The organism is Adlercreutzia sp. ZJ304, from assembly GCF_011039075.1.
Taxonomy (GTDB): domain Bacteria; phylum Actinomycetota; class Coriobacteriia; order Coriobacteriales; family Eggerthellaceae; genus Adlercreutzia_A.
The window spans coordinates 1-43347 of the sequence record NZ_JAAKEG010000015.1; the positions used below are offsets into that span (position 1 = coordinate 1).

Here is a 43347-nt window from a genome sequence, read left to right on the forward strand (position 1 = left end):
ATGCACAGTGGGCATATGAAGTTACATTAGATGCAGGTGATGGCATCGCAACTTATGGAGAAGGATTTTCTAGTCCTATTTATGCTTGGAAAAACCACGGGTATGTAAAGAGCGTGCCTGAATGGAGTGCATCAACAACTACAAACCCAACCATCATAAATACAAACACTGTAATAGTGACAGCAGAGAAGGAAGGCTACATATCTCAAGGCTATCAAAGTGGTGGTACTACATATATCAAAGCAGATGGCAAATTGAGTTCAAGTGCGGCGCCAATGTTTACAAGCGCTCAAACATGGACGTGTGGTTGGTCTGCTATTTCCTACACCATTCACTTCGATGGTAATGGCAATACGGGCGGAAACATACCTTCTGACATAAATGCCACCTATGATGTTGAATATTCGGTGCCCACTGCAACACCCACAAAAGCAAGCTACACATTCAGAGGCTGGGCGAAAGACCGTGCTGCCACTTCTCCCGATTATATAGTAGGCGGCGATAAACTCATTAACCTTACCACCGAAAATGGCGCAACCGTAACGCTATATGCAGTATGGGAAGAAAATACAGCAACCATCCGTTTTGCTATAGCTAACGATAGTGCAGGCTGGGGTACATTAAGTAAAACTTCAGAGACTATTGGGGTAGTTAATGGCGCTACATCATGTATAGCAACTTCTAATGCCGGCTATGCTCTTGAAGGCTGGTATGACGGTGCCACCAAAATTACTACTACAGATGAAGCTAACAATGCCTATATTGATAGTGAAAACAGTAATACTTTGCATGTGCACAGTACTCCAACCAGCCTGCTGCAGGATAAAACCTACACTGCAAAATTCATAGGCGAAACTATTACGCTTTCGTGGGATTCGTGCGGTGGTAGCCAAGTGGGCGATACTACGCAAGTGTATTCGTCTTCGTCGAAAGTAATTTTGCCCACCACTGTACCCACTCTCGAAGGCTATTCGTTTGAGGGCTGGTGGACGCGAGAATCGGGCGGCACGCAAGTTTTTAATACCACAGCATTGCCTACTTCGGACACTACCTACTATGCACATTGGCAAATTGGTAATTACAGTGTGTCATATCAAGATGCCGATACAGAAGAAGCCTCATCAGCTAATTTCGCCTATGGAACCACCATTACTATGAATCCTGACGGCGGTACATTTTCGCCTGCCACGCCGGAAGGGTGGACTGCTTCCGGTTCTGGTTTTACACGCAATATGCCAGCTGAGGCTATAGAGTTGCCTGTGCCCACGCGCGACAAGTTTAGTTTCAAAGGTTGGCGGCTTAACAACACCACATTTACGGCTGTTTGGGATAAGGCAGTTTATAGGATATTACTAAATGGTGGTGAAGGTGTGAATGCGATTTCAGCCTCGCAATACAACTATACTTACGGCAATCAAGAGACGATTACTTTGACGGTCACGGCAAGGTCGGGCTATGACGTAAATCGTGCAGTTTGTGTTTGTTCGGATGCAGGTGTCACCATAACAGCCAATGGCGGGGGCACATTTTCAGCCAAAATTGGGCAGGACGTTTGGGGCGATATAACCTTTACAGCAACGTGCCCCAAGGCATATTCCTACACACTTGAATACTACGACAATGCGGGTGGCGATACGCCTATAGCCACGCAAACTGAAACCGGGAACAAGGTGACATTGCCAGATGAAACCGATGAGCGCTTCAGGAAAGAAGGCTATCTGCTTCTAGGTTGGGCTGATGCGCCGAACGCTACCGCCGTAACGTATCAAGCTGGTGCGGAAGTTGACGCGCTAACAACCGAAGATGGCGCGGTTGTAAAGCTATATGCGGTGTATGCATTGCGCTTGTCGTGCAGCATTCCAGTTGAGATGCCACTGAAGTTCAACGTGGAAACCGGCAAGTCTATTCCGGCTTCTATAGAAGTGAAGTCGGACACTGTGGTTCCGATTAATTTCAGTGCGTATGCTTTAGCGACTGAAACTGGTTTGTGGTTATTCCCGAATGCGGATAATCGCGACAACGTTACGTTTAATTTCAAAGATGCCAACGTAGTGTTCAAACTGCCGCTGCTGTATACCGAGCCCGGTTCGCCAACATACCGGATGCTTGTGGAGCGGCTTGAGGCAAATGGTGCGAAATCGCTTCTTATGTCGCTGGAAACGAATGGTGCCGATTGGCGACCTAGCGATGAATGGAACCAATCTCCAAGTAACGGTCAAGCGGGATTAAACGGATTAGATGAGGGATCTGCCATCTATCAACTGAATGATTCGATAGCGCAGATTTGCTGGTATGTATCAGCTTCTGAATAAAGCGGCAAATAGGGACGAGAGATAGAGAAGAGGAAAACAATGTCAGATAACAAAGTGAAGAACAAGCAGCCAGCGCCGCATGTTGGGCGGAAAGCGCAAGGCGCTGGCGCTCAGAGTAAGAGTCACACAGGTAAAACCATTGCCATAGTGGTAATTGCGGTTCTTATAGTAGTCGGCATAATTGCTGGCATTGTATATGCTTTGTTCTTCTCAAAAGATAATTTCTACGACTCAAATTCCATAGTGGGTCAGGCACCATACAAGACACGAGAAGAAATTCAGGCAGAGCTTGACCGCAAAATAGAAGAGGGCATGTTCAACATAAGCATAGCTTCTGTTATTGAATTTCAAGATGGCTCGTCTTCAGGTACTGCATATATAGAAAATGTGCCCGGCAATCAATATGTAATGCAGGTAGATATAAAGCTAGATGAAACTGGAGAAACCATTTATGAATCCGGCGGCTTGAAACCCGATTCCTACATTAAAGACATTGCTCTTACTCGTGACCTAGATGCAGGAACTTATCAAGCGACAGCAACATTTCATGCAATAGACCCCGAGACACTAGAGGAACAAGGTCAAGCCGCCGCAAAAATAACTTTGAACGTACTGAACTAGCTTCACCGTATCAACCAAATGTTTCACGTGAAACATTTTATGAAACATAAGCAGCAAGAACTTTGACAGCTAGTTGAGAAAACAATGCAGTTAAGGCGGGATGTCGGTGTGCTCACAAAGCGAGTTCCGCAGCGAACAGAAATGTCCTGTGGACATTTCTGCCGAGCGAGGACTGTAGAGCGACTGAGCATTCCTACATCCCGCCTTAACGAACAAACTAGCAAGGAAGAAAAGGTATCAAGAGGTAAGGGCCCTCTGGATATAGAAATGGAAATGGTCATAACTAAAAAGGAGGAAAGACCATGAAAAAGACAAGAAAGCTGATGGGTGCATTTGCCCTGTCCGCTGCGTTGGCGATTGGGTGCGCCATGCCAGCGTTCGCAGCAGCAGGTGACTACGATGGACAAGGCTCTATCACCGACGCTAAGACAGATGTATTCCTGCAAGGTGTTGCCGATAGTCAACAACAAATTAGCATTACAGTGCCTGTGAATTTAACCCTTTCTGCCCCGGAAAATGGTGGCACTATTACAGCTCCTAGTGCAGCTGCATACACTATTACCAATCGCGGTGCAGCGTTAGTAAAGGTTTCGAGTGTTACTCCGGCTGTGGCGGCTAACTTCACTTTAAGTGAAGAGGCTTTAAGCACTTCATTCCAAAAAGATGCAAACAGTGCAACGGTTCATCTAACTATGAAGACCGACACTCTATCTACACCAATTGTTATTAAAGGGGAAGCCGCAATTACTCTTCCAGGTACTCATTTTGACATTGCCGGTGGCGATAGCTTAGGTATCAGCTTAGCTGGACAGGCATATCCTTCCGAACAAGGTAATTTCAGCGTCGATGCATCTGTTAAGGCTGTAGCTCTAACTTATACCGTTGCGCTTGCTGGTTAAAGCATGTAGCGAAAGAATCAATGTAAAAAATTGGTAGACAGTTTACCAATTTGCCCGTGGGAGCCGCCAAACCGTGTGGGCGGCGGCTCCCACACCCATCCTTAAAGGATAGATACCATGAACAATAACTTAAAACCACCGTCTTGCGACGGGAAGACTAAAGATTTACCGCAAATGCATAACAATGACGGTATATATAATCCACGTACAGCGCCTAAGAGTAATGCGACAACAGATTCTGCAAGCAGTTCCGCTGCTGATGGGGTTAATAATTCTGGCAAGCGCAAGCGCGGAGCCGCTTTCTATATCGCTATTGTTATAGCATTGCTAGCCATTATTGCGGCTTGTGTGTTCACTTATCTTTGGTGGCAAGACCAGCAGGTTGGTTCGCGCGATAGCAATGCGCTAATAGGTCAGCTAGAAGGCAAGTCGCAAGAGGAAATTCAGGCAGAGCTTGACCGCAAGGTTGAAGAGGGCATGTTCAATATAAGCATTGCCAGCAGGGTTGAATTTGAATCGGGTACGTCTAAAGGGCCACTTCGCATAGAAAATGTGCCGGGTAATAGATATTTAATGCAGGTGGAAATTTTGCGCGACGATACGGGTGAAGTTATTTATAAGTCGGGCGTAATAGATCCGAACTATCACATTCAAGAAGCGGAATTAGACGTAGCGCTTCCGGCGGGTACTTATGAATGTACAGCGTTGTTTTATGCGTTAGACCCAGAAACTGAAGATCAGATAGGAAAAGTTGCAGCCAAGATGGTGATAACAGTTCTAAATTAAAGGGAAAAGGGATGCGCTATGGGAAGCACTATTCATACATATATAAATAAGCTGATAGCGTGTCTTTTATCGGCGGCTCTTGTTGTGGGGTTATCGCCGGGTGCGGCGTTTGCTGCATCTTATGCAGGTTCGGATTCTGCCACGTACGAGGATAAAGACTTCAACAGCGCCAGCGGTCAATTCCAAAGCGACATTTACTTTATTGGGCAAGAGACGTTTGCTGTAGTTGACCCGACAACTTCTATGTATGAGCGAGAATTTGTAGCGGGAAACGCCATTGAAATGTATGTAAAAGGGGCTGCTAATTTTGTGGACAGTCTTACGGCTACGTGGAAAATGGCAGAGGCGGTGTATACGGGAGTTGATACGCCAAACTATGCGGCGGCGTATGCAGCAGCGCAAGTTGTGGCGGCGCACGAAAACGACAGCATTGCATTAGACAACCAGACTAGAGCAGTTGTCTGCAGGCATTTTCCGCAAAACGATGGGCTGGAAGCTAACAAAACTTATTGGTATTGGCTAGAGGTGGAAAATGCGTCGGGTCAGGTGGCGGTGCAAAACACGGATAAGCCTTTTGTAGTTATACGCGAAACGGGCTATAGAGTAGGACCCTACTACGATGATTTGGCTGCGGATGGGGCTGCTTATACTTGGATGGTGGCGGGCGGTCCGGTGGCTAATATTGATGGAGTTAATGTAAATACCGGTGTTAACGGTGCAATTTATAAGGGGTCTACGCTTTCTAGTGTTGTGTCGCCGTCTGTGTCGTCAGTGTATGAGTTTTTAGAGCAGGTGGCTGTAGCTGATAGGGATACAAGTGGCAATGCTATGAAGCTTAGTAAGGTGTGGCAGGTTGCTATACGTGGAGTGAACGAGGGTTTCGAAGCCTACAAGGAAGACATTTTCGTTAAATTGAATACCGATGCTGTAGAGGGTTTTGACACGAACGCTCTTGATGACTACAAGCTGTTTATGCTTGACGATAGCGGGCAGACGTGGAGGTCGGTCGACTTGATGGACGCTGCGGCGGCGGCAAGTGTCGGCATTACCGATGTTGCGGTTGAGGCAACGGGCATTACGTTTAAGCTGACGGGCACAAATACTACAGGCAATATTGGCGTGTTTGGTTTGGCAAAGCGCATGACGCAAGAAGAAACTGACTATTCTTTCCGTGTTACTCCGCAATTCAGCAGCGGCGGACAGATAAACAATAATGGTGGCGCGTTCGCGTATGGGGCGCACCCAATGTTTGTGTTCGATCCTTATCCGGGATACAAGGTTGATAGTGTAGCGCTTTTAGTTGGTGGTGGCAGTTCGCGCAGCGGTCAGGTTCGGTATGAAATTCCGCATGTGTCGCAAGTAGGTGCGCAGGCGCCATATGGCACATACAGTGGAAACACTTACACTTTTCCCGCCGATTTTAACGACGGCGGCAGTATGTCAGATGTCACTTTCTCTGTGACGTTTACTAAAGCCGATTCTTATGTGCCGCCGGCGCAGGGTCAAGTTCCTGCCGTGCAGCTGACTGCAGGCAATGCCCCACAGCTTTTGACTGATGTGCCGCATGGCAGTGTGTATTTTGGCGCCAAGATAAACGAAACGCGCGTGAATGCTGGCGAAACGAAGCGATTTGAAGCGAACAAAACTTACGGGTCATTCACTATGAAGACGAACGATCCTATGATGCTTTATTTCGAACCTGTTGATGGGTGTAAGGTTGAGTCGGTAACAATAAATGGTGAAACGCATACTGTATATGGAAGTTCTTACGTTATTCCATCGTTTAATACCAATATGTCTATAAAGGTCAACTTCGCATTTACTATGATCGAGCCTGTGTTCTACTTTAAGGTGAAAGCCGATTACGATAGCAGTCAGGCGCGCGTGGGCTTTGGGCAAAGCGGCGTTCAGTGGGTTGATTCTATTAGTGTGGCTCAGGGCGATCATACTACATTTATTGTTGAGCCGCACGCTAATTATGTGCTTCAAAGTGCTGTTGTGTCTTATGGTGAAGGCACGTCTGAAACTGATGCAACAACTTGGATTTCAGAGCAAGGCATTCTTACTGTCCCAAATATTCAACGTGATACTATCGTTAGCTTCGTGTTTAAGAAAACCAACGAGCCGCCTGTACCTGTGCCGGCTGACACGTTTACCGTAACTGCGCGCGCTGTGGGTAAGGGCGGTTTTATATCTGGTAGTGGTACTGCTGGCACACTTTCTGCGACGGTTCAAGCCGGTGGTAGTTACACAATAAATTATCAGGTGCATTTGGGTTACAGGGTTGTATCCATTACCGATAACGGCAAAAGCATGAATTTTAGTTTGCACGATAGGTCGTATACGGTATTTAACATTGCCGAAAACCACGACGTTGTTATAGCGTTTGATACGGTTAGTTCATGTCCACCGGCTGGCGTAATATCGCCCACAAAAAGGATAATTCACCGGTTGCAATCGCTTGCTAAGACGGGCGACTTGAATGTGCCAATTGCAATTAGTTTTGCTGCGGTAGCTGTAGTTGCTGGCGGTACTGCTGTATTTCTTTTGCGTCGCCGCAAACGAGCCGCTAGCTAGATGTTTCCTCTTCGGCGCGTGCATGCACGTAGGGGGCGATGGCGCGTATCACTGAATCGCGTGCAGGTTTTACTTTCGACGCATCAGTAAGAGTGAATGAAAGTGTGCCTTTGAAGCCGTCTGCGGTAACTTCCGTAAAAGCCACCGATGGATCTTTGCGCAGCTTGCTTACACGGGTAAGTGCTTTTTGCGCTGCATCTTCTATGCGGTGGGCAACCGTTGTTAGGCGCTGTTCGTTGTTAGTGGCAACAATGGGAATAGATACGTTTTCCGGATCGGTTAGCTTCAGCAACGCTGTTGTATTGATTATGGAATTCGGAATTATGACTGTGGTGCCATCTGGATTGTCTATTGTTGTGTGTCGCCAAGTTACGTCGCGCACTATGCCGTTTACTCCGTTTGCGCCTAGCTGTATGTTGTCGCCGGGTTCTACGATGCGCGACAGACTTACCTGTAAGCCCCCGATTAGGTTTGATATTGTGTCTTGAAAGCCCAGCGAAATTGCGATGCCGCCTACACCAAGCGCTGTGATTATGGCGCTAACATTTATGTTGAAGCATACCGACAACATAAAGCTGATGCCTATCAACCATATGCAAACACGTATTACATTTACAAAGATGGAGCTTTGTGGCAGCAGCGAACCGCGCTTCAAAATTCGGCGCAACAATATTACGCAAATACGCGATACCAGCGCGGTTATTGCCAATATAACAACGATGCCTAAGGCAGTGGTTATCCAGTCGGTGTGGATGAATTTATCGAAATTGTTATATAGGCTATCCATATATTTCCTACCAGCTTGCCGGTTTTGGTGGTGTGAAGCTAGGCTGGCTCCACTCTACTATTTTGCCTGTATTACGGGTGGCTTGCATGTCTATAATTCGTTGGTTCGACGATCCTCGCCATTTCAAATCTAGCGATTTGAGGCTTTCCACAAATGGACCATCTATAAGTACGTCTGCTGCATTTAGCAGTTTTGCTATAGCTGCCGCTTCCGGGGTTTCGTCTTGGGTGCGTTTTAGCAGGTCTTCATAAAGGTATCCCGTGAACACCCACAAGCCGTAGCCTTCCGCTTTTATGCGGCTGGCAAGTTCGGCACAGGCTTGCGGCTGTTCAAATGGTTCACCGCCGCTTAGGGTTACATCGTGTACAAGACCGTTATTGCGAATGTCTTGCATTATGGCATCAAGTGAAGTTTCGATGCCGCCTTGCGCATCCCAACTTTCAGGGTTATGACAACCGGGGCATGCGTGTGTGCATCCCTGCACAAATACAGCGTAGCGAAGTCCGGGTCCGTCAACTATAGAATTTGGGTCAGCCCCGAAAAGCCGCACGCTGGTAGGTGCAGATTCCGGAGCAGGCGTAGAGTCGGTGTTGGAAGTGTTGGGCATATTTGTTCTTTCAGCTGATTGTGCGTTGCGTTTTGTGTTAGTCGGTTGCGTGGTTGGCTGGTTCGTTGTTTTGTATGTTTGCGTTTGCGTATTCATAACTGTAATTATAAAAGTAGCCCGCTGGCATTGCTGTGCGCGGGCTACTAAATTTACTCTATTGTTGACGAGTTACACAGACGGAATAGAGTGCTTCACTCTTTCGCTTTCCTCGGCGCGTTTAGCGTCGTTAAAGCGGTCTAGCGTACCTACCAGATAACCGGTGATGCGGCGAATGCGCTCAAAACCTTGCTTGCCGTCGTTTTCGCTGCGACCGCATTTTGGACATGTATCGCCGATGATGCCGTTGTATCCACATACCGGGTCGCGGTCAACCGGATGATTGATAGAGCCATAGCCCATTCCACTTTCCTTCATGTAGCGAATAACCGATTCAAACGCCTCAAGATTTTCTGTGGGGTCGCCATCAAGTTCGATATAGCTTATGTGACCGCCGTTGGTTAGTGCATGATACGGTGCTTCAATAGCAATTTTGTCGAATGCGGTTATGTCGTAGTACACCGGCACATGGAAACCGTTGGTGTAATAATCGTGGTCGGTTACGCCGGGGATAACGCCATAGCGTTCACGGTCGAAGCGAACGAAGCGACCCGAAAGACCTTCGGCAGGCGTAGCGATAAGCGTGTAATTCATGCCGCGCTCGCGTGATACGCTATCGCAGTAGCTGCGCATGTGACCAATAATTTCAAGCCCCAAGCGCTGTGATTCTTCTGATTCGCCATGATGCTTGCCTGTTAGAGCAACCAAGCATTCCGCTAAACCAATGAAGCCAGTTGTTAGCGTGCCGTGCTTTAGCACTTCGCGCTGCTCTTCGTCGTGCGCTAGCTTTTCAGAGTCAATCCAGACACCCTGACCCATAAGGAACGGCGCGTTATAAACCTTTTTGCGAGCCTGAATTTCAAAGCGCTCTTCTAGTTGCTTGGTGACTAGCTGCAGTTTGCTGTCAAGCAAATCGAAGAATAGGTCTAAGTCGCCTTTAGCGCGGATAGCCAAACGTGGCAGATTGATTGAAGTGAACGATAAGTTGCCACGACCGGGCGTTACTTCGCGTTCTGGGTCGAATGTGTTGCCTATGACGCGCGTGCGGCATCCCATGTAGGCAATTTCGGTTTCGGGTGTGCCTTTGTAGTATTGGGCATTAAACGGTGCATCTAGGAAACTGAAGTTCGGGAATAGACGCTTTGCCGAGCAATGAATAGCTAGCTTAAACAGGTCGTAGTTAGGATCTTCCGGATTATAGTTCACACCTTCTTTGACGCGGAAAATCTGTACTGGGAAGATGGGGGTTTCACCGCTGCCTAGGCCTTCTTCGGTGGCTAGCAGCATGTTTTTTATAACCATGCGACCTTCAGGTGATGTGTCCATGCCATAGTTAACGCTGCTGAAAGGCGTTTGTGCGCCTGCGCGGCTGTGCATGGTGTTCAGATTGTGCACTAATGCTTCCATAGCTTGGAATGTTGCGCGGTCAGTGTCTTTTGCGGCGCTTTTCTTGCTGTAGCCTATTATGGCTGCAATTGAATCTTCGGCGATTCCAGCCTGACGCAGCTGATCTTCTATTGCGTTTTGGAATTCTTCGCTCATGTCTAGCGCTGCCCACTGACCGGTGGCATCTTCTACTTTTGCCATTATGTCTTCAGCCATTGTGCGTTCGTCTTCCACATTGCATAGCAAATCTAGTGCTTCGGCTAAGTGCTTTTTGAACAGACGACGATGCGTTTTGCGCACGCCATCTGCCAGACCATAGTCGAAATCGCAAACGCTTTGACCGCCGTGTTGGTCGTTTTGGTTGCTCTGAATTGCGATACAAGCTAGGGCTGTGTAGCTGGCAATGTCGTTCGGTTCGCGCAGTACGCCATGACCGGTGGAGAAGCCGCCCTTGAACAACTTTTTCAGCTCTATTTGGCAGCAAGTAGTAGTAAGCGTGTAGAAATCCATATCGTGAATGTGGATATCGCCTTCGCGATGTGCTTTGGCAAAACGCGGGTCAATAACGCACATTTCGTAGAATTGTTTTGCGGATTCGCTGCCATATTTAAGCATTGTGCCCATGGCTGTGTCGGCATTAATATTGGCGTTTTCGCGCTTTAAGTCAGAGTCGGAAGCTTTGCTGAATGTAATATCTTTTAGAGTTTGGATTAGACGACTGTTTACATCGCGCACACGGCTGCGCTCGGCGCGATACAAAATGTACGACTTGGCTGTTTGTACAAAGCCGCTTTCAATAAGGGTTTCCTCTACAAGATCTTGCACGCCCTCTACAGTAGGGATGCCTTCGATAGCGCCGTCATCAATTTTCTGCGCAACTTTGTGTGCGATTTGATCGGCGGTTTCGCGATCTTGCATGGCAGCGCATGCCTGAAAAGCCTTCTCAATAGCTGCAGCTATTTTTTCCTCATGAAATTCGGTTTTACGACCATCACGCTTGATAATGGCTTGTGGCATGGTTGCTTCCTTTCGTTTGCTTTTATTCAGCCATTGTTCGTTTGTAAGGTTCCACCTGCGAAATGATATGTTTAATCAACATTCTTTCCACAGGCTTTATACCAACTTATCCACAACATCTTGTGGTTGTATTTAATGTAGCGGGTATATATAGTATATTGCTAGACGCGAAGGCGCAAGTGATTTTCACAAGTTTTTTAATTTCTGTAGGTTACAAAATTGGAAATTGGTGGCTTTTAAGATATTGCAGCTTAGGGTTTTTTATTGGGGTTGCTTTGAGAAGTTGTTGGCTTATGAAACTGTGCCGTAGACTTGCCCCCAAGCGTGACCGATTATGGCTGAATTTAATTGGGTGGTTAGGCGTTCGCGTGTGTATTCGCCCGGAGGCAATAAATTGACGATGCTCATTAAGTCGTCGGGCAAATCGGACGATTCTGCTGCTAACACTGTTTGCAAGCGCGTTACGGTGTCGTCTTCGGTCATATCGCGATACAGATTATCCACAACAGCTTGAAGAGCGCCGTAGTGTTTGCTTCTGTCTATGTTGGTGCCTTGTGCCACAGTTTTCTTTCTGCTTGCAATGTTTTCAATCAGGTCAAATTGTTTATAGCCTTGGCTACTTTTTCGCGCAACTGAGTGGCAATGTCTTCAACAGGGGGCATGTTTTCAGCATTGCGCGTAACAGTTGTGCCGGATAAAAGTATTGCATCTAAGTCGTCGGTGGCAGCCACTAAAGCGCCGGTGTATGCAGGTGTGGCTTCTCCGGTTGCGCGCAGGAATTGCACGCCGCTTTCGCGCAGGGCATCGGCGGCATCTACCATAGTTTCGGCATCGTAATACGGGTTTTCAGGTGTTGGCGCGGTTTGGTCTTCGTTGCGGTGCGAAACGTACAGCTGTGTCAGTATAGGCAAACAGATTGCTTGGCGAATGCTGGAAGCTATGCGGCAGGCATCGGATATAGGTGCACCTGTTTGGAACCCTGCTGTTTGGGCTCCGTATTCAGCCATAACAGTTACTGCGTCTAGTATTGTTTCGCCGCTGGGTAAAAGACCTTGTGCATCTATGTTGACAGATGCCAGAATAGGGGCATCGCTTACCTTGCGCATGCCTATTAGTGCGCATTTTAGGTCGGTTATGCGTGTAAAACCATTTAGGAAAAAGGCATCGAACGTTTCGTTTTCGAACAGTAGGGCTGCTCGTTTGTATTGATCGCAGTTTTCATTTAGAGATGCTTTCGACGAAGCATCCAACGGAAGTCCGCATGGTCCTATTTCTACCAAAATATGTTGTGGTTTTTGTGCTTGCATTATGCGAATTGCTGTATGCGCCAGCTCTTGTGCACGTTCGCGCATGTTTGTATGAGTAAGTCGGGCTGGTGTTAAGGTTGCTGTAGGTGCTATTAAGCATTGAACACCAGTCAGCATGTCAAGTTTATATGCCTCTTCGAATACTTCAGGTTCTAGGAGCAAGGTTAACTCGCCGTCGCGCGCTACGTTTAATCCTAGTTTTTCCAACCCGGTCATAATCGGTTCAGATAGCACAAGCATATCTTTATGGAATCGCAGTTGTATATCAGCCATATATTTCCACCTTGTCTTACGACTTCAGCTAAATTATGCACAACAGTACAATCTAGCAGGAATCTGGTATGAATCTAGCAGCAATCTTGCATGGCATACCAATCTTTACATATCAAACTCAACATTGCGTGTGTTGTTCGTTTCTCGTTTCGCTATCTTCAAAAGCTCCAGTTTGACGGTTCCATAAATTTGAATATTCTCCACCGGCTTTTACTAAGTCGGCATGCGGACCATCTTCCACAATTTGTCCATGGCTTAGCACCACTATGCGGTCTAAGCTGGCAACAGTGGATAGGCGATGTGCAACCACAATGGTAGTGCGATTAGCCATCAATTTACGCAATGCGTCTTGTACCAATGCTTCACTTTCGCTGTCTAGTGCGCTAGTGGCTTCGTCTAAAACAAGAATTGGTGCGTCGGCTAGCATGGCGCGCGCTATGGCTATGCGCTGGCGTTGTCCACCGGAAAGTTTTACACCGCGCTCGCCAGTAAGTGTGTCAAAACCCTGAGGAAGCCGTTCTATAAATTCCAATGCGTTAGCTCTTTTTGCCGCTGCGCGTATTTCCTCTGCGCTAGCGTCGGGGCGTCCGTAAGCAATATTTTCGGCGATGGTGCGATGAAACAGCATGGCTTCTTGAGGCACATATGCGATATTACGTCGCAGGCTTTGCTGCGTTACGTCGGCTACGCTTTGACCATCTATTAATATCTTTCCTTTTTGAATGTCAGCCAAGCGCAGTAAAAGCTTAGTTAGTGTGGTTTTTCCAGCGCCGCTCATGCCGACCAAGCCCACACGTTCGCCTGCGGGAATATGTAGGTTGAAATCGTCGAACACTACTGTTTCTGCGCCACCATCGGTATAGCTGAATCCGATGTTGCAAAAATCTATGGTGCCTTGCTTTACCACAAGCGGCTTTGCGTTGGGTTTATCAGCCACAAGGCGTGGCTCATCTAGTACGGCGGTCATGCCACTTGCATCACCAAACACCTGATTCAGCCGTTGCAGTCCAGTATTTATAAAGTTGAACTGGTTTGTAAGTGTGTATGTATAGGTGAACATCATTACTAATGTGCCGGCTGAAATTCCAAACCACGCATTGCCGCCGGCTATGAATACGGTAACTATACTCATAATTACCACAGTAATGCATGCGGTTATAACACCGCGCGCAATAGATGATTTCATGCGCTTTGAATCGCGGCGCACAACATCGCGATTTGCTGTGTCGAATAGTTCGCGTTCGTAATCTTCGCGACCACAAGTCTTTACTGCCAAGATATTGGTAACTGCATCTGATAATTCACCTGACAATCTATTTTGTGCGGCAGCAGCTTTTTCATTTAGATGCAAGATACGTTTGTACATCAAGTAAGACACGCTGGCGTATATAACCAATAACACCATCAATATACCCACGTATACCGGCACAAGTGGTAACAATAGTAGGCAGGTGAAAGTTACAGAGCAGCAAACCGGCAAGAAAGGAAACACGATAGTATTTATTAGCAACGTGTAGGCGCTCATAAATTTCGAAGTTTGACTTACAAGTGTGCCACCGAAGCGGCTGGAATGAAACGACATAGACTGATTCGACAGTGCGTCAAATGCCATAGTAGCAAGGTCGTAATTTACGGCTATTTGCAGTTTCCAAGAAACGTAATCTTGAAGTTTGCTGCATGTTTGACCGCAGACGTTAATTAATATTAGCGCTGCAATATAAGGTCCAAACACAGAAAAGACCTGATCGGACGCTACTGAACCTTCTGCTACGCGGTCTACAATTAGGCTCATAACATATGGGTTTCCATATGTTAGAAACCCAACAAAACCAATTGTAGACAATAGCAGCGCTACAAAATACCCCAAGTGATTACGTGTGGCTATCCAAAAATAGTGCAGCGTGCGGCGTGTTGCAGAGTGATTGTTCCTAGTGCTATTCATGCACGCTAGTATAACCTCAAGTGCATGCCAAACTGGTAGTGAATTGATATGTTGTGGGCGATAATGCTATCAACTTGTTTACCCTAAGCCTGATTGAAGGTTACTCGTCCGCTGGCTATGAATACATTGAAATTGCTCTTTCCGCTTCCAACTTTATAAACATTATCGTTTTGCTGCGTGTTATTTGTGGGGAAATTGCAAGTGAAAGAACCTGACATTTTATCTACTGTAGCCAAGAAACTGCTATCTGTAGGTAATGTCATGTCTACGTTGCCGCTAGCTATTTGCAAATTGGCGTTAGAGGGGCATTCTTGAAGACAAGTTAAATTGATGCCTCCACTGGCTATATCCAAGTCAACAAGTTGGGAGAAAACTCCGCGTATATTTGCATCGCCGCTAGCCACGTTTATTTGTAATTTGTTTGCACGCAGTTTTTCGCTATTTACATTTCCGCTTGCTAAGTCAATTTTAAGAGAATCGCAGCCGATAGATCCAAGGTTATAGGTGCCGGATGCAGCTTGTAAAGTGAAGGAGTCTAAGTGTTCGCCAAGTGTTTTGGGAATAGTAAGGGTTAGATTCTTATGCGACGTAGCTGAACAACCCACCAGCCATGATTGTTCCCAACCATATGCAACTTGCAGCGTATTGTTGTGTACGCGCCAGCGCATTTTTTGGCGCTCTGGCATTCTTGATGAAGACGTTTCGCTTAACACGATTTCGTTAGAGTTGCTTTCATCTAAAACAACATCTACTGCGCCAGCCAACCATTGCAGTTCAATATTTTTTATGTCGTCAGCGTTTATGTTAGCGCTGCCCATATTTTCAAATTGAGCTGCATCAAATTCAGTCATGAAATGTTTGTTGAATTGCTGGAAGGCGCGCGAACAGCCTACGCTGCAACTAAAAATGCCGCCACACAGTACAAGACAAAGCAATATAACAAGAGATATTTTTACATAGGTGGCTTTTGTTAGTTTTGTCATGTGAACTACCTTTTATCCTGAGTGGTTTGATGAGTGGCTTTATAGTTTGGATCGTGCAATATAAGGCTAACCACCCAGTAATAGAAAGGTATGGTTAAAAATACGATCCATCCCGGATGCCATAAGCCGCAGAAAAACCCGAGGAACAAATAAATAACTATACAGAGCAGCGGATAGGGAAAAATTCGCCATGCGCGGCTGGTTTTTTGCGCATTTACGTCTGCGGTATTTGGCGTGATGGTTTCAGCAGATGAATTTGGCGCTACGGGAATTTCTGAAGCCGGAACAGATTGAGTGTTCGTGTTCATGCTGGAACCAGATACAGCTTGAGGTGCTGCGCCGTATGCTTGTTGGTATGCGTTAGGTTGCAAATTCGGTGCGCTTTCTTGGAAATCTTCAATAGTGGTTTTAGGTGAAGCAATTTCTTCTGTGGCTGCTTCAGTTTCGCTGATTGCTGCATTAGCTTCTGTTGGCGTTGATGTTTCATTTAGTGCTGGCGCATCTTCGGCTGATTTCTCGGGCTGTTTAGTTTCTGGTGAGCTTTCTATTGCAGTTTCTGCTTCAGCTTTTGCTTCTGTTTCAGATTCGACTTCTGGCGTAATTCCGCGAACTAAATCGTCTAGCGATATTTCGTACAATTCAGAAAGCGCGACTAGATTTCCTATGTCTGGAGCTGATTCCGCTCTTTCCCATTTCGAAATAGCTTGGCGCGATAATCCTAGCTTCTTAGCTAGTTCTTCCTGACTTAAACCCTGCGAGCGTCGCAGTTCTATTAGTCGGTCAGCAAACTCGTAGCTCATAAAATTCCCTCGTTTGTTGGCTGTCATACTATCTGCCTTTCGAGTATGTAGTAGCAATGCGGGTTGCGTAAGAAATTTCAGTAGTCATTTTTAAATTTCTTTGCAACTGTTAGTTGCATTATTAATTTGCGCTGGTAAAACAATACTTTTAGCATACATGCAATATTAATTCATTATGCATGAACCTGCTTGCATAATAATAGAACATATGTATAATACATGCAAGATGCATTTAATAAAAAGGAGGCATCATGCCAGCATTGCAAGTGCGAGATTTTCCTGCCGATTTGTACGAAGATCTAAAAAAATGCGCTGCTCGTGAACATCGCAGCATGGCACAACAAACTATAAAAGCTGTTGAAGAAATGCTAAATAGGCGCAAGTTTTCCGTATTCTCTTCTGCGAAAAAAAAGACGTTTGATGTAGAAACGGATGCGGAACGAATTCGCCGTATTGAAAAACGCAAAGCTTTGTTTGCTGAAATAGAAGAGCTCAGTAAGAAGCTTCCTAAAGATTTACCTGATGCCGCCGAAATAAACAGAATGGGGCACTATGAAAGAGATAAACGGATTATGGAGCCACTTGGTATCGAGGTTTCTTACGACGACTACATTTAAGGATGAAACGATGATAGTTCTCGACAGCAACGCAGCCATCAATATAGTCAAAAATACTGATGAGGGAAAAGCGCTTCAAGCTCTTATTTTGGACAATGAAGAAGTAATAGCCCCCGACCTTTTTGTATATGAAGTATCGAATATTGTGAGAAATTATATTCAGTTCAAAAATACAGATATTAAAACGGCTATGGACTTCGGAAGAAATGCGTGTGGCTTAGTAGACGGATTTGTCAATTGCGAAGATATGTGGGACGAGGTTACGGCAGAGGCTGTACACAACCAACACTCTTCGTACGATATATTTTATTTTGTGCTTGCACGTCGGAATAATGCTACGCTTTTTACACTTGATAAGAAGCTGCAAGAAATTTGTGTAAAAAATAAAGTAAATTGTGTGTATTTGGATGAAGAGTTCTAAAAAGATATTTACTAGTAAGAATGATAACTGTTGCTGACATATTGGCATTACCTGCTTTTCACAAATGGGATTTGTTGGGTGGTAGCTTTTTGCTTTCGCAGCGCAAAGTTTGGAACATGGGGATAGTAGATGCAGCTGTAGCAGAAGATGCGTATAGCGATTATCGACCGGGCGAATTTATTGTTTCAAACTTAGGGTTTGCGCGAGACAATTACGAATTGGCTGAGCGTTCGCTCTGTGCTATGTTGTCGCGCGATTTGGCAGCGATGGCGATACGTAATGTGTATGGTATTCCCATAACCGATGCTATTAAAAAAGCTAGCAACAAGTCGGGAACGCCGCTAATAGTTTACGAGGGTGAATATTACGAGCAAATAATTTTTCAGGGGATGAAGCTGCTCGAGCGTGACAAGATAGATTCCGATATCGCACGTTTAATTGATGGGCTTTTGCAAAGTCGTACTCCTGAAAGTATTCGTGAGGTTTTTTATCAAGCAATTAAAGCGTCAGGCTCTACTGTGCAATGTGCTGTACTGCGTCCAATTAATGGTGACGAAGCATCGCTGTATGCTCAGATAGACGAGTTGGTAGGTGTTACAACATTTATCAAACGAGAATGGGAGCGCGTAGAAACAGCAAGCGTGTTTCGATATCACGATTGCGCCATAGTGCTGGTGACATACAATCGACCTCCGGCGGCATTTTCCATTCAAACTGAATCGGAATTCATGCAGCTTTTGCAGCCTCATGGGCGGCTAGTCGGTGGCATTAGTGAAGAATTACCGCTTAGTGAAGGCGACTTGGCAGTACGTGAAGCGTTTGCTGCGCTAGAAAATGCGAAGCCCGGCAAGCAGCCTATTGTGCGTTGGGCAGCTATGGGTGTATCCGCTTTCAAAAAAGCAGCCCAGAGCGATAGGCTTATATCTAGTACATGTGAACTCTACAAGCAAATGCTGCAAGATCAGGATGAAAAGAGCGATTCTAATTTATTGGGTACAGCTGAAGCTTTTGCCGCAGCACGTGGAGATGTGCGTGCAACTGCCGAAGCACTATTCCAGCATCGAAATACAGTGCGCTACAGGCTACATAAACTGAAAGCAGTACTAAATATGGAAGACGCATCTGACCGCGAACTCGCGTATTTTCTTATGTTGGTGTTTTTAGTCTAAAAGTTATATTTGTACGATTGTACAAATAGCATTAATAAATTGTGTTCGTTCGTACAAACCATAAAGAAACATATGCAACTAATATTGCTTCCACGCTAGATAGAGAAAGGAAATAAGCGTGTTAAGCAAAAAGACTTTAGAGATGATAGAAAATCTTAGTGGACTAGAAAAGCAGTATTGCTTCGAACTTCTTACCAGACTAAAGAATTTGAATATGCGCGATTATTCCGACAGTGCTGTTTGTGCTGTAGCTTCTGCACCAACAATGCCTATTAAAAAATAGGCATTGTTTAATAGGCGCATTCAAACTTTCATTCCAGATTTGTTTTAGGCTTTAACCGGTTCAGATAATTCATCAGCTTCAGGCATTGCTTCGCGTGAAAGAGTATCTTCATAAGGTACTTTCCAGTCGGCTTCGTCGCTGGGGCGCGGTGTCATATTAGCTTCTATGCCATTTGCAGCTTTAAGCCGGCTAAAGTAGCTTTGAGTTTCGCGTGCAACCACACCAGACAGCACAATAAGAGCAATCATATTTGGTATAGCCATACAAGCATTGAAGATGTCGGCAATAGTCCATACAGCAGAAACAGTTAGATATGGACCAATGAATACGGCAGCAATGTAAAGCCAGCGGTACACCTTAACAGCTATCATAGAGCCGTTGGTGAAATACTCTAAACAGCGCTCGCCGTAATAATCCCATCCAAGTATGGTGGTAAATCCAAACAACGCTAGGCACAGCATTAAAATAAACGACACAATTGTTCCATCAATAAAACTCATGCCACTTTGGAACGCCGCTATAGTGACTCCGGCGCCTTCCAAACCCGGTGTTAGATAAGCGCCTGACATAACGATTGCAAGACCTGTCATGCTGCAGACTATTATGGTATCTAGGAAAGTACCGGTCATAGAAATAAGACCTTGGCGCACGGGCTCGTTAGTGCGTGCTGCGGCAGCGGCAATAGGGGCGGAACCCAAACCGGCTTCATTAGAGAAAATACCGCGAGCAATGCCCTTCTGCATGGCAATTATAATGGCACCTAGCATGCCGCCAGCTGCCGCCTGTAGACCAAATGCACTTTCAAAAATAGTTACGAATGCTGCTGGCAATTCGGTTATGTTGGCAAAAATTAGTATCAGAGAAAATACCACATAGATAATTACCATTGTAGGTATTACCTTTTCTGACACGCTAGCAATGCGGCGCAGTCCGCCTACAAGCACAAGACCAACAAGAAGCGCCAACACAAGAGAACTTATAACAACAGCCCAAGAATATTCCATGCCAAATAGCATTACAGTAGCTGTGTTATTAGGGTCGAAGAAATTCGTAATAGCGCCGGTAATAGAGTTTACTTGAGTGATTGTTCCGATGCCCATAAGTCCAGCACATAGTCCAAAGAACGCAAACAGTTTCGCAAGCCATTTCCAACGTGAACCCATGCCGCGCTCAATATAGTAAAACGGACCGCCTAACACATGACCATCTTTACGAATGCTGCGGAATTTAATAGCCAGCAATCCTTCGGAATATTTGGTAGCCATGCCAAATAAAGCAGCTAGCCACATCCAGAACAAAGCGCCCGGACCGCCAGCAACGATTGCGGTTGCTACGCCAACAATGTTTCCCGTACCGATAGTGGCTGATAGAGCTGTGCATAACGCTGCGAAGCTGCTAACTTCACCCTTGCCACCTTTTTCGTTTTTCAGCATGTAGCGCAAAGCGCGTGGTAGCTGCGAAAATTGCAAGCCTTTCAGCCTTACAGTTAATAGTAAGCCGCCGAAGAGGATAAGTACCATTAGAGGTACACCCCAGACAAAGTCATCTATGATAGCCAAGATATTATCGAATGTTTCCACGTCTTCTCCTTCAACCTGTTTGCGCATTTTGCGCAGCCCATAAATATGAAGGAAAGCGTAGAGAGAACGCTGCGCGCGCGAAGCTAAAGCTTGTGCGCTGCTCTGTCCTTTTGCCTGAGAGTTTCAGCAGATGCTTTCTGCCTTGCCCCTTCGGCACCCACTTCCGTGGGATTCTCCAGAGGCCCCTTCGCGTCCTGTTTCTTGGCGATTCAAGACGTTTCAGCGGGGTGCGCTATGCAGCGTCAATTATAAGCATGCTGTTAAGCATGCGTCTAGAACGTAACATTGAATTAACAATAGCCGTTCTTTATGGCGGGGTGAGTGGGGCTGTTGGGCTTTTTTGAACCAGCCCAAGCGCCAGAGAGTGTATGCATATTGTGATGCCGTTTAAGTTCTTCACGCGATTCGCCGGTGTTATTTGGGCACCGTTTTGCATGTCCTGATATATTGACTATATACATATAAATACATATAGTATAAATATGATTAAATATGCATTTATAACATTCGAATGGGATGATGCCAAGGCGGAATCGAACCAAAAGAAACATGGTGTCTCTTTTACGGAAGCATCTACGGTATTCTATGATCCATATGCAATCGTGGTCGATGACGAGCCGCATTCTTACGACGAGGAAAGATTCATTATCGTTGGCGTTAGCGCCGTTGCTCATGTTCTGACGGTATGCCATTGTTACCGTCAGACCAATGAGGTGATTCGGATTATTTCTGCTCGCAAGGCAACAAAAAACGAAGAGAACAGCTATTGGAGGTATCGCAATGAAAGCTGAATACGATCTCTCGAAGGCGCGCCCTAATCCTTATATAGACAAATTGCGGCGTCCAGTAACACTGAATCTCGATACCTATGCGATCGACTACTTCAAGCGAGAAGCCGACCGTACGGGCATACCCTATCAGCGACTAATCAATATGTATCTTGTTCAGTGCGCCAGACAAGAAAAGCACGTCGAGTTCGTTTAAATATAGAGAAGGGCGAGACTTCGAAACACACTGAAACTTTGCCTTTAGCTTAATCGGGAAACTGTAGAATCTCGTGCATTCTTACGATAGTTTTCCATTTTAACTCTTCTACTCGCCTATATATGATAAGCCGCATTCGGTTGATAAAGCATTGAACGCAACTTCGGTAATTTCAGCCAGAAAAGATGAATCTTTGGTATTCAGATATTGATTCAGTAAAACGAATCAAATCAATGCTCAATGAAAAAATCTTACAAATAGAGATACAACTTGAATCCATTAAACAAGAAGATTCTCCTATTACCATCCTAAAAGCACCTAATACGATCGACGAAGTTAAAGATAACGATGTGAGTACAATTGAACTGGGTTCAAAGAAGCAAGTCAAGGTTATTTCCAGAAGTCTTAAATTTTTGAATAGATGTAGTGACGAGCTCGCAGAAATTATCTCTAAAAATATTTAGCAAATAGAATATGATTTTTCTACCACTCGTTAGATATGGTGTTGCAGATATCATATTGAAAATGATACCTGCAACAGTCAATTTCACTTAAGACACCTTGTGGAATCACTGTTGATTGCGGTTGCTACGCCAACAATGTTGCCCGTGCCGATAGTGGCTGATAGAGCTGTGCATAAAGCTGCAAAGCTACTAACTTCACCTTTACCGCCTTTTTCGTTTTTCAGCATTTAGCGAAATATGTCTTCGTGTGTTCCGGTGCGCTGGAAATAGGCTATGCCGTCAACTTCGCGCCAGACCAGTAACCAGTCTCCGGCGTTACAAATATGACATTCGTTTGAACCAGCCCAAGCGCCAGAGAGTGTATGCATATTGTGATGCCGTTTAAGTTCTTCACGCGATTCGACGGTGTTTTCCAGTATAAGAAATATGCATTCTTTAAGACGCTTCATGTTTCGGTGTTTTTTCTTATTGCGCTTTACGTCTCTATAAAAGATAGGTGAGTATGATGCACGAAGATTCATTTATATTCCTAAAGCTTCGAATAACTCTTCTGCAGAGTTATATACCTCACTGCTACCGGTTGCTATCATTTTGTCGGTATCACGGATGGCTTGCATGCTCTCTTCGTTTGGCTCTTCGCTAACAAAATAGAGCGGGATGCTTTTGGTATGAGCCATTTGAGTCCAGAAAGCTCTAGTGGCAGTAGCTAAGTCTAAGCCATAATATTTTGCAACTTTCGAAGCCTCGTTTTTGATATCTTCATCTATTCGCACGGCATAAGTTGTAGTCATAATGTCTCGATTCAATATGTTTGCATGTGTTATATATTGTATCACGTGTGCAAACATTTTCCAACAGCTCCCTATCAAACATCTTTAACCATAGCTGCGGGTAGGGCTAATACCAACCTGTTTGCTAAAGCAATGAAGTAATTGAAAAATAAATCGCTAGCTGCTGCCATCGGTTTTTCTAATAGCGCGCTATCTGAACTTAGCGAAGCTAATTGTATTGTGAAAGACAACCTTTTTTGGTTTCATAAATAACGCTGCGCCGCACCAAAAAATAACACCAGCCAACGCAGTAAACGCACTTCTAAGAAACAGGAGACAACATGGCAAAAAAGCATATTCCGTACGATCAAAAATACTACGATCCAGAAATAGAATGCATGCCACGCCCACAGCTAGAAGCTATGCAACTTGAACGCTTGCAGCAAATGGTGAAGTACGCATACGAAAATACCGTCTACTACAAGCGCTCATTCGACGAAGCTGGCGTGTGCCCTGAAGACATCAAAACGCTTGCTGATATTCAGAAACTTCCATTTATCGACAAGAAAACAGAACGCGACACGCAACATGTAGGTAGCTTCTTCGGTGAAATGTGCAGCGTACCCGAAGAAGACGTAATCTTCATGGCAACAAGTAGCGGCAGCACGGGCGTACCTACAGTAAGTCCTTTCACGCAGGAAGACTTCGACCTGTGGCAAGACACCGAAGCGCGCCTGTTTTGGCAAGCGGGCATGCGCCCGAACGATCGCTACGTTCATGGACTGAACTTCGCGCTATACGTAGGCGGACCCGACGTAATAGGCGCACAGCGACTAGGCGCGCTGGCTATTTGGGTGGGTGCCGTTCCCAGCGACCGTCTTCTGTTTGTGTTGAAGCAGTACCAGCCTACAATTATCTGGACATCGCCATCGTATGCGTGGACGCTTGGTGAAAAAGCCAAAGAAAAAGGCTTCGACCCGCGTACCGACTTCAATATTCACACCATTATTGTGGCAGGAGAGCCGGGCGGCTCTATTAAAAGTACACGCGAAGCCATTGAAAACCTTTGGGGTGCAAAAGTTGTAGACTTCTTCGGTCTGTCTGACATATATGGTGCCTGTGCAGCTATGTGCGAAGCGAAGGACGGTTTGCACATTGTGGAAGACCAGATACTGGTAGAAACGGTAGACCCAGCTACAGGAGAGATTTTGCAACCGGGCGAAATGGGCGAACTGGTATACACAACGCTGTGCAAGAAAGCGCGTCCAATGATTCGTTTCCGCACAGGCGATATCGGCTATGTCTCTAACGACAAGTGTGAATGCGGGCGCACGCTAGCGCGCATCCATATAACTGGACGCAAAGACGAGATGTTTATTGTGGGCGCAGTAAATGTGTTCCCAACAGATATTGAATACGTTGTACGCGCCGAACGTGGACTTACCGGCGAATACAGCATTCGCGTATACGACGAAAATTTCACAACGCGCTATGAAGTATCGGTAGAGCGTGCGCAGGGTTCTGATGAGCCGTTTGACGAAGTGGCGCGCCGCGTGGAAGGTGCGCTAAAAGCGCACACTGGCGTGCGCCCGGCAAAGGTGTTGGTGTACGATGCTGGCAAGCTGGGAACTTCCAGCGAACACAAAGCTTCGCGATTCGTAGACGAAAGGAAGGCAAAGTAAATGTCTGTTACTTTTTCAATTTCTCAGCAGCATTATCTGTTCAGTGTACAGGCGTTTGCCCACACTATATTGTCGCTGGGCGGTGATGAATATTCGTATGCGCTGCGCGACCGCACCACAGCTGGCGTTTTGGAAGACGTGGCAAACGGCACAAGCGAGCTAGGTGTTATAGTGCAAACAAGCGATACGGCAGCTGAACTTGATGCAGCTATAGCCGATGCGGGGCTACAATTTGTAAAACTGGCAGAAAGTGCGCCTCGCGTTGCATTGCCGGTAAGCCATCCGCTTTCAAACGCTTCCAAACTTTCGCTTAACGATTTATCGGGTTGGCCTTACATCTGCTTTGATCAAGGCGACGATGCGCCGCTTGCATTCGCAGAAGAAGCGCTTGCTGGCGTTGCGCGAAACAAAGTTGTGAAATGTACCGACCGCGCCTCGCTTTCCGAACTTGCTACTGCGCTAAATGGCTACACCGTAACAAGCGGAATATTGGTGGGAATTGCCGACGGATCAAGCCTAACTACAGTGGAGTTGGAAACAGATGTGAAGCTTCATTTGGGCTATGTGTGTCGCACAGACGAACCACTTAGCGAAACGGGGCATCGATATGTGGATAAACTAACGAGAGGGCTGGCTCTTTATGCTCGGTCGTAGCGCATGCATGATAGAATTGTTTGCGTGCCCCTGTAGCTCAATGGATAGAGCACTGGTCTCCTAAACCGGGTGTGCAGGTTCGATTCCTGTCAGGGGCACCATTTCCTTCATTTCGCAATACTGAACATGAACCGCTAAATTGCATAAATTTCTGTTCATTTTTTGTTATAAAAAACCACCTTGCATTCCTGCTTTTGATTGATAGTATGACATCAATAAATGGTAGCGTGCGTCGGCAAATGTGGGCGCACATGGACGCAAGGAAAAACGGTGCTAGAGATAAAAGATCTTGTATTTGAAGTGCCTGCTACAAACGGCACTGGCGAAAAGAAGCGCATTATTGACAACTTGTCGCTTACAGTAAACGACGACAAATTCATAGTTATAACTGGTCCGAATGGTGGCGGCAAATCTACCCTAGCTAAGCTAATAATGGGTATTGAAAAGCCCACTTCGGGCACAATTCTATTCAATGGCGAAGATATAACTGGCATGTCAGTTACCGAACGTGCCCGCTTGGGCATTGGTTACGCTTTTCAGCAGCCTGCGCGCTTCAAAGGTATGAAAGTGAAAAAGCTGCTAGATATAGCTTCGGGCAAAAAGCTGCCTATGTTAGCGTGCAACGAATATCTATCGAAAGTTGGTCTGTGCTCAGCCAGCTATTTAACGCGCGAAGTGGATAAAAGTCTGTCAGGTGGCGAAGTGAAGCGTATTGAAATAGCCACCATTTTGGCACGCGACCCGAAACTTGCCATTTATGACGAGCCAGAAGCTGGCATAGACCTATGGAGCTTCGACCGTCTTACCGAGACATTCCGCGACATACACGAAGCTAAAGGCGGACGTTCTATTGTGATAATTTCGCATCAGGAACGCATAATTCAGCTGGCAGACGAAATAATGGTACTGGCGGATGGCAAAGTAAGCGAAACCGGCACACCCAGCGAAATAATTCCCAAACTTGGTCTTATCTCAAAAGGAATGAATGGCTGCCAGTTAACCGAACCTACCGAGCTGCATCTAACCGAAATTCCTACCACTTGCTAGGCGAAGGCGGAAGAAAAGGCGAAGACAGAAGCAGCACAATCAAAATTCGCAATTAATTGACCAACGTAGTTTCTACATAAGGAGAAAAAATGGCTAATGAGCTTTCATCTATAGATATGAATCTTTTAGCAGAAATAGCCAACATACACGGCATGCCAAAAGGCGCGGTCAACATTCGTAAAGATGGCGAATTGGTGGAGCGCCATTCGTCGGCAAACATAGAAATATCCACCAAGACCGACCACCCCGGCATAGATATACATATTGCACCCGGTACGCGCGGAGAAACTGTACATATTCCAGTCATAGTAACTATGGCGGGCGTGAAAGATGTGGTGTACAACACCTTCTACATTGGAGAAGACTGCGACGTAAATATAATAGCCGGATGTGGCATTCATAATTCTGGCGACGAAGCGTCCGAACACGACGGCATACACACTTTTTATTGCGGAAAAAATTCACGTGTACGTTATATTGAAAAACACTACGGCGAAGGCGAAGGTACGGGAGAGCGCATCTTGAATCCTGTTACCAACGTAATAATGGAGGAAGGTTCCCAATGCGAAATGGAGTTGGTACAGCTGCGCGGGGTTACATCTACCGTGCGCGACACCAACGCTGAACTTGCTGCCGGAGCTAAGTTGGTGCTAACGGAAAAACTGCTTACGCACGACAATCAGACAGCCACTTCGAATATGAAAGTGGAACTTAAAGGCGAAGACTCTAGTGTGCAGGTTATATCGCGCTCGGTAGCGCAAGACAATTCAGTTCAGGTGTTCAACCCGCTAGTAATAGGCGAAACAGCATGCCGCGGGCATGTGCAATGCGATGCCATAATTATGGGAAACGCAAAGGTTAAAGCTATTCCGGGAATAGAAGCTGCTAGTGAAGATGCCATGCTAGTACATGAAGCAGCCATAGGTAAAATAGCTGGCGATCAAATAGTTAAACTGACAACACTAGGTCTTACGGAAGAAGAAGCTGAACAGGAAATACTTGACGACTTCTTGAATTAACCAAACTAAAAGCCCCTCTGTGTTAGAGGGGCTTCGTTGGTTTGTGAGTCTGTATTTGATAGCCTAAACTTGGTCGGGATGAGTGTTTGCGCTGGCAGAAACTGTGGGATCGGTAATCCAGTCGCTTGCATAGCGTGCGGTCCAATGACCAAGAGCACGGAACGTTAACAAGTATTGGAATGCAGTGGCGAAGCATCCTATGATGTAGCAAATTAGAATAGCTGGAATCAACGTGCCAATTATTGCTAAAGCTGCAGCTATAATTTCGGGTGTGTAATAGCTTTCAGGTGAGTAATAGCCGCTGTAAGAATAAGCATCGCTATAGTAGCTAGTCATGGCAAGGCTCATAATGTCGCCGCCTACAAACAGGGCTGCTATTCCTATGATAACAACCGTTATAACGCACACGCACGCCGCTATGATAAGAGCAGGCACAATGCTTATGCATAAAAGCGATCCGGGGCTACGCTTAAACGCTGTCCATATGGCGCTAAAGTCAAAACCTGCGCCTAGTCTGTCAGCCAGCGCGGTGCGCATGAGTGCCGCATCCAGAAACATTTCTACGAAAAAGGCTATAGCAATACCGGCGATCCAGCCCAGCAGAGGTACTATGCTCAATATTCCGGCTACGATGCTACCTACTAGACCAAATACTAACGACAGCAAGAACCAGAATGCGCCGTTTACAAAGCCACGGTTTACGAAAATACCCTTCGGCATAGGTGCTATTTTTCCCATGGGAAGTTGGCGTGCCCAACGCATGCAATAACCGGGAACAATCCAGTTAAGAATGGGGACTATGTTGATAAGTCCAAGCAACAGTGTGTGACCAAACCAGCCCTCGCTGTGTTTTATATCATCCCATGCGCTAGATATGCAGCCTTTCTTGTAAACCTGTGCAGCGGGTTGCTGATATGTTGCTTGTGCGGTGGGTTGTGGCTGCGGTTGTGCAGTTGGCTGCTGTGCAGCTGCGGGCTGCGGTTGCGATTGCGGTTGTGCGGCGGCAGGCTGTGCTTGCGATGCTGCCTGCGCTGCAGGTTGTTGCGGCGTTTGCGCCTCCGCATTTGCCGGTTTTGGCAATTCCGCGCTACAGCTATAGCAAACTGCATTGCCATCTGGGTTTTCTTTTCCGCATTTTGGACAGAACATAGTACTTCTCCTTTTATAGTTGCGGGCGCTATTGCAGCGCCTTTATCACCTTATCGGCTGCTTCCGTTATGGAAAGTCCATCAACGTTAACTGTTATGTCTGCATATTTCTCGTACAGCGGTATACGCTCTTCGTATAAATCGGCAAGACTCATCCCGCGCGCACGACGCATAACAACACCGCGCTCATCAAAGCCGGGGAAGCGGCTTTCCAGCTCTTCTAATTCAACTTTAAGGTAGACTACGCGACCGTTTTTTGCCAAATGCTGCATACCTTCGTGCGAATATATAGCCGAACCCCCTGTAGAAATAATAGCGCGCTTAAATTCCAGATCTGCCAAAACTTTGCCTTCAACCTCGATAAATCCATCAGGACCCAGCGTGTCAATCAATCGTTGCAAGGTTTTGTCGCAGCGCTGCTGAATTATAAGATCGGCGTCAACGAATTCGTAGTTCAGAATTTTCGCCAACACAACTCCGATAGTAGATTTCCCTACACCGGGCATGCCTATAAGCACTATGTTATTGCGAGTTTGCTCGGTGGAATTCTCGTGCATTCTGCCCTCCTTCAGTATGCGCGTTCTGTGTTTCTTCCCGTTATTGTTGCGCGACGGTTTTGCGATTTCACGCGTGGTCAATATTACACGTTATTTTGACCTTTCTAAACAGTTTGGATTTTCTGAAATCGAAACGTTAGTTTTCCGTGACGGCTTTTTTAGCGGAAAGGCTTCAGACAGCACTATAGCGCAGAAGATAAGGACAAAACCTATAACTAACGGTACTGTAAGAGTTTCTCCATATAGCGCTACGCTGAAAGCAACTCCGAACACCGATTCAAGCGACAGAAGCAGCGAGGCTTGCGATGGGTGGATATATTTTAGGGCTGTGTTTTGAAAAACCATAGCTACGCAGGTGCAAGCAACAATTAGATATGCCATGTTTGCAAAATATGCAGGCGGTATGGCGGCGAAGTTGGGCATGGGTTCAGTGGCTGCGCCCACTACAATGCCTAGTGCTCCGCTAACCCAAAACTGATAGACGGTTAACACAATTGCGTCGCGATTTTTTGCAAGCACGGCGGTAGCTACAATGTGTGCGCCGAAGAAAAAGCCGCCTATTATTGTCATGAAATCGCCGAATCCCACTGATAGCGTATCGCCTGAAAGCGACACAAATCCCACACCGGTTATGCACAATGCTGCAGCTGCAAGATTGTAGCGTGTTGGGCGCTTGCGGGTAACGAACCAGAACATGAAGGGTACCAGCACACAATAAATATCGGTTAGAAAAGCATTTTTGCCCGGGGTGGTAAAGTTCAGTCCCACTGTTTGAGCCCAGTATGCCGCAAAAATTAGTGCACCTAAAATAGAGCCTGCGCGCAGTGATTCTGCGTTTAAGGCGTGTCGCATGCGTTTCGCAAACACAAGTGTCAGCAAAAGCGCTGTGAGCAGGAAGCGCACGCCAATTAACCATGAGGGTGGGAAAGCGTCTATGGTGTCTTTCATGACTACAAACGAGCTGCCCCAAATAAGTGCGGCGGCGGCGCACATTAGTTTATATACAAATGGAGGTAGGGGCTGCATGCGCGACATATTATGAATCACCCAATTTGGCGCTTTGCTGGTCGGTGGTATTTTCCAGCGCCAAGGCTAAAGCTATGCCTTTTGGCGTGCGTCTTGGTATGTAGTTTGCGCACACGCCTATACATATTCCAGTAATAAGGAATGCGGCAAATGTTAGCCAATTCCCAAATACGATAGCTGCGATTGCGGAAAGCGCTATGAATACCAAGGCGACAATGGCAAGCACTTTCTGAGCTTTGAAGCTGCGCATGTCAAATAAGTTGGCTTCTTGCAGGCGTTTTGTTGTGTTGTCGGGATTGATTTCGCTTTCAGCTATATGATTCCACGAGTTAAAGCGCGCTAGCATTTCGCTGTCGGAGGTTATTGATGCTATTTCTGCATCGGTTAGCGCGGGCAGTTTGTCGCGATGTTTTTCGCGACAAAGCACCATGTATGTTGCGCCCGATGCAATTAGCGCTGCAGCGCATACAGCCAATGCGGCTATATTCATACTTAGCGTATTTACGACATTGTTGCTCCAAGTGTCGGTCCACGATTCTTCTTCGGTGCGGGCATTGTCTAACCGTGTGCCCGAATAGGCTTGCTTTGCTTCTACCGTCAGATTTGGTAGCCACGTTACTGGAAAAATAATATGTGCGTTTGCGTATTGTCCCTTTGGAATGTATGGCACTTTGTAGGTAATGGTGCCGTCTGTTCCTATATCGAATTCGCCGATTGCTCCGTGTCCCCAAGCTAGTACTGTTTTGCCCGGGGTTATGGTGGCGCTTTCCGGAACTGGTAGCTGCACCGTTGCTATAAGATTATGCGTTTCTGTGTCATTGCGTGCGGGGGCGTAATCCCAATATATTTCTGCCACATCGTCATAGGCGGCTATTGCGTTTTCAACTGAGTAGTCTATTTCAAAAATTGTACGGTTGGTGGTGGGTTGGAAGAAAGCATATAGCGCATGTTGGCGATCGTCTAATGCCCATGAGTTATCTGCGGGGAAGACAGGCGCGCTTTCGCCTGTTTTTTGGGGTGTTTGCGAATCGGCGTACTCTTTTTTCATGTTTCCGCCGGAATCTTTAACGGCTTCGCGCCAATCGGAATTAAAAGTTACTTGAAAGAGCGTAATCCAATCGCCTTCGACGGTGTTTTCTTCATTAACTTTCGCCATGCGAACTGAGGATACGTTTATTTTTGCGTCTTCGGGGAAGCCGGTGAACGACCAGCGTAATGTGTCATATTCGCCGTTGAACGCGAATACGCGATGTTCAATTATGTGCATAGTGCCTGTTGTTTGCACTTGGGCGGTTATGTCTACGCTGGGGTTTTCTAAGGTGGGCTCTGCTGCTATAGCGGAGAGCGGCAAGGCGAGCGAAAGCATTAGCGCAAGTGCTGTTGTCAGCGCTGTTGTTATGGTTGCTTTCAATATGTTGAAGTTAAGACTCAATGTTTCTCTGCGTTCTCCGTTTGTGAAGTTTTGTAATGGTTTCATTATAAACATGCAGCGTAGTTTATTGACCCGCAGGCTTTGCTCGGGTAACATGCAGGGTTACATGCGGAGGAGTGACCGAGAGGCCGAAGGTGCTCGCCTGCTAAGTGAGTAAGCCCCAAAAGGGCTTCTAGGGTTCGAATCCCTACTCCTCCGCCAGCCCTACCTATTTCGCGAACAGCACTATACAGGCGTTTCTTTTATCTCACCCAACTCGTATAACTTGAAAAACGCTGATTTTCGTTCGGTTGTTCCCAAAATGCTCCCAAAAACGAAGCAGCCACAAAACCACCAAATTCGTGGTAACACTATTGGCAACACAAAAAGCACCGTTTCTCAAAGTTCGCCCAGCTAGAAGCGCATTTTCAAATACTCATTTAGCTGATTCCCCTCATCTGCGCAGCCCTAACCGTTTTTAGAAAAACGCTAAAAACAGTCAGGGAACCCCTGCGCACAGTCCTTTTCTCCTTCCTTACAGGAAGGGGCGGCTCATTCTAACACGCTGCTCACAACGTCAAAGCGCATGAGTTTTATAAAAAATGAAACTCGCATTTTTTATAAAACTCATGCGCTATCGCGTTTCTGCTTCCTCTTTGACATTGTTGCGCCGCGCGTTCATTTGCCGCCATCTTCCGAAAGGAAGTTCGATGACAGGACCAGATGATGGGAGTCGAAATGAGCAAGTTCCCGGAGCGCGTAACAGAGCAGCGTCAAGCAGTGGTAGAGAAGATAATCGCGGACATGACCACCAAAGGCTACGAATGGATTGAGCCGTTCGAGTACGGACACGCGCCGCAGAACCCGATTTCAGGCACGACCTACAAGGGCGGCATCTCCCTTCTAATCCGCTGCCCAGCTGGGCAGCCAGTCCCCGCTCTCTTTTTCGCGTTCCGAGACGTTACAAAGGACCTCCTCGTACCAAAAGGCTAATGCTTCAGATTCGGCTTTAGCTTCAGGCGAGGACTCATACTCCATCCAAGGGTCAAGCGCACTCGACATGCAGATACCTCCTTCCAAATAAGTACATACTGAACGTCACAAAGTGACGGAATTTGTTAATCAACAACCTGCTCCTTGGAATTCTTGTCCGAGCGCTCCTTTTCCAATTTTTCTTCATAATCATGAATAACGTCCCACATGAACGCACGTACAGCTTGAGTCGTATTTTGCCGTGGCTCACCAGCCTGTAAGGCAGCCTTAAAGCGACGATACATATCCGGCTCAACACGAATAATTACTTGCTGCATTTCAACGGATTTCATTAGAATCTCCCTTCTTCGGGTAGCTATATGATAGTAAGTAGCTATATGATAGTAAGTAGCTATCAAATCGTCAACCAAAAAAATGAAAACTCCGAATCGCAAGCTAAACGGATTCGTAACAACCATTCAACAGGCATCCTTAATTATCGGCCAATAACAAATCGTTTAAGCCAATTCGCAATTTGCTATTGACAAAATAGAAACTATCAAAAAGATAGTTAATTTTTGATAGATGGCAACTGAATCCGAAGAAAGAAGGAAATATCATGAACAATAATCACCATCGTTATGAGAGCATTAAGAAGCTTCTCGACACTTTGCCTTCTAAAGGTTACGAATTTATCAGATTTATTGAGGATTGTTTTTGGGAGCTCACTGAAAAATCTACAGGCAAGCAAATTATAATGCGGATACGCTCTCACGACGACGGTAGCTGTGCAGACATCATTCCTTAGTACGTAAAACAAATAGAATCGAAGGGGCTGTAACAGAAGTCCCATCAATAAGAAACCTGCTACAATATGTGGTGGGTTTCTTGCATTTCATTTCAATATATAGCGGTTCAAGATAACCATTCAAGACTTTTGTTACAGCCCCTTTATTGCTCATATCGAGTTATAAACCTACAAATAATCTTCGAGGTCAACAATGGAACGATAAAGAACAGTATGGCGGCTGTCTATGTTGCAATCTCTGTGAAAATGACCGCAGAACCAGTGCCTATATTCCAGCTTGTCCTCTACCTCGTCTAAGAAATCCGTCAACTCGTCATTGACAGCACCAACGCCAATAAAGCCCTTATCGCCTATGGCTTCTGCGAGATAGCGCGTTGCACAGGTGTGCGAGAGGACGAAATCGACGCGCCAGCCGTAGCGAGCAAGATTCTTCCTCGCATTAGCGTATTCAGCTTCGTCCGGCATTTCCTCCGGAAACCAAGTTCCCCAACTCTGCTGTATCGCCTTGTCTATCGACTGCGCACCACCCATGCAGAAGAACGAATAACCGCCTATGTCGTAGACCTCACCGCGCATGAGATGGACAATATTCTCGTATCTCGGATAACGGTGAACCGCTCCACCATGCCATTTCTCAATTTTTAGATGATTGAGATAGTCGAAGTGCTCATGGTTGCCGTCGATGAAAAGGGCGGTCCAAGGCTTAGCCGCCAAGGAGCGCAAATCATGGTCGCTATCAAACAAGTCCGAGGGCATCCCGAAGTCACCGAGGACAATCAGATAATCATCCCTCGTCAACTTCGCGCCCTCGGGGAAGTTCCAGACCTCGAAGCGGTCGAAGTCCTTGCTTCCAACCATGCCGTGGGTATCGCCAGTGAGATAGACAGCCATGACGGTCAATCGGAGCAGTCAGGCAAACTCGCCAGATAGTCATCTAACTCCTCAAGCAAATTGGGATATCGACCCTTCCCGGTATCACGGAAGGCTACGGCTTCTGCAATGAAGTCCTCCAAGCGTTCAACCTCCCGACGATGCATCTCATATGGCAGGTCTTTCATGCTATACACCTTGTCACTCACATCGTCGTGAACAAAAAGGTTGCCATGCTCGTCCATCGCGATATTGACCTTATTCATGCTCCCACCAACGACCCTTCTATGTAGTCACTGACATACTGTCCGCTTCCGAGAACGACACGCTTTGTCGGGTTCATAGACTCGTAGTACCTTATGAAATAGGCGAAGTCACCATAAAAAACCTCGATGAAGGACTGCGCATTTCCCCTGTCCTTGTATCGCTGCAAATACTCATCGGCCAAATCCGCACGGGGATAGACCAGCGTGTAAGGCTGGTAACCGCCATTGAAGCATTCTGCTTCAAAAGTAACCATCACAGGAATAATAGGCGGCGCAAGAATGAAGCGGTACTCACCACTTCGCTGAACCTCGGACAAATAGTGATAGTAGTTCATCGACCACTCGTCGCATATGTCGCTCTCGCAGCAAGGCGAAGCCTTCAACCTCTCCGCTTCAAGCAGGGAATGAGCGCATATAGGCTTCTTGTACTTGAATCGACCAATCCTCGCATCAAGCACGCCATCAAAACCACCTGCATAGGTCTTGCCCGTACCGGGATAGGCGAAAACCACTTCACATTCACCGGAACGCTTAAATTGAACAGAAGTCATAACCAACCCTTTCAACAAGCATCCTATTGATGGAGTTAAATTCTCGATAGATGCCAAGAACGTTGCCAAAGGATGCACGCTCAACTAAACCACCCAGCATCCTGCAAGGTGAACGGTGCTTTTCCTTGCAGGACTAGCAGGGAAATCCTTATTCCTCCACCACAATCCCAACAGCGCTCGAAGAAATTGCGGTATTCGCTGATAATGTAGAACAAAGCCATTTCCTTATCAATCGCCTTGCTGTGCTTTTTTGTAAAAAATGAAGAGATCGGCTTACGCCGATCTCTTCATGAGAGATGAGAAAACAATAGAACTTATTGCGCTTTTGCCACTTTAGCGAGGAAGCGCTCCTTGCAAAATCTCACTCAATTCAGCATCTGTAAGGTCTTTGTTGTACATCGTCTTGTAGTAAGCTTTCGTAACGTCTTCGATGCTGTTGTTGAACTTGTCAGGATAGAGCAGGCGTGGCAGCCACTGCATGCCCATCAACTGATTCACGGTGGGGGGATTATTCATCCAGCACCATGGATTGTTCGGTACTTCATAGAAATTGTTGTTGGCGATGGCTGCGATGCCGCTCCATGCCGGATCGCTGCCTACAGTGTCGTAGATGCTGCCTTTTTGGAAGATAATCAACTCCGGATTCCAAACAGCAATTTGTTCAAGGCTGATTTCGTTGCCATTGCCCTTACCGGAAACATCGTCTACTACAACTACATTATTCGCAACCATGTCAATGACCTGCGCTTGGAAGGAAGTCTTTGCAATGGCGTTTAGCCCGTTCTCGCCAAGTAGATATGCCATGTTTACACGTTCAGATTCGGGGATTGTGTCCATCGTGCTCTTCACTTCGTCATAAACGCAGGTGCAATATTCGGAAAGCTCGTTGCCGCGCTCTTCCATTCCGAGAAGTTCGCCGAGCGTTTCGTAAGCTGCGCCGTAGTCTTCGAGATAAGCCTCAACGAAAACAACGGGGATGCCGAGCTGCTCCTGAAGCGCATCAAGGCTTTCCTGCGTGTCTTTCTTTACTTCGCCAGTGTCGATGATGACCTGCGGATCAGCGGCGGCAACCGCCTCGCGATTGAGGTCGTCCTTCGCACCGAGTACTGCACCGAAGACCGGGTAATCCTTGAACTTTTCACCGAAGATAGCGAGCTGGTCATCGCTAAGCGGCTGAGATAGACCTACCATCTTGTCCGGTGCCATGGTGAGCAGAACCTGCTGTGCGGTATGACCCGATGGACATATCCTCTCGATGTTCGCCGGCAGCTCCACCTCGCGCCCAAGTGAATCTGTGAACATACGCGTTTCTGGCTGCGCCTGAACTGCTTGGCTGCTGGATGCCTGATTGTTTGATGTGCAGCCTGCGAGAGCAACGGTTCCCATACATAGTGCACCGACGCACAGCAGCGCGGTCGCCCCTCTCAAAACTGACTTCTTAGATATTCGCATCGATCCCATCCTTTCCAATTTCTTCTCGATTGCGTTTTATCTCTTTAACGGGCACGCACACGCGTACCTTGTCGCCATAAAGGGAGTTGACCTCGACATCTATGCTGTAAAGACCGCTGATAAGCTTCGACGTAATGACGTTATATGGAGAGCCGTAAGCGGCTACGCGACCCTCTTTGATGACAAGTGTTTTGTCGGAATAGAGGAATGCGTGGTCGGGATTGTGGGTTGATTGCACGATTGAGAGGCCTTCTCGAGCAAGCTGTCGAACGCATGAGAGCACGCGCATGGTGTTTCCGTAATCAAGCGCACTTGTGGGTTCGTCCATAACGATGGTGTTTGCATTCTGCGCGAGCGCTCGCGCCACTAAGACGAGCTGCTGTTCGCCACCAGAAAGATGCGTGTACATGCGATGCGCGAAATTCTCAATACCGACGCGTTCTAGCGCTTCATACGCACGGCGGCGCTGGCTGCAGCCGGGATTGCTCAGCATCTTCAGATCGGCGCCGGTTGCCATGAGCACTACATCGAGCACTTCGTAGTCGTATACGGGTGCGTGCGACTGTGGAATGTATGACACTTCTTTGGCGCGCTCGCGAATAGAAAGATTCTTGATGTTCTTGCCATTCACTTCGATTATGCCATCGTAATTGCTGTTTAGACCCAAGATGCAGCGGAACAAGGTGGACTTTCCTACGCCGTTTGGTCCGAGCACGTTCACGAGCGTGCCATCGGGGATGTCGAACGTCAGGTCGTGCAGTACCTCATGGTTGCCGTATGCAAACGTAAGATTCTTCACCGATATGCTCATATGCGCTTCCTTCTAGTAATGAGATAGAGGAAGAATGGTGCGCCGACAAATGCGGTGAGGATGCCGATTGGGATCTCGGCGGTAGTTGCTAGGCGTGCGATATCGTCAACAAGCAGGAGAAAGCCTGCGCCCATTAGCATGGATGCTGGGATTAGTTTACGATAGTCGGCGCCGACAAGCATGCGACAAAGATGTGGAATGACGAGTCCGACCCAACCGATCATGCCAGTGACGGATACGCATGCCGCCGTAAGGAATGTAGCGGAAACTATAACGACAATTCGGATGCGACGGGCGTTCACTCCCATTGTGGATGCCTCGTCGTCGCCCATGGTAAGGATGTTGATTCGCCAACGCAATGCGAAAAGAACCGCACATCCGATGAATAGGATTGGGAACACGGTTGCCACCTGCGACATCTTCGCGCCGGTAAGGCTTCCCATTAGCCAGTATGTGATATCGGCGAGTTCATCAGAAGGATCGGCAACCAGTTTGCAGTACGAAACAGCCGCTTGAAAAAGCGAGCTTACCATGACTCCTGCAAGCACTATCACCATCATATGGTTTCCCTTTGCGCGAGCGCTTATCAGCAGAACTATCAATACGGTAAGGAGCGCAAAGCAGAAAGCGGACACCGATACCACCGCAGCGGTAAAACCTAGCAGGATCGCGATAGCTGCACCAAATGCAGCTCCTTGGCTTGCGCCTAGAATATCTGGTGAAACCAGCGGGTTTTGGAAGGTGCCTTGGTATGCGGCGCCGGCAACAGAAAGACAGCAGCCCACCATAAGTGCGAGCAAGATGCGAGGGAGACGCACATTAAAGAAAAGAGTGGACTGCTGCTCTGTCCAAGTTACATCTAGCGGAATGACGCAGTTAATCAGCATTGCAACTGCCTGACCGGGGTCGATAGGGTATCTTCCCAGCATGAGCGAAATGGCGGCAAGCATTACCATGAAGATAGCCAGTCCGAGAATGATGACATCGGCATGCGTACTCAACTTAGAGCGGCGCTTACAGACCTCAACTTCCTTGCCATGCTTCTTTTCGGCAGACTGGGTTTGCATGTATTATCCTTACAAGGGATTAATCTAATATAAATATTATACTCATTTATAGATATTTCAAAAGAGAAAATTCTTCTATGCGGAAAATTGTTGATATTTCGCTGTAAGGGCTTGCTAAAGCGAGATCGTTTGAGAGCCGCCCCATTTGCTGGCAAAACGATTTACTACCTTTTCCGTCAATTCACGGCGAGCAACTACTATTGCATTTGGGAAATTATCGCTTGCACCCGCTTCGAGAAGCTTCATGGCTTCAAGAAGACCTGCATTATGGTCCAGCTCTAAGCGCCCGAGTTCATCGACTACAAGCATTCCGTGAATCTTATCTGCCTTAATTTGCTTTGCAATCCATGCGAAATGCGCATTCACTCGCGCAATTGCTTCATCCGAAATATGCCAACCAAGCCCTACTTTGCCAGCTTGGCTTCGCTGGTTAAACGAACCATTAGCTTTAGCCAGATCCTTCCGCTTTGCGAATTCGAATCTCTCCATCTTAGGCAGCAGAATGCTTTCGATGCCAAGTTTTTCGAAACCTTGGCTATTAGCATATTCGCTATCAGATCTAATCCAGATGCCTGCAGAAATAACACCATAGCATTCGATGCCTTCGGCACCTAGTGTCTTAACACGCTCTTCCAGCCAGCGGCTCTTTCCTGCTTGAACCTTGCCTGTAAGAATGTAGAGCATTTCTTTTCCTAGCGTACCTCGTAAAATATATTCTCATTTATATATTATACTGAAATCAGTATCAACTGATAAATTGATGAGATAAAACACTTCAACAAACGATTTAGGAAACGCCCTGCGCAGCTTGTTGGGCGAGAACCTGTAATTAAGCGATTTCTTGATATGGCATATCTTTTATGCGCGCAATGGTTGAGGATAAATCGTTTGTAATAAGATAGTTTATGTTTGCTATTTGGGTAGCTGTCAACAAAAAATGCTGAAACGGCTGTTGACGGTGCTTTTCTCTTGAGAAGTTATTACTTGAAAGAGGTTTATATGAAGCTGGATTTGTATATAAAACCCACATGCCCGTATTGCATGCGCGTTGTGAACGCCATTGACGATATGGGTGATGCGGCTGCGCATATTGAAATGCGCGATATAAGTTCCGATGCGACTGCGCTACAAACACTAGTAGAAGTAGGTGGCAAACAGCAAGTTCCTTGCCTTTTTGTCGATGGTAAGCCTATGTACGAAAGCGCTGATATAATAAATTGGCTGCGTGCGAATTGCTAGATGATGAAGCATACATGCGGCTAGCTTTAGAAGAGGCTCAAGCGGCTTTTGCGGAAGGCGAAGTGCCTATAGGTGCCGTAGTAGTTTATCAGCCTTTTGATGCGGGCACGCGGCGTGCGCTGGCAGAGCCTTGCGTTATTGCTAGGGCTCACAATATGCGTGAACAGTTGTGCGATCCGGCAGCTCATGCAGAGTTTTTGGCACTGGAACAGGCTTCGCGCGAATTAAATGCATGGCGGCTTTCTGACTGCACGGTGTATGTAACGCTTGAGCCATGCATAATGTGCGCGGGGCTTATGCATCAGGCACGTGTGCGGCGTTGCGTATATGGTGCCTCCGATAAGAAAGCCGGGGCATTGGGCACGCTTTATAGCGTGCATAATGATGAGCGACTGAATCATCGTTTTGATGTTGTAGCTGGTATACTTGGCGAAGAATGTGCCGACATTTTGCGAAAATTTTTCAAGCAACGCCGTTGAGTAATTAAGCTTGCGATTTATCGAAATTTCGCATTTGGACTATTTCGCGGTAACATTTTTCAAATTATATTTGACTGAATTTGATTAAATTAGCGATACGAACGGAATGCGGATATGGAAACCCTAACTGTAGACATGATGGCTGAAGCTAGAAATGCTCAGTGGTCAGCTGATACATTCTTAGGGCCGGGTGCTTTGAAAGTAATAGCGCCAGCGAAAGTGAATTTGTTTTTAGCTGTGGGTAGGCATCGTGAGGATGGTTATCATGATGTTGTAAATGTAATGCATGCGCTAGCATTACATGACGTTCTTTATTTTCATCGTAATGCTCAGTCTTGGTGCGCGCCAGAAAAGTTACCCTCGCATATGGCAGCGGTAGGTCCAGCTAACAATTTGCTTGTAAATATAACAACGGCAGATAAAACTCAGGCTGCCATCAGGGCGCTTGATGTTCCGGCTTTAGAAAATTTGGTAACTCGAGCTTTGGCAGAGTTGGCGCATGCGATTGATTACAAAACATCCGAAAGCATATCTATTCACATAGAAAAAAACATACCTCATCAAGCTGGATTAGGTGGAGGTTCGTCAGATGCGGCAGCAGCGTTGGTGGCAGCTGCGAACATGTGGGGCTTGCCGTCCGATGCTCCGGTGTTATACGAAGTAGCTTCTTCACTTGGTGCCGATGTGGCGTTTTTCTTACAGGGAGGATGCGCGCTTTTAAGTGGCGCGGGGGAATGTTTGAAATCGCGTTTGCAGCCCGCTAAGACCCCAATAGTGTTAGCGAAGCCACATGCGGGTGTTTCTACCGCACAAGCCTATGCGCGTTTTGACGAAGATGCGCAGTTTGTGCCATCCGATTTACTGGCGCAGGTTGAAAGTGCGAAATTAGCTAGCGAAGTTCCGCTGTATAACAACCTTTCGTCTGCGGCAGAATTTCTGGTGCCTGAATTGGTTAGCGTTCGCGAAAAGCTAGAGGAATATCTTGCGGGGGATATATCTGCAGCAGCGCCGTCTGCAGTTTGCAACCAAGTATTACTGTGCGGCAGCGGTTCTTGCACATTTGCCATAACTGACAGTTTTTCGCAAGCATCACGTATTGCCGCTGAAGCCAGAACGAATGGTTGGTGGGCACGCGCAACAACGCTAAGCAGTTTGAAAGCAGCCATATTATGATAGGTCTTCTTGCTCGACTTTCGCGCAGTTTACCGCTAGTAATAGCGCTTATAGTTCTGGCTATTGTTATATACATGGTAGTTACTTATGTGCACTCTAAAGCGCGCGCTAAAGAGGTGCTTATTAGTGTATTTACCGTGCTTTGTGCAGCCATATCAATATTTTTCGGGCTAGCCTCGCTTTATGCAGTTATAGATAACAACTCATCCGTATTGGAATTAGCCGCAAGCTTTGCTGTAGTGGGTGTTCTGGGTCTTATTATCACGAGAATTTGTAACCACTTTTTCAAGAAGAATAACCCGCATTACAGCCAGAAAGCGCAAAAAGCTACAGTTGAGTCGGACAGCACTAGCGTAACGCGGAGTACCATTTTTTGGAAAATATACGACTTGTTGGGGAATTTTCGCCCAAAAAAATAGGCTACTGAGGTTGCGCTAGCGTAAAAAGCCACCCACATAGGTAGCTAAAACTTTTATGTTGGGTATATCTTCTGTATCGCATATTAGTGGGTTGCTACTAAGTATGGTTATGTCGGCAAACTTGCCGGATTCGAGACTGCCAAGCTCATCTGCTCGACCAGTAGCCATTGCGCTTCCTAAAGTGTAGGCGCGCAATGCTTCGGCTACAGTTATATGTTCGCTGACTGACCAGTCGCTTGAGGGCAGTCTGGTGTCTGCGTCGCGACCGGTAACGGCGGTATACACAGCAGACAGCGGGTCTATATTTGTAACCGGCGAATCGGTGCCGAAAGCTAGCGTTGCCCCCGATTGCAAAAGTGTACGCAGCGGCCAAATATAAGGCAGCCGCTCATCTCCAAGATCGCGCTTGGGACCTCCGGGATCCAGCGTTATGTGTCGTGGCTGCACCGAGGCAATTACGTCTAAATTTGCAAGGCGTTCTATATCGTGTGGTTGGAAGTTTTCTACGTGTTCCAAAGTGAAAATGGGTTTTGGTGTAGGGCATTTTTCAAAAATATCTAGTGCTTGGTGTATGGCTTCATCGCCTATTGTGTGGATGCGCACGCTTTGGTTGGCACGTGCAGCTTCAAACACCAGCTGTTTCATGGCAGGTGGGCTAATTGTGGGGCGCCCGCAATCGTCGGGGAAGCGTGCGTTTGTATATGGTTTGTGCAGCCATGCGGTGTGTTGGCTGGATACGCCGTCAAAGAATTGTTTGAATCCGCAGGCGCGCAACATTGGGCTTTGCAGACGGGCTTGCAGTTCGCTAAGGCGCGTAGTGCCGGATAAAAGCGTGGGGAATAAATGCGTGCGCACAGTAAGTTCGCCAGTGTTTTCTAAGTGTTGAAATAAGTCGTCGCGCACGAAATCGACACCGGGTGTAGCGCTAAGTGCCATATCGCATATTGCCGTTATGCCATGCGCATTAAGTTGTGCTTGGAAATTGCGATATGCATCCAATAATTCTTCGGTACTGAACGTGGCAACTATTTTCGGCATAAGTTCCATAGCGGCGGTTTCGCGCACGATGCCAGTAAGTTCGCCTGCGGCATTTTTTTCGTATGTGCCGCCTAATGGAGCTTGTGAGCTTGGGTTTAGCCCCAATTCTTCCATGGCGCAAGAGTTTAGCCACAGTGTATGGGCATCGCCGGAATACATAGCTACCGGTCTGTCGGAGTAGGCTGCATCAAGTGAATGTTTGGACGGCATAACCGGTGGATTCCATAGATATTCGCGCCATCCTTGTGTTAGTAGCCATGAACCTTTCGGGCGTCGCTGCGCTAACGGGGCAAGTCGTTCCACGCAATCTTGTTCGTTTGCGCCTACGAACTGCTCTGCCAAGGGCGACGCATATAGTGCAGAATGAAAAAAGTGCAGATGTGCGTCGTGAAATCCGGGCATTACAAAGGCGTTTTTGTAGTTGAGTATTGCAGCGTTTTTGCTAGTGGGGAATTCAGTGGTAAGTGCTGTGGCTATTTTGGATGCAGGTGTGGTGGTTGTGTCGGCTTCGTCCGACAGCATTTCTACTATATGTGCAGCGGGTGCTACCCAGCATATGCGGTCGGCATATATGCCTACGGCTAGCGGCTTTGCTTCGTCGTTCAGCCCCGTGAACACATTTTGTGACACGATTACAGTGTTAGCAGGGGTGTTGTTTTTTGCTATATTCATACAAGAGGTTTGATGAGGACCGCAGTCTTATATTCCAAATTCTTTGAATAGCTGTTCACGATAGGCTGGGTCTTTAGAGGCTTTAAGTACGTCAGCTTCACGTCCAGCGGCAAATAGGTGTTCGATAAGAGAATTATAGTGAGCTGCTTCTTCCGCTCGTCCACGTTCCAGCCCACGTTCTAACCCACGTTCTTCTCCCTCTTTTAGAGCAGCTCTGCGGGCTATACGTACTTCTCGCTCCCAATCTTCTCCTATTGTACTTACAGAAAACACCTTATTCACCCACTCTCTATCTTTATTGGCTT

46 protein-coding genes, 2 tRNA genes, 1 pseudogene and 1 riboswitch are annotated in these 43347 nt (G+C 46.8%); of the genes and pseudogenes, 23 read left to right on the plus strand and 26 right to left on the minus strand.

All coding sequences use genetic code 11. The features are described 5' to 3' along the window. From G7Y46_RS07975 to G7Y46_RS07995, 5 genes are all read left to right on the plus strand, one after another. The coding region (locus G7Y46_RS07975) for an InlB B-repeat-containing protein (RefSeq protein ID WP_165253876.1) at positions 1–2312 on the plus strand (2312 nt) is incomplete at its 5' end. Positions 2313–2351: 39 nt separating this feature from the next. Further along, positions 2352–2933: a hypothetical protein gene (locus G7Y46_RS07980; RefSeq protein ID WP_165253877.1), complete on the plus strand. Its 582-nt coding sequence runs from the start codon at positions 2352–2354 to the stop codon at positions 2931–2933. A gap of 302 nt (positions 2934–3235) precedes the next feature. Further along, positions 3236–3832 carry a hypothetical protein gene (locus G7Y46_RS07985; protein WP_165253878.1) on the plus strand — a complete coding sequence of 199 codons (597 nt, stop codon included), beginning with the start codon at positions 3236–3238 and terminating at the stop codon, positions 3830–3832. A 117-nt stretch (positions 3833–3949) separates the two neighbouring features. Next, entirely contained in the window at positions 3950–4618 is a 669-nt protein-coding gene (locus G7Y46_RS07990; RefSeq protein ID WP_165253879.1) for a hypothetical protein, read from the plus strand. Positions 4619–4636: 18 nt separating this feature from the next. Next, a complete protein-coding gene (locus G7Y46_RS07995; protein WP_165253880.1) occupies positions 4637–7195 on the plus strand; it encodes a hypothetical protein in 2559 nt (852 codons plus the stop codon). Here the strand turns inward: G7Y46_RS07995 and G7Y46_RS08000 are convergent. The 8 genes from G7Y46_RS08000 to G7Y46_RS09090 form a co-directional block, all read right to left on the minus strand. Next, positions 7188–7982 (minus strand): mechanosensitive ion channel family protein, encoded by a 795-nt coding sequence (locus G7Y46_RS08000; protein WP_165253881.1) that lies wholly within the window; start codon positions 7980–7982, stop codon positions 7188–7190. The genes G7Y46_RS07995 and G7Y46_RS08000 overlap by 8 nt on opposite strands. A gap of 7 nt (positions 7983–7989) precedes the next feature. Then, positions 7990–8589 (minus strand): anaerobic ribonucleoside-triphosphate reductase activating protein, encoded by a 600-nt coding sequence (gene nrdG, locus G7Y46_RS08005; RefSeq protein ID WP_165253882.1) that lies wholly within the window; start codon positions 8587–8589, stop codon positions 7990–7992. Positions 8590–8757: 168 nt separating this feature from the next. Then, positions 8758–11088 carry an anaerobic ribonucleoside triphosphate reductase gene (locus G7Y46_RS08010; RefSeq protein WP_165253883.1) on the minus strand — a complete coding sequence of 777 codons (2331 nt, stop codon included), beginning with the start codon at positions 11086–11088 and terminating at the stop codon, positions 8758–8760. 291 nt (positions 11089–11379) lie between these two features. After that, complete coding sequence (locus tag G7Y46_RS08015; RefSeq protein WP_165253884.1) at positions 11380–11649, minus strand: hypothetical protein; 270 nt, start codon at positions 11647–11649, stop codon at positions 11380–11382. A gap of 29 nt (positions 11650–11678) precedes the next feature. Continuing rightward, positions 11679–12668: a homocysteine S-methyltransferase family protein gene (locus G7Y46_RS08020; RefSeq protein WP_165253885.1), complete on the minus strand. Its 990-nt coding sequence runs from the start codon at positions 12666–12668 to the stop codon at positions 11679–11681. A 118-nt stretch (positions 12669–12786) separates the two neighbouring features. Then, a complete protein-coding gene (locus G7Y46_RS08025; protein ID WP_165253886.1) occupies positions 12787–14610 on the minus strand; it encodes an ABC transporter ATP-binding protein in 1824 nt (607 codons plus the stop codon). An 83-nt stretch (positions 14611–14693) separates the two neighbouring features. Further along, complete coding sequence (locus G7Y46_RS08030; RefSeq protein ID WP_165253887.1) at positions 14694–15593, minus strand: DUF4097 family beta strand repeat-containing protein; 900 nt, start codon at positions 15591–15593, stop codon at positions 14694–14696. Between the two features lie 5 nt (positions 15594–15598). Beyond that, complete coding sequence (locus tag G7Y46_RS09090) at positions 15599–16420, minus strand: helix-turn-helix transcriptional regulator (RefSeq protein ID WP_241157104.1); 822 nt, start codon at positions 16418–16420, stop codon at positions 15599–15601. Positions 16421–16644: 224 nt separating this feature from the next. Here G7Y46_RS09090 and G7Y46_RS08040 point away from each other — a divergent pair, with 224 nt between their 5' ends. The 4 genes from G7Y46_RS08040 (at position 16645) to G7Y46_RS08055 (ending at position 18883) form a co-directional block, all read left to right on the plus strand. After that, positions 16645–17010 carry an argininosuccinate lyase gene (locus tag G7Y46_RS08040; RefSeq protein WP_165253888.1) on the plus strand — a complete coding sequence of 122 codons (366 nt, stop codon included), beginning with the start codon at positions 16645–16647 and terminating at the stop codon, positions 17008–17010. A gap of 10 nt (positions 17011–17020) precedes the next feature. After that, the gene (locus G7Y46_RS08045) at positions 17021–17431 is read left to right on the plus strand and encodes a type II toxin-antitoxin system VapC family toxin (protein WP_165062639.1); all 411 of its coding nucleotides are present in this window, start codon (positions 17021–17023) and stop codon (positions 17429–17431) included. A gap of 20 nt (positions 17432–17451) precedes the next feature. Beyond that, a complete protein-coding gene (locus G7Y46_RS08050; RefSeq protein WP_165062640.1) occupies positions 17452–18600 on the plus strand; it encodes a PucR family transcriptional regulator in 1149 nt (382 codons plus the stop codon). A gap of 118 nt (positions 18601–18718) precedes the next feature. Further along, the gene (locus G7Y46_RS08055; protein WP_165253889.1) at positions 18719–18883 is read left to right on the plus strand and encodes a hypothetical protein; all 165 of its coding nucleotides are present in this window, start codon (positions 18719–18721) and stop codon (positions 18881–18883) included. Between the two features lie 44 nt (positions 18884–18927). On the opposite strand, the gene G7Y46_RS08060 is transcribed toward G7Y46_RS08055, so the two are convergent. Further along, on the minus strand, positions 18928–20463 hold the full coding sequence (locus G7Y46_RS08060; RefSeq protein WP_277424176.1) for a sodium:alanine symporter family protein: 1536 nt from the start codon (positions 20461–20463) through the stop codon (positions 18928–18930). A gap of 92 nt (positions 20464–20555) precedes the next feature. Next, positions 20556–20652, minus strand: a riboswitch (glycine riboswitch). Between the two features lie 293 nt (positions 20653–20945). Between G7Y46_RS08060 and G7Y46_RS08065 the strand changes: the two genes are divergently transcribed. Continuing rightward, positions 20946–21254, plus strand: a complete 309-nt coding sequence (locus G7Y46_RS08065) for a BrnT family toxin (protein ID WP_165062643.1) — start codon at positions 20946–20948, stop codon at positions 21252–21254. Continuing rightward, positions 21244–21447, plus strand: a complete 204-nt coding sequence (locus G7Y46_RS08070; protein ID WP_165253891.1) for a CopG family antitoxin — start codon at positions 21244–21246, stop codon at positions 21445–21447. The genes G7Y46_RS08065 and G7Y46_RS08070 overlap by 11 nt, the downstream gene beginning before the upstream one ends. A gap of 547 nt (positions 21448–21994) precedes the next feature. On the opposite strand, the gene G7Y46_RS09195 is transcribed toward G7Y46_RS08070, so the two are convergent. Genes G7Y46_RS09195 through G7Y46_RS08085 form a run of 3 tightly spaced genes read right to left on the minus strand, consistent with a single transcriptional unit; the run spans position 21995 to position 22702 of the window. Next, on the minus strand, positions 21995–22138 hold the full coding sequence (locus G7Y46_RS09195; protein WP_206214116.1) for an alanine:cation symporter family protein: 144 nt from the start codon (positions 22136–22138) through the stop codon (positions 21995–21997). Beyond that, complete coding sequence (locus G7Y46_RS08080) at positions 22139–22432, minus strand: type II toxin-antitoxin system YafQ family toxin (protein WP_165253892.1); 294 nt, start codon at positions 22430–22432, stop codon at positions 22139–22141. Further along, positions 22433–22702: a type II toxin-antitoxin system RelB/DinJ family antitoxin gene (locus G7Y46_RS08085; RefSeq protein ID WP_165253893.1), complete on the minus strand. Its 270-nt coding sequence runs from the start codon at positions 22700–22702 to the stop codon at positions 22433–22435. A gap of 320 nt (positions 22703–23022) precedes the next feature. On the opposite strand from G7Y46_RS08085, the gene G7Y46_RS08090 reads away from it, so the two are divergent. The 5 genes from G7Y46_RS08090 (at position 23023) to G7Y46_RS08110 (ending at position 27083) form a co-directional block, all read left to right on the plus strand. Further along, complete coding sequence (locus G7Y46_RS08090; RefSeq protein WP_165062646.1) at positions 23023–24363, plus strand: AMP-binding protein; 1341 nt, start codon at positions 23023–23025, stop codon at positions 24361–24363. Then, the gene (locus tag G7Y46_RS08095) at positions 24364–25017 is read left to right on the plus strand and encodes a LysR family transcriptional regulator substrate-binding protein (protein WP_165062647.1); all 654 of its coding nucleotides are present in this window, start codon (positions 24364–24366) and stop codon (positions 25015–25017) included. Between the two features lie 26 nt (positions 25018–25043). Next, positions 25044–25118 (plus strand) — tRNA-Arg (locus G7Y46_RS08100). 169 nt (positions 25119–25287) lie between these two features. Next, positions 25288–26064: an ATP-binding cassette domain-containing protein gene (locus G7Y46_RS08105; RefSeq protein WP_165062648.1), complete on the plus strand. Its 777-nt coding sequence runs from the start codon at positions 25288–25290 to the stop codon at positions 26062–26064. A gap of 89 nt (positions 26065–26153) precedes the next feature. Beyond that, positions 26154–27083: a SufD family Fe-S cluster assembly protein gene (locus G7Y46_RS08110; RefSeq protein WP_165253894.1), complete on the plus strand. Its 930-nt coding sequence runs from the start codon at positions 26154–26156 to the stop codon at positions 27081–27083. 63 nt (positions 27084–27146) lie between these two features. On the opposite strand, the gene G7Y46_RS08115 is transcribed toward G7Y46_RS08110, so the two are convergent. The 4 genes from G7Y46_RS08115 to G7Y46_RS08130 form a co-directional block, all read right to left on the minus strand. Beyond that, positions 27147–28232: a DUF4013 domain-containing protein gene (locus G7Y46_RS08115; RefSeq protein WP_165253895.1), complete on the minus strand. Its 1086-nt coding sequence runs from the start codon at positions 28230–28232 to the stop codon at positions 27147–27149. Between the two features lie 28 nt (positions 28233–28260). Further along, the gene (locus tag G7Y46_RS08120) at positions 28261–28788 is read right to left on the minus strand and encodes a shikimate kinase (protein WP_165062651.1); all 528 of its coding nucleotides are present in this window, start codon (positions 28786–28788) and stop codon (positions 28261–28263) included. A 90-nt stretch (positions 28789–28878) separates the two neighbouring features. After that, the gene (locus tag G7Y46_RS08125; RefSeq protein WP_206214118.1) at positions 28879–29823 is read right to left on the minus strand and encodes a DMT family transporter; all 945 of its coding nucleotides are present in this window, start codon (positions 29821–29823) and stop codon (positions 28879–28881) included. Position 29824: 1 nt separating this feature from the next. Further along, entirely contained in the window at positions 29825–31246 is a 1422-nt protein-coding gene (locus tag G7Y46_RS08130) for a DUF2207 domain-containing protein (RefSeq protein ID WP_165253896.1), read from the minus strand. Between the two features lie 110 nt (positions 31247–31356). Here G7Y46_RS08130 and G7Y46_RS08135 point away from each other — a divergent pair. Together G7Y46_RS08135 and G7Y46_RS08140 are read left to right on the plus strand one after the other, a co-directional pair. After that, positions 31357–31447, plus strand: a tRNA-Ser gene (locus G7Y46_RS08135). A gap of 516 nt (positions 31448–31963) precedes the next feature. Further along, complete coding sequence (locus tag G7Y46_RS08140) at positions 31964–32218, plus strand: ArdC family protein (protein ID WP_165253897.1); 255 nt, start codon at positions 31964–31966, stop codon at positions 32216–32218. A 125-nt stretch (positions 32219–32343) separates the two neighbouring features. Here the strand turns inward: G7Y46_RS08140 and G7Y46_RS08145 are convergent, their stop codons facing one another. Beyond that, positions 32344–32550 carry a hypothetical protein gene (locus G7Y46_RS08145; protein ID WP_165253898.1) on the minus strand — a complete coding sequence of 69 codons (207 nt, stop codon included), beginning with the start codon at positions 32548–32550 and terminating at the stop codon, positions 32344–32346. Positions 32551–32816: 266 nt separating this feature from the next. On the opposite strand from G7Y46_RS08145, the gene G7Y46_RS08150 reads away from it, so the two are divergent. Continuing rightward, complete coding sequence (locus G7Y46_RS08150; RefSeq protein WP_165253899.1) at positions 32817–33005, plus strand: hypothetical protein; 189 nt, start codon at positions 32817–32819, stop codon at positions 33003–33005. A 168-nt stretch (positions 33006–33173) separates the two neighbouring features. Here the strand turns inward: G7Y46_RS08150 and G7Y46_RS08155 are convergent, their stop codons facing one another. The 7 genes from G7Y46_RS08155 to G7Y46_RS08185 form a co-directional block, all read right to left on the minus strand. Continuing rightward, entirely contained in the window at positions 33174–33896 is a 723-nt protein-coding gene (locus tag G7Y46_RS08155; protein ID WP_165253900.1) for a metallophosphoesterase, read from the minus strand. 5 nt (positions 33897–33901) lie between these two features. Beyond that, a complete protein-coding gene (locus G7Y46_RS08160; protein WP_165253901.1) occupies positions 33902–34141 on the minus strand; it encodes a hypothetical protein in 240 nt (79 codons plus the stop codon). Continuing rightward, positions 34138–34776: a hypothetical protein gene (locus G7Y46_RS08165; RefSeq protein WP_165253902.1), complete on the minus strand. Its 639-nt coding sequence runs from the start codon at positions 34774–34776 to the stop codon at positions 34138–34140. Before G7Y46_RS08165 ends, G7Y46_RS08160 begins: the two co-directional genes overlap by 4 nt. A 249-nt stretch (positions 34777–35025) precedes the next feature. Continuing rightward, entirely contained in the window at positions 35026–36078 is a 1053-nt protein-coding gene (locus tag G7Y46_RS08170; protein WP_241157106.1) for an ABC transporter substrate-binding protein, read from the minus strand. 52 nt (positions 36079–36130) lie between these two features. Continuing rightward, the gene (locus G7Y46_RS08175; RefSeq protein ID WP_165253904.1) at positions 36131–36955 is read right to left on the minus strand and encodes an ABC transporter ATP-binding protein; all 825 of its coding nucleotides are present in this window, start codon (positions 36953–36955) and stop codon (positions 36131–36133) included. Continuing rightward, positions 36952–38022: an iron ABC transporter permease gene (locus G7Y46_RS08180; protein WP_165253905.1), complete on the minus strand. Its 1071-nt coding sequence runs from the start codon at positions 38020–38022 to the stop codon at positions 36952–36954. The genes G7Y46_RS08175 and G7Y46_RS08180 overlap by 4 nt, the downstream gene beginning before the upstream one ends. Before the next feature lie 114 nt (positions 38023–38136). Continuing rightward, positions 38137–38706 (minus strand): hypothetical protein, encoded by a 570-nt coding sequence (locus G7Y46_RS08185; protein WP_165253906.1) that lies wholly within the window; start codon positions 38704–38706, stop codon positions 38137–38139. 315 nt (positions 38707–39021) lie between these two features. On the opposite strand from G7Y46_RS08185, the gene G7Y46_RS08190 reads away from it, so the two are divergent. From G7Y46_RS08190 to G7Y46_RS08205, 4 genes are all read left to right on the plus strand, one after another. Beyond that, a complete protein-coding gene (locus tag G7Y46_RS08190; RefSeq protein WP_165253907.1) occupies positions 39022–39261 on the plus strand; it encodes a glutaredoxin in 240 nt (79 codons plus the stop codon). Continuing rightward, entirely contained in the window at positions 39240–39740 is a 501-nt protein-coding gene (gene tadA / locus G7Y46_RS08195) for a tRNA adenosine(34) deaminase TadA (RefSeq protein WP_241157107.1), read from the plus strand. Before G7Y46_RS08190 ends, tadA begins: the two co-directional genes overlap by 22 nt. 114 nt (positions 39741–39854) lie before the next feature. Continuing rightward, entirely contained in the window at positions 39855–40913 is a 1059-nt protein-coding gene (locus G7Y46_RS08200) for a 4-(cytidine 5'-diphospho)-2-C-methyl-D-erythritol kinase (protein WP_165253908.1), read from the plus strand. Beyond that, positions 40910–41332 (plus strand): guanylate cyclase, encoded by a 423-nt coding sequence (locus tag G7Y46_RS08205; protein WP_165253909.1) that lies wholly within the window; start codon positions 40910–40912, stop codon positions 41330–41332. Before G7Y46_RS08200 ends, G7Y46_RS08205 begins: the two co-directional genes overlap by 4 nt. A gap of 15 nt (positions 41333–41347) precedes the next feature. Here the strand turns inward: G7Y46_RS08205 and G7Y46_RS08210 are convergent, their stop codons facing one another. Further along, positions 41348–43042, minus strand: a complete 1695-nt coding sequence (locus tag G7Y46_RS08210; protein WP_165253910.1) for an amidohydrolase — start codon at positions 43040–43042, stop codon at positions 41348–41350. Positions 43043–43069: 27 nt separating this feature from the next. Then, positions 43070–43347, minus strand: a pseudogene (locus tag G7Y46_RS08215) (hypothetical protein); the annotation flags it as partial.

Coding starts and splice junctions, on each gene's coding strand:
- G7Y46_RS07980 (WP_165253877.1), top strand. CDS start 2,352: ATGTCAGATAACAAAGTGAAGAACAAGCAGCCAGCGCCGCATGTTGGG.
- G7Y46_RS07985 (WP_165253878.1), top strand. CDS start 3,236: ATGAAAAAGACAAGAAAGCTGATGGGTGCATTTGCCCTGTCCGCTGCG.
- G7Y46_RS07990 (WP_165253879.1), top strand. CDS start 3,950: ATGAACAATAACTTAAAACCACCGTCTTGCGACGGGAAGACTAAAGAT.
- G7Y46_RS07995 (WP_165253880.1), top strand. CDS start 4,637: ATGGGAAGCACTATTCATACATATATAAATAAGCTGATAGCGTGTCTT.
- G7Y46_RS08000 (WP_165253881.1), bottom strand. CDS start 7,982: ATGGATAGCCTATATAACAATTTCGATAAATTCATCCACACCGACTGG.
- nrdG (WP_165253882.1), bottom strand. CDS start 8,589: ATGCCCAACACTTCCAACACCGACTCTACGCCTGCTCCGGAATCTGCA.
- G7Y46_RS08010 (WP_165253883.1), bottom strand. CDS start 11,088: ATGCCACAAGCCATTATCAAGCGTGATGGTCGTAAAACCGAATTTCAT.
- G7Y46_RS08020 (WP_165253885.1), bottom strand. CDS start 12,668: ATGGCTGATATACAACTGCGATTCCATAAAGATATGCTTGTGCTATCT.
- G7Y46_RS08025 (WP_165253886.1), bottom strand. CDS start 14,610: ATGAATAGCACTAGGAACAATCACTCTGCAACACGCCGCACGCTGCAC.
- G7Y46_RS08030 (WP_165253887.1), bottom strand. CDS start 15,593: ATGACAAAACTAACAAAAGCCACCTATGTAAAAATATCTCTTGTTATA.
- G7Y46_RS09090 (WP_241157104.1), bottom strand. CDS start 16,420: ATGACAGCCAACAAACGAGGGAATTTTATGAGCTACGAGTTTGCTGAC.
- G7Y46_RS08040 (WP_165253888.1), top strand. CDS start 16,645: ATGCCAGCATTGCAAGTGCGAGATTTTCCTGCCGATTTGTACGAAGAT.
- G7Y46_RS08045 (WP_165062639.1), top strand. CDS start 17,021: ATGATAGTTCTCGACAGCAACGCAGCCATCAATATAGTCAAAAATACT.
- G7Y46_RS08050 (WP_165062640.1), top strand. CDS start 17,452: ATGATAACTGTTGCTGACATATTGGCATTACCTGCTTTTCACAAATGG.
- G7Y46_RS08065 (WP_165062643.1), top strand. CDS start 20,946: ATGATTAAATATGCATTTATAACATTCGAATGGGATGATGCCAAGGCG.
- G7Y46_RS08070 (WP_165253891.1), top strand. CDS start 21,244: ATGAAAGCTGAATACGATCTCTCGAAGGCGCGCCCTAATCCTTATATA.
- G7Y46_RS09195 (WP_206214116.1), bottom strand. CDS start 22,138: ATGCTGAAAAACGAAAAAGGCGGTAAAGGTGAAGTTAGTAGCTTTGCA.
- G7Y46_RS08080 (WP_165253892.1), bottom strand. CDS start 22,432: ATGAATCTTCGTGCATCATACTCACCTATCTTTTATAGAGACGTAAAG.
- G7Y46_RS08085 (WP_165253893.1), bottom strand. CDS start 22,702: ATGACTACAACTTATGCCGTGCGAATAGATGAAGATATCAAAAACGAG.
- G7Y46_RS08090 (WP_165062646.1), top strand. CDS start 23,023: ATGGCAAAAAAGCATATTCCGTACGATCAAAAATACTACGATCCAGAA.
- G7Y46_RS08095 (WP_165062647.1), top strand. CDS start 24,364: ATGTCTGTTACTTTTTCAATTTCTCAGCAGCATTATCTGTTCAGTGTA.
- G7Y46_RS08110 (WP_165253894.1), top strand. CDS start 26,154: ATGGCTAATGAGCTTTCATCTATAGATATGAATCTTTTAGCAGAAATA.
- G7Y46_RS08115 (WP_165253895.1), bottom strand. CDS start 28,232: ATGTTCTGTCCAAAATGCGGAAAAGAAAACCCAGATGGCAATGCAGTT.
- G7Y46_RS08120 (WP_165062651.1), bottom strand. CDS start 28,788: ATGCACGAGAATTCCACCGAGCAAACTCGCAATAACATAGTGCTTATA.
- G7Y46_RS08125 (WP_206214118.1), bottom strand. CDS start 29,823: ATGTCGCGCATGCAGCCCCTACCTCCATTTGTATATAAACTAATGTGC.
- G7Y46_RS08140 (WP_165253897.1), top strand. CDS start 31,964: ATGAGCAAGTTCCCGGAGCGCGTAACAGAGCAGCGTCAAGCAGTGGTA.
- G7Y46_RS08145 (WP_165253898.1), bottom strand. CDS start 32,550: ATGAAATCCGTTGAAATGCAGCAAGTAATTATTCGTGTTGAGCCGGAT.
- G7Y46_RS08150 (WP_165253899.1), top strand. CDS start 32,817: ATGAACAATAATCACCATCGTTATGAGAGCATTAAGAAGCTTCTCGAC.
- G7Y46_RS08155 (WP_165253900.1), bottom strand. CDS start 33,896: ATGGCTGTCTATCTCACTGGCGATACCCACGGCATGGTTGGAAGCAAG.
- G7Y46_RS08160 (WP_165253901.1), bottom strand. CDS start 34,141: ATGAATAAGGTCAATATCGCGATGGACGAGCATGGCAACCTTTTTGTT.
- G7Y46_RS08170 (WP_241157106.1), bottom strand. CDS start 36,078: ATGGGAACCGTTGCTCTCGCAGGCTGCACATCAAACAATCAGGCATCC.
- G7Y46_RS08175 (WP_165253904.1), bottom strand. CDS start 36,955: ATGAGCATATCGGTGAAGAATCTTACGTTTGCATACGGCAACCATGAG.
- G7Y46_RS08180 (WP_165253905.1), bottom strand. CDS start 38,022: ATGCAAACCCAGTCTGCCGAAAAGAAGCATGGCAAGGAAGTTGAGGTC.
- G7Y46_RS08185 (WP_165253906.1), bottom strand. CDS start 38,706: ATGCTCTACATTCTTACAGGCAAGGTTCAAGCAGGAAAGAGCCGCTGG.
- G7Y46_RS08190 (WP_165253907.1), top strand. CDS start 39,022: ATGAAGCTGGATTTGTATATAAAACCCACATGCCCGTATTGCATGCGC.
- G7Y46_RS08200 (WP_165253908.1), top strand. CDS start 39,855: ATGGAAACCCTAACTGTAGACATGATGGCTGAAGCTAGAAATGCTCAG.
- G7Y46_RS08205 (WP_165253909.1), top strand. CDS start 40,910: ATGATAGGTCTTCTTGCTCGACTTTCGCGCAGTTTACCGCTAGTAATA.
- G7Y46_RS08210 (WP_165253910.1), bottom strand. CDS start 43,042: ATGAATATAGCAAAAAACAACACCCCTGCTAACACTGTAATCGTGTCA.